Annotated in this window: 58 protein-coding genes and 1 pseudogene (1 of these 59 cut by a window edge); 28 read left to right on the plus strand and 31 right to left on the minus strand. The window is 70.1% G+C overall.

Going from position 1 to position 57,019, the window contains the following annotated elements:
• The 4 genes from A5702_RS14630 to rimP form a co-directional block, all read right to left on the minus strand.
• Positions 1-389: translation initiation factor IF-2 N-terminal domain-containing protein (locus A5702_RS14630; protein WP_197506566.1), on the minus strand; the 389-nt coding region annotated here is incomplete at its 3' end.
• A 63-nt stretch (positions 390-452) separates the two neighbouring features.
• Complete coding sequence (locus tag A5702_RS25740; RefSeq protein ID WP_197506567.1) at positions 453-836, minus strand: YlxR family protein; 384 nt, start codon at positions 834-836, stop codon at positions 453-455.
• Positions 837-930: 94 nt separating this feature from the next.
• Entirely contained in the window at positions 931-1,986 is a 1,056-nt protein-coding gene (gene nusA / locus A5702_RS14635) for a transcription termination factor NusA (RefSeq protein ID WP_055400383.1), read from the minus strand.
• The gene (rimP, locus tag A5702_RS14640) at positions 1,986-2,513 is read right to left on the minus strand and encodes a ribosome maturation factor RimP (protein ID WP_055400386.1); all 528 of its coding nucleotides are present in this window, start codon (positions 2,511-2,513) and stop codon (positions 1,986-1,988) included. The genes nusA and rimP overlap by 1 nt, the downstream gene beginning before the upstream one ends.
• Before the next feature lie 204 nt (positions 2,514-2,717).
• On the opposite strand from rimP, the gene A5702_RS14645 reads away from it, so the two are divergent.
• A complete protein-coding gene (locus tag A5702_RS14645) occupies positions 2,718-3,254 on the plus strand; it encodes a hypothetical protein (protein ID WP_055400461.1) in 537 nt (178 codons plus the stop codon).
• Complete coding sequence (locus A5702_RS14650; RefSeq protein ID WP_055400388.1) at positions 3,251-3,697, plus strand: ferritin-like domain-containing protein; 447 nt, start codon at positions 3,251-3,253, stop codon at positions 3,695-3,697. Before A5702_RS14645 ends, A5702_RS14650 begins: the two co-directional genes overlap by 4 nt.
• A gap of 21 nt (positions 3,698-3,718) precedes the next feature.
• Here the strand turns inward: A5702_RS14650 and A5702_RS14655 are convergent, their stop codons facing one another.
• The 8 genes from A5702_RS14655 to mqo all read right to left on the minus strand — a co-directional run bounded on the left by A5702_RS14655 (position 3,719) and on the right by mqo (position 14,352).
• Positions 3,719-5,467, minus strand: coding sequence for a proline--tRNA ligase (locus tag A5702_RS14655; RefSeq protein WP_068221568.1), 1,749 nt, complete (start codon positions 5,465-5,467; stop codon positions 3,719-3,721).
• 230 nt (positions 5,468-5,697) lie between these two features.
• The gene (locus A5702_RS14660; RefSeq protein WP_055400394.1) at positions 5,698-7,290 is read right to left on the minus strand and encodes an MFS transporter; all 1,593 of its coding nucleotides are present in this window, start codon (positions 7,288-7,290) and stop codon (positions 5,698-5,700) included.
• A 33-nt stretch (positions 7,291-7,323) separates the two neighbouring features.
• Positions 7,324-8,529: a uroporphyrinogen-III C-methyltransferase gene (gene cobA / locus A5702_RS14665; RefSeq protein ID WP_068221570.1), complete on the minus strand. Its 1,206-nt coding sequence runs from the start codon at positions 8,527-8,529 to the stop codon at positions 7,324-7,326.
• Between the two features lie 9 nt (positions 8,530-8,538).
• Positions 8,539-9,915, minus strand: a complete 1,377-nt coding sequence (locus A5702_RS14670; protein ID WP_197506568.1) for a cobyrinate a,c-diamide synthase — start codon at positions 9,913-9,915, stop codon at positions 8,539-8,541.
• A complete protein-coding gene (gene cobO, locus A5702_RS14675; protein ID WP_068221572.1) occupies positions 9,912-10,526 on the minus strand; it encodes a cob(I)yrinic acid a,c-diamide adenosyltransferase in 615 nt (204 codons plus the stop codon). The genes A5702_RS14670 and cobO overlap by 4 nt, the downstream gene beginning before the upstream one ends.
• 15 nt (positions 10,527-10,541) lie before the next feature.
• The gene (locus A5702_RS14680; RefSeq protein WP_068221574.1) at positions 10,542-12,377 is read right to left on the minus strand and encodes a magnesium chelatase subunit D family protein; all 1,836 of its coding nucleotides are present in this window, start codon (positions 12,375-12,377) and stop codon (positions 10,542-10,544) included.
• Positions 12,374-12,853 carry a GNAT family N-acetyltransferase gene (locus A5702_RS14685; RefSeq protein WP_055400404.1) on the minus strand — a complete coding sequence of 160 codons (480 nt, stop codon included), beginning with the start codon at positions 12,851-12,853 and terminating at the stop codon, positions 12,374-12,376. Before A5702_RS14685 ends, A5702_RS14680 begins: the two co-directional genes overlap by 4 nt.
• Positions 12,850-14,352, minus strand: a complete 1,503-nt coding sequence (mqo, locus tag A5702_RS14690) for a malate dehydrogenase (quinone) (protein ID WP_082956073.1) — start codon at positions 14,350-14,352, stop codon at positions 12,850-12,852. Before mqo ends, A5702_RS14685 begins: the two co-directional genes overlap by 4 nt.
• A 110-nt stretch (positions 14,353-14,462) precedes the next feature.
• Between mqo and A5702_RS14695 the strand changes: the two genes are divergently transcribed.
• Entirely contained in the window at positions 14,463-15,476 is a 1,014-nt protein-coding gene (locus tag A5702_RS14695; protein ID WP_068221576.1) for an alpha/beta hydrolase, read from the plus strand.
• A 4-nt stretch (positions 15,477-15,480) separates the two neighbouring features.
• Positions 15,481-16,869 (plus strand): mycothione reductase, encoded by a 1,389-nt coding sequence (mtr, locus tag A5702_RS14700; protein ID WP_068221578.1) that lies wholly within the window; start codon positions 15,481-15,483, stop codon positions 16,867-16,869.
• A gap of 7 nt (positions 16,870-16,876) precedes the next feature.
• Here mtr and A5702_RS14705 read toward each other — a convergent pair whose 3' ends face one another.
• On the minus strand, positions 16,877-17,341 hold the full coding sequence (locus A5702_RS14705; RefSeq protein WP_067815479.1) for a Fur family transcriptional regulator: 465 nt from the start codon (positions 17,339-17,341) through the stop codon (positions 16,877-16,879).
• Between the two features lie 156 nt (positions 17,342-17,497).
• On the opposite strand from A5702_RS14705, the gene A5702_RS14710 reads away from it, so the two are divergent.
• The 20 genes from A5702_RS14710 (at position 17,498) to A5702_RS14805 (ending at position 37,104) form a co-directional block, all read left to right on the plus strand.
• Positions 17,498-18,613 (plus strand): HoxN/HupN/NixA family nickel/cobalt transporter, encoded by a 1,116-nt coding sequence (locus tag A5702_RS14710; RefSeq protein WP_068221581.1) that lies wholly within the window; start codon positions 17,498-17,500, stop codon positions 18,611-18,613.
• 42 nt (positions 18,614-18,655) lie between these two features.
• Entirely contained in the window at positions 18,656-18,991 is a 336-nt protein-coding gene (locus A5702_RS14715; protein ID WP_055400412.1) for a hydrogenase maturation nickel metallochaperone HypA, read from the plus strand.
• Positions 18,992-19,019: 28 nt separating this feature from the next.
• Complete coding sequence (hypB, locus tag A5702_RS14720; RefSeq protein ID WP_068221583.1) at positions 19,020-19,790, plus strand: hydrogenase nickel incorporation protein HypB; 771 nt, start codon at positions 19,020-19,022, stop codon at positions 19,788-19,790.
• Between the two features lie 227 nt (positions 19,791-20,017).
• Positions 20,018-21,073 carry a hydrogenase expression protein HypE gene (locus A5702_RS14725; protein WP_068221584.1) on the plus strand — a complete coding sequence of 352 codons (1,056 nt, stop codon included), beginning with the start codon at positions 20,018-20,020 and terminating at the stop codon, positions 21,071-21,073.
• A gap of 83 nt (positions 21,074-21,156) precedes the next feature.
• Positions 21,157-22,956: a nickel-dependent hydrogenase large subunit gene (locus tag A5702_RS14730; protein WP_055400418.1), complete on the plus strand. Its 1,800-nt coding sequence runs from the start codon at positions 21,157-21,159 to the stop codon at positions 22,954-22,956.
• 3 nt (positions 22,957-22,959) lie between these two features.
• Positions 22,960-23,859 carry a NifU family protein gene (locus A5702_RS14735; RefSeq protein WP_068221586.1) on the plus strand — a complete coding sequence of 300 codons (900 nt, stop codon included), beginning with the start codon at positions 22,960-22,962 and terminating at the stop codon, positions 23,857-23,859.
• Positions 23,856-24,491 carry a DUF5947 family protein gene (locus A5702_RS14740; protein ID WP_068221588.1) on the plus strand — a complete coding sequence of 212 codons (636 nt, stop codon included), beginning with the start codon at positions 23,856-23,858 and terminating at the stop codon, positions 24,489-24,491. The genes A5702_RS14735 and A5702_RS14740 overlap by 4 nt, the downstream gene beginning before the upstream one ends.
• The gene (locus A5702_RS14745) at positions 24,488-25,126 is read left to right on the plus strand and encodes a DUF6084 family protein (protein ID WP_068221589.1); all 639 of its coding nucleotides are present in this window, start codon (positions 24,488-24,490) and stop codon (positions 25,124-25,126) included. The genes A5702_RS14740 and A5702_RS14745 overlap by 4 nt, the downstream gene beginning before the upstream one ends.
• A complete protein-coding gene (locus tag A5702_RS14750) occupies positions 25,123-26,448 on the plus strand; it encodes a hypothetical protein (protein ID WP_068221591.1) in 1,326 nt (441 codons plus the stop codon). The genes A5702_RS14745 and A5702_RS14750 overlap by 4 nt, the downstream gene beginning before the upstream one ends.
• A 149-nt stretch (positions 26,449-26,597) precedes the next feature.
• A complete protein-coding gene (locus tag A5702_RS14755; protein ID WP_055400428.1) occupies positions 26,598-27,107 on the plus strand; it encodes a hydrogenase maturation protease in 510 nt (169 codons plus the stop codon).
• Positions 27,098-27,364 carry a HypC/HybG/HupF family hydrogenase formation chaperone gene (locus A5702_RS14760; RefSeq protein WP_055400430.1) on the plus strand — a complete coding sequence of 89 codons (267 nt, stop codon included), beginning with the start codon at positions 27,098-27,100 and terminating at the stop codon, positions 27,362-27,364. The genes A5702_RS14755 and A5702_RS14760 overlap by 10 nt, the downstream gene beginning before the upstream one ends.
• Position 27,365: 1 nt before the next feature.
• The gene (gene hypF, locus A5702_RS14765; protein ID WP_068221592.1) at positions 27,366-29,699 is read left to right on the plus strand and encodes a carbamoyltransferase HypF; all 2,334 of its coding nucleotides are present in this window, start codon (positions 27,366-27,368) and stop codon (positions 29,697-29,699) included.
• A 3-nt stretch (positions 29,700-29,702) separates the two neighbouring features.
• A complete protein-coding gene (locus A5702_RS14770; RefSeq protein WP_068221594.1) occupies positions 29,703-30,422 on the plus strand; it encodes a HypC/HybG/HupF family hydrogenase formation chaperone in 720 nt (239 codons plus the stop codon).
• The gene (locus A5702_RS14775) at positions 30,419-31,093 is read left to right on the plus strand and encodes an SIS domain-containing protein (protein ID WP_068221596.1); all 675 of its coding nucleotides are present in this window, start codon (positions 30,419-30,421) and stop codon (positions 31,091-31,093) included. The genes A5702_RS14770 and A5702_RS14775 overlap by 4 nt, the downstream gene beginning before the upstream one ends.
• Positions 31,090-32,202, plus strand: a complete 1,113-nt coding sequence (hypE, locus tag A5702_RS14780) for a hydrogenase expression/formation protein HypE (protein ID WP_082956075.1) — start codon at positions 31,090-31,092, stop codon at positions 32,200-32,202. Before A5702_RS14775 ends, hypE begins: the two co-directional genes overlap by 4 nt.
• 13 nt (positions 32,203-32,215) lie before the next feature.
• Positions 32,216-32,488 (plus strand): HypC/HybG/HupF family hydrogenase formation chaperone, encoded by a 273-nt coding sequence (locus A5702_RS14785; RefSeq protein WP_055400439.1) that lies wholly within the window; start codon positions 32,216-32,218, stop codon positions 32,486-32,488.
• A 14-nt stretch (positions 32,489-32,502) separates the two neighbouring features.
• Entirely contained in the window at positions 32,503-33,630 is a 1,128-nt protein-coding gene (hypD, locus tag A5702_RS14790; RefSeq protein ID WP_067815196.1) for a hydrogenase formation protein HypD, read from the plus strand.
• Positions 33,627-34,367: a DUF6390 family protein gene (locus A5702_RS14795; protein WP_255378675.1), complete on the plus strand. Its 741-nt coding sequence runs from the start codon at positions 33,627-33,629 to the stop codon at positions 34,365-34,367. Before hypD ends, A5702_RS14795 begins: the two co-directional genes overlap by 4 nt.
• Before the next feature lie 134 nt (positions 34,368-34,501).
• Positions 34,502-35,629 (plus strand): alkaline phosphatase family protein, encoded by a 1,128-nt coding sequence (locus A5702_RS14800; protein ID WP_068221598.1) that lies wholly within the window; start codon positions 34,502-34,504, stop codon positions 35,627-35,629.
• 596 nt (positions 35,630-36,225) lie between these two features.
• The gene (locus A5702_RS14805; RefSeq protein ID WP_068221600.1) at positions 36,226-37,104 is read left to right on the plus strand and encodes a PPE family protein; all 879 of its coding nucleotides are present in this window, start codon (positions 36,226-36,228) and stop codon (positions 37,102-37,104) included.
• On the opposite strand, the gene A5702_RS14810 is transcribed toward A5702_RS14805, so the two are convergent.
• The 10 genes from A5702_RS14810 to dxr form a co-directional block, all read right to left on the minus strand.
• A complete protein-coding gene (locus tag A5702_RS14810) occupies positions 37,101-37,859 on the minus strand; it encodes a gamma-glutamyl-gamma-aminobutyrate hydrolase family protein (RefSeq protein ID WP_068221602.1) in 759 nt (252 codons plus the stop codon). The two genes, A5702_RS14805 and A5702_RS14810, sit on opposite strands and share 4 nt — an antisense overlap.
• A 133-nt stretch (positions 37,860-37,992) precedes the next feature.
• Complete coding sequence (locus A5702_RS14815) at positions 37,993-38,553, minus strand: alpha/beta hydrolase (RefSeq protein ID WP_197281102.1); 561 nt, start codon at positions 38,551-38,553, stop codon at positions 37,993-37,995.
• 120 nt (positions 38,554-38,673) lie between these two features.
• On the minus strand, positions 38,674-40,182 hold the full coding sequence (locus tag A5702_RS14820; protein WP_068221604.1) for a cobyric acid synthase: 1,509 nt from the start codon (positions 40,180-40,182) through the stop codon (positions 38,674-38,676).
• 91 nt (positions 40,183-40,273) lie between these two features.
• On the minus strand, positions 40,274-41,131 hold the full coding sequence (gene map / locus A5702_RS14825) for a type I methionyl aminopeptidase (RefSeq protein ID WP_055400453.1): 858 nt from the start codon (positions 41,129-41,131) through the stop codon (positions 40,274-40,276).
• A gap of 10 nt (positions 41,132-41,141) precedes the next feature.
• Positions 41,142-41,762, minus strand: a complete 621-nt coding sequence (locus A5702_RS14830) for a DUF1707 domain-containing protein (protein ID WP_055400455.1) — start codon at positions 41,760-41,762, stop codon at positions 41,142-41,144.
• A 90-nt stretch (positions 41,763-41,852) separates the two neighbouring features.
• Entirely contained in the window at positions 41,853-43,667 is a 1,815-nt protein-coding gene (locus tag A5702_RS14835) for a penicillin-binding transpeptidase domain-containing protein (RefSeq protein WP_055400456.1), read from the minus strand.
• A 151-nt stretch (positions 43,668-43,818) separates the two neighbouring features.
• Positions 43,819-44,673 (minus strand): GNAT family N-acetyltransferase, encoded by an 855-nt coding sequence (locus A5702_RS14840; RefSeq protein WP_068221606.1) that lies wholly within the window; start codon positions 44,671-44,673, stop codon positions 43,819-43,821.
• A 57-nt stretch (positions 44,674-44,730) separates the two neighbouring features.
• Positions 44,731-45,897 (minus strand): flavodoxin-dependent (E)-4-hydroxy-3-methylbut-2-enyl-diphosphate synthase, encoded by a 1,167-nt coding sequence (gene ispG, locus A5702_RS14845; protein WP_067815185.1) that lies wholly within the window; start codon positions 45,895-45,897, stop codon positions 44,731-44,733.
• 19 nt (positions 45,898-45,916) lie between these two features.
• Positions 45,917-47,140, minus strand: a complete 1,224-nt coding sequence (locus A5702_RS14850; RefSeq protein WP_067815183.1) for an RIP metalloprotease — start codon at positions 47,138-47,140, stop codon at positions 45,917-45,919.
• A gap of 19 nt (positions 47,141-47,159) precedes the next feature.
• Positions 47,160-48,365 (minus strand): 1-deoxy-D-xylulose-5-phosphate reductoisomerase, encoded by a 1,206-nt coding sequence (gene dxr, locus A5702_RS14855; RefSeq protein WP_068221608.1) that lies wholly within the window; start codon positions 48,363-48,365, stop codon positions 47,160-47,162.
• Positions 48,366-48,443: 78 nt separating this feature from the next.
• Between dxr and A5702_RS26980 the strand changes: the two genes are divergently transcribed.
• Entirely contained in the window at positions 48,444-48,698 is a 255-nt protein-coding gene (locus tag A5702_RS26980) for a DUF2631 domain-containing protein (RefSeq protein WP_067815177.1), read from the plus strand.
• 15 nt (positions 48,699-48,713) lie between these two features.
• Here A5702_RS26980 and A5702_RS14860 read toward each other — a convergent pair.
• The 6 genes and pseudogenes from A5702_RS14860 to pyrH form a co-directional block, all read right to left on the minus strand.
• Positions 48,714-49,553 (minus strand): annotated as a pseudogene (locus A5702_RS14860) (cytochrome c biogenesis CcdA family protein); the annotation flags it as partial.
• A complete protein-coding gene (locus tag A5702_RS14865) occupies positions 49,553-50,062 on the minus strand; it encodes a protein disulfide oxidoreductase (RefSeq protein WP_067901762.1) in 510 nt (169 codons plus the stop codon). The gene A5702_RS14865 and the pseudogene A5702_RS14860, both read right to left, overlap by 1 nt.
• Before the next feature lie 132 nt (positions 50,063-50,194).
• The gene (rlmN, locus tag A5702_RS14870) at positions 50,195-51,289 is read right to left on the minus strand and encodes a 23S rRNA (adenine(2503)-C(2))-methyltransferase RlmN (protein ID WP_068221610.1); all 1,095 of its coding nucleotides are present in this window, start codon (positions 51,287-51,289) and stop codon (positions 50,195-50,197) included.
• 41 nt (positions 51,290-51,330) lie between these two features.
• On the minus strand, positions 51,331-52,254 hold the full coding sequence (locus tag A5702_RS14875) for a phosphatidate cytidylyltransferase (protein WP_082956076.1): 924 nt from the start codon (positions 52,252-52,254) through the stop codon (positions 51,331-51,333).
• 31 nt (positions 52,255-52,285) lie between these two features.
• Positions 52,286-52,843, minus strand: coding sequence for a ribosome recycling factor (gene frr / locus A5702_RS14880; protein ID WP_055403225.1), 558 nt, complete (start codon positions 52,841-52,843; stop codon positions 52,286-52,288).
• A gap of 12 nt (positions 52,844-52,855) precedes the next feature.
• Positions 52,856-53,626: a UMP kinase gene (gene pyrH, locus A5702_RS14885; protein WP_068221613.1), complete on the minus strand. Its 771-nt coding sequence runs from the start codon at positions 53,624-53,626 to the stop codon at positions 52,856-52,858.
• A gap of 337 nt (positions 53,627-53,963) precedes the next feature.
• On the opposite strand from pyrH, the gene A5702_RS14890 reads away from it, so the two are divergent.
• Positions 53,964-54,200 (plus strand): CsbD family protein, encoded by a 237-nt coding sequence (locus tag A5702_RS14890; protein WP_055403227.1) that lies wholly within the window; start codon positions 53,964-53,966, stop codon positions 54,198-54,200.
• A gap of 132 nt (positions 54,201-54,332) precedes the next feature.
• Entirely contained in the window at positions 54,333-55,079 is a 747-nt protein-coding gene (locus tag A5702_RS14895; RefSeq protein ID WP_068221614.1) for a response regulator transcription factor, read from the plus strand.
• 22 nt (positions 55,080-55,101) lie between these two features.
• Here A5702_RS14895 and A5702_RS14900 read toward each other — a convergent pair whose 3' ends face one another.
• Positions 55,102-56,037: a lysophospholipid acyltransferase family protein gene (locus A5702_RS14900; protein WP_068221616.1), complete on the minus strand. Its 936-nt coding sequence runs from the start codon at positions 56,035-56,037 to the stop codon at positions 55,102-55,104.
• A gap of 105 nt (positions 56,038-56,142) precedes the next feature.
• Positions 56,143-56,703 carry an MPT63 family protein gene (locus A5702_RS14905; protein WP_055403230.1) on the minus strand — a complete coding sequence of 187 codons (561 nt, stop codon included), beginning with the start codon at positions 56,701-56,703 and terminating at the stop codon, positions 56,143-56,145.
• 309 nt (positions 56,704-57,012) lie between these two features.
• On the opposite strand from A5702_RS14905, the gene A5702_RS26735 reads away from it, so the two are divergent.
• Positions 57,013-57,019, plus strand: partial view of a hypothetical protein gene (locus A5702_RS26735; protein ID WP_197281239.1) — the 5' end (the start) only. Its footprint extends 164 nt past the window's final position; the window shows 7 of its 171 coding nt (coding positions 1-7); the start codon lies at positions 57,013-57,015; its stop codon lies beyond the right edge, outside the window.

Here is a 57,019-nt window from a genome sequence, read left to right on the forward strand (position 1 = left end):
GCAACTACCGCGGCGGCGGTGGAGTCGGGGCCCCGCCCGGTGGCGGCGGCGGTGCGGGCGGTTTCCGCGGTCGCCCCGGCGGCGGTGGCGGCGGTCGCCGTCGCGGCGGGCGCGGCGGTCGCCTCGCCGTTACCGATGGCCTTGTCGAGCGCCTGGTCGAGCGATTTGTCCGGGCCCTTGGCGGGCGCCTTGGCCGCCTTGGCCGCGGTCTTCTCCGGGGCGGCCTTGCCGCCGCCGAAGGATTCGCGCAGCCGGCGAGCGACGGGGGCCTCCACCGTCGACGATGCGGATTTTACGAATTCGCCCTGTTCATTCAGTCGGGCGAGGACTTCCTTGCTGGTGACACCGAGTTCCTTAGCCAACTCGTGTACGCGGGCCTTACCTGCCACTACATCTCCTGTCTATGAGGCGACAGTCGTGGGGCCGCGCCTCGGTTTAGCTATGACACATGGTCATCGGGACTTCACGGTGTGCTCATGTTCTTTGCTGCCTCTTCTGTTGGCGCCGAGAGGATCGGGTGCGCCTAGTGACTCTAGGTGCTCGACCACCGCGGACACGTCCGGGGAACCGGCGATGCGCAGCGCTCTGGTGAAAGCCCGCCGCCGAATCGCCTGTTGCACGCACTGCGGATCGGGGTGCAGCCACGCACCCCGCCCCGGCAGGCTACTCCTGGTGTCGACGATCACGGCATATCCGCCGTTCCCGTCCGACACAGCCGCTACGCGAAGCAGTTCGACGGCCAACCCTCGCTTCCGGCACCCGACGCACGTGCGGACTGGTCCGTCCACACATTTGTGCGCCCTGGTTTCGGGTGCCGAAGGTTCACGCTGGATCACGGCTCAGTCTAGCGTCACTTACCCGATGGTCAGAACCGCCCGAGGCTGCGGGCCGCTCTCCCCCGCGACGCGGCCGTCCGGTCGGGTTGCCGCGCTAGCGGTCGTGCGCCACCGGATGGGTGGCGCCGCGCTCGGGGTGGGCCTGTGAATGCGCGTCGGATGCACCCGGCGTATCGCCGCGGATGTCGATGCGCCACCCGGTGAGCCGGGCCGCCAAACGCGCGTTCTGGCCCTCCTTGCCGATGGCCAGGGAAAGCTGGAAATCGGGCACCACCACGCGGGCGGCCCGGGCGTTCTGGTCGATGATCGACACGGACACCACCTTGGCCGGCGACAACGCGTTGGCGACGAAGCGGGACGGGTCTTCGTCGTAGTCGATGATGTCGATCTTCTCCCCCGAGAGCTCGCTCATCACGTTGCGGACCCGCTGGCCCATCGGGCCGATGCAGGCCCCTTTCGCGTTCAGGCCGGAGACGTTGGATTTCACCGCGATCTTGGAGCGATGGCCGGCCTCGCGGGCCACCGCCACGATCTCGACCGAACCGTCGGCGATCTCGGGGACCTCCAGGGAGAACAACTTGCGTACCAGGTTGGGGTGCGTCCGCGACAGCGTGATCAGCGGCTCGCGCGATCCGCGGGTCACCCCGATCACGTAGCAACGCACCCGGTTGCCGTGCTCGTAGCTTTCGCCGGGCACCTGTTCGGCGGCCGGGATGACGCCCTCGGACGCCTTAGTCTCGGTGCCCATCCGGACCACGACCAGCCCGCGGGCGTTGGCGCGGCTGTCGCGCTGGATGACGCCCGCGACGATCTCGCCCTCGCGGGTCGAGAACTCGCCGTAGGTGCGCTCGTTTTCGGCGTCCCGAAACCGCTGCAGCATGACCTGACGCGCGGTGGTCGCGGCGATGCGGCCGAAACCCTCGGGGGTGTCGTCCCATTCGCTGATCACGTTGCCGTCGTCGTCGGTCTCGCGGGCGACGACGCGCACCACACCGGTCTTGCGGTCGATCTCGATGCGCGCGTCGTTCTGGTGGCCCTCGGTGTGCCGGTAGGCGGTGAGCAGCGCCGATTTGATCGTCTCGAGCAGCTCGTTGACCGAGATGCCCCGATCCACCTCGATGGCGTGCAGCGCGGCCATGTCGATATTCATCAGCGCCGCTCCTCCGTCCTGTCGGCCCGGCCCGCCAGCTCCAACTCCGCTTGGGCCGGCGGCGAAAACTCCACCTGGACAACGGCTTTGGCGATGTCGGCGAGCGGAATCTCGCGCACCGTGTAGTCGCGGCCCTGGCGAACCACGAGCGTGACGGCGTGGTCGCGGGTCTCCCCGACCCGGCCGGTCAGGCGGGAACCGTCCGCCAGGTCGACGTCCACCTTGCGGCCATGGGCGCGGCGAAAGTGCTTTTCGCTGGTCAGCGGGCGTTCCACGCCCGGGGAACTCACCTCGAGCACGTAGCGGTCCCGGATGCCGTCGAGGCCGTCCAGCAAAGTCGACGCGGAGCGTGACAGGTCCGCGATGGTGTCCAGGTCAAGGGCTTTGTCACCGTCGGCGACGACCATGATCCGCGGCGGGCGCGTGCGGGCGTCGATGACCACGTCTTCGATCTCATATCCCGCGCGCGCGAACTCTCCACCGAGTAGCTCGATCACCTGCGTCTGCGAAGGTAGCCCGGTGGTCACGGCGAGCTCCTCATCTTGAGTTGTCCGGTCAGCTGGAGGGCGTCGCCGCCCCGCTGGCTTGCGGGCGGCTCCAGTGTCCCGGCGGAACGCGAGGGCTGCCGTTCCGCGAGAGCCAGCTATCAACGATACGCCAGGATTCGCGTCTGACGGCCGGATCGCGTCCTGGCTTCGTACCCACCGCCGCACCGATGGCAGGATGTGTTTGTGTCTAGCGCAGTTCCCGTCGTCAACCGGCGGGGTGTGCTCGCCGGCGGCGCGGCTCTGGCTGCGCTCGGGGTGGTCACCTCCGCCTGCGGCGAGTCCCCGCCCAAGCCCCCGGCCGTCGAAGAGTTGCTGGGCCCGTTGGATCAGGCCCGCAAGGACAGCGCGCTGGCCGGCGCCGCCGCGGCGGCCGTCGGCAATCCGCCGCAGATCGCCGCCGCGCTGACGGTGGTCGCTAGCCAGCGCGCCGCGCACGCCCGCGCCCTGTCCACGGAGATCTCGCGGGCCGCCGGCAAGATCACCAGCTCGTCGACCAGCGAGACCGCCACCCCGAGCCCGAGCGCCGCCGAACCGGCGGGCCCGCCGCCGCCCCCGCCGCCGGTGTCCGACGTGATCAACGCGTTGCGCGCCTCGGCGGACAGCGCCAGCCGCCTGGTGGCGGGCGAATCCGGCTACCGTGCGGGGCTGCTCGCGTCGATCATCGCGTCGTGCACGGCGTCGTACACGGTCGCCCTGGTGCCCGGGGGCCCGTCGATATGAGCTCCGGCAAGGACGCCGACAACGCGGCGTTGTGCGACGCGCTGGCCATCGAACACTCGACGATCTACGGCTACGGCATGGTCTCGGCACTGTCGCCGCCCAGCGTGAACGGCATGGTGGTGGAGGCCCTGTTGCAGCACCGCCAGCGCCGCGACGACGTGATCGCGATGCTGACCGCCCGCAAGGTCAACGCCCCGGTCGCCGCCCCCGGCTACCAGCTGCCGATGCTGATCGGCAGCGCCGCGGACGCGGCGCGCCTGGCCGCCCGGATGGAGAACGACTGCGCGTCGGCCTGGCGGGTGGTGATCGAGCACGCCGAGACGGCCGACGACCGCGCGTTCGCCGCGACGGCGCTGACGCAGAGCGCCGTGATGGCCGCCCGCTGGAACCGCGTGCTGGGCGCCTGGCCCATCACGACGAGCTTCCCGGGCGGAAACGACTAGCGCCGCAAGGGGTTTGGAGCGCTACCCGGTCAGCGCGGCCGCGACGTCGGCGGCCAGCGACGGCCCGGTGGCCAGCTCACGCGTCTCGCCGCTGAAGCGGTCGCGCAGCTCGACCACGCCGTTGCCCCAGCCGCGGCCCACCACCAGGATCCAGGGCACGCCCAGCAACTCGGCGTCCTTGAACTTGACCCCCGGCGAGGCCTGCCGGTCGTCGAGCAGCACCTCGACGCCCAGCCCGTCCAGGTCGGCGGCCAGCGCGGTCGCCCCGGTGCGGGCGTCCGCGTCCTTATTGGCGATCACCAGGTGCACGTCGAACGGCGCGACCGACGCCGGCCAGCGCAGGCCCAGCTCGTCGTGGTGCTGCTCGGCGATGACGGCCACCATGCGCGACACCCCGAGCCCGTAGGAGCCCATGGTCAGCCGCACCGGCTTGCCGTCCTCACCGAGCACGTCGGCGGTGAAGGCGTCGGTGTATTTGCGGCCGAGCTGGAAGATGTGCGCGACCTCGATGCCCCGCGCCGACACCAGCGGGCCGGCGCCGTCGGGCGACGGATCGCCGTCGCGCACCTCGGCGGCCTCGATGGTGCCGTCGGCGGTGAAATCCCGGCCGGCCACCAGGCCGACGACGTGGCGGCCCTTCTCGTCCGCCCCGGTGATCCAGCTGGTGCCGTCCACCACCCGCGGGTCGACGAGATAGCGAACACCGTTGTCGCGCAACGCCTTAGGACCGATATAACCCTTCACCAGGAACGGGTACTTGGCGAAGTCGGCGTCGTCGAGCAACGCGTACTCGGCCGGATCCAGCGCCGCGCCCAGCCTCTTGTCGTCGACCTCGCGGTCGCCGGGCAGCCCGATGCCCAGCAGCTCCGGATCCCCGCCGGGCTGGCGCACCTTGAGCAGGACGTTCTTCAGGGTGTCGGCGGCGGTGACGGTGCGGCCGAGGTCGGCCGTGTTGGCCCACTCGACCAGCGTGGCGATGGTCGGGGTGTCGCCGGTGTCGTGGACCACGGCCTCGGGCAGCCCCTCGATGGGCCGGGCCTCCGGGCGGGCGGTGACGACGGCCTCGACGTTGGCCGCATACCCGGACTCCAGGCAACGCACGAAAGTGTCTTCACCGACCGGACTTTCGGCCAAAAACTCCTCGGAGGCGCTGCCACCCATCGCCCCCGACACCGCGGAGACGATCACGTAGCGCACCTGGAGCCGATTGAAGATGCGCTGATACGCCTCCCGGTGCGCGTGGTAGGCGGCCTTGAGCCCGGCGTCGTCGATGTCGAAGGAGTAGGAGTCCTTCATCACGAACTCGCGCACCCGCAGGATGCCCGCCCGGGGCCGCGCCTCGTCGCGGTACTTGTTCTGGATCTGATAGAGCAGCACCGGAAAGTCTTTGTAGGAGCTGTATTCGCCTTTGACGGTCAGGGTGAACAGTTCCTCGTGCGTCGGCCCCAGCAGGTAGTCGTTGCCGCGACGGTCCTTGACCCGGAACACGCCGTCGCCGTATTCGGTCCACCGGTTCGTGGTCTCGTAGGGCGCGCGGGGCAGCAGGGCGGGGAACAGGATCTCCTGCCCGCCGATGGCGTTCATCTCCTCGCGGACGATGCTTTCGATCCTGCGCAGCACCCGCAGGCCGAGCGGCAGCCAGCTGTACAACCCGGGTGCGACGGGCCGGACGTAACCGGCCCGGATCAGCAGTTTGTGGCTGGGCACTTCCGCGTCGGCAGGGTCGTCGCGCAATGTGCGCAAGAACAACTCGGACATCCGGGTGATCACAGCGGGCCAGCCTAGCGGTGATCGCAAGCGCGACGGTGGGGGTACCGCCCGCTTGCGGGGGACCGGGCGCTGGGGGTACCCCCGCGGAGCCGGGCGCTGGGGGTACCTCCCGCTTGCGGGGGACGGGTCACCGCCTTCGGCCTAACGTGGCGGGTTCCTGCGACGAGCGTCACGCCAGCGCAACGCTGGCATGCCGACGCCACTCTGGCGTGACGGTCGGCGGCCGAGACCTACAGCTCGCCGGCGTCGATCGCTTCCTTGACCTCTTGCGCGTGGGCCACCTGCTCCGGCGTGTAGCCGATCAACAGGGCCGCACCGCCGACGATGACGGCCACGCCGGCCACCCACAACAGGCCGTAGGTATAGCCCTGATCGAGCGCGTGCAACTGGAGGTCGTTCATGATCTTCACCGGGCCGGTCGTGCCGCCCAGGTACAGCGTGCGCGACGTGATCACGGCCTGGATGACGGCCAGCACCAGCGGTCCGCCGAGGCTCTGCAGCATCAACGCGATCGCCGACACCGGCCCGATCTGATCGAAACCCACCCCCGCGATGGCCGACAGCGTCAGCGGGACGACGCAGATGCCGATGCCGATACCGCCGACGATGATCGGCAACACCAGGTTGGGGAAATAGGGCACGCCGCGGTGCATGAAGGCCCAGCCGTAAAGCATCGCCCAGAACAGCAGGACGCCACCGCCGATGGTCAGCACCCGCGGCGAGAACCGCGACACCAGCTGGGAGGAGACGCCCAGGCCGATCCCCATCGCGATGACGAACGGAATGAAGCCGACGCCCGCGCGCAGCGCGCTGTAGCCCAGGATGTCCTGCACGTACAGGCCGATGCAGACGGTCAGGCTGAACATCAGCCCGCCGGCCAGGAAGATCGCGGCGAAGGTGACCAGCCGGTTGCGGTCGCGGAAGAGACTGAATGGGACGACGGGGTTTTCGGCCGTGCGCTCCACGATGACGAAGGCCAGCGCGGCGGCCAGCGCGACGACACCCGAGGCGATGGTGGTGATCGACACCCAGCCCTTCTCCGGCCCCATCGAGAAGGCGTAGACGGCGGCGGTGCACGCCAGGGTGGCGAGCATGGCGCCGGTGGCGTCGAGCTTCATCCGCTCGCGGTTGGTCTCGCGCAGCGCGGTGCGGGCCAGGTAGATCATCACCAGCCCGATCGGCACGTTCACCAGGAAGGCCAGCCGCCAGGACACCTCGGTCAGCGCTCCGCCGACCACCAGGCCCATCACCGAACCGATGGCCGTCATCGCGGCGAACACCGCCGTCGCGAAGTTACGGGCCGGGCCCTTGGGGAACGTGGTCGCCACCAGCGCCAAGCCCGTCGGCGAGGCGATGGCCGACCCGACGCCCTGGGAGAGCCGCGCGATGACCATCGTGGCCTCGTCCCAGGCGACCGCGCACAGCACCGAGGAAATGGTGAACAGCGCGACGCCGACGATGAAGGTGCGCTTGCGTCCGATGGTGTCGCCCAGCCGGCCGCCCAACAGCATCAGGCCGCCGAACGTGAGCACATACGCGGTGATCACCCAGCTGCGGCCGGCGTCCGAGAGGCTCAGCTCGTTCTGGATCCTCGGCAGCGCCACGATGGCGACGGTGCTGTCCATGGTCGCCAGCAACTGCATACCGCCGATGGCGATCACGGCCGCGATGAAGCGACGCGAAGGCAGCCAGGCCGGGTAGTACTTGCTGAGGCGCGTGGAGGCGGTCTCCGCCGGGCGCTCGGCGCGCACCGGGGCCGGACGATCGGGGCGCGCTGACGCGAATTTCCGCACCGCGCGCTCACTGTCGTTGAGGGCCGTCATAAAGGGTTACCTTACAGTAATCTTAAGATCCGTTTAAAGCCCGAAGGCCGCCACCGGACCGATCACGATGATCGCGGGAGGTCGGATGCCCTCGGCGCGGATCTTTTCGGGCGTGTCGGCGAGGGTGGCCCGCAAAGTCTGCTGTTCGGCCGTCGTGCCGTGCTGGACCACCAACACCGGCGTATCCGCAGGTCGACCGCCTTTTATCAGCGCGTCGGCGAAAAGCTCGATGCGTTCGACGGCCATCAGCAAAACGATGGTGCCCGACAATGCGGCCAGCGCATTCCAATTCACTAACGATTCGGGGTGATCGGGCGCCAGATGACCGCTGACCACGACGAATTCGTGATTTATCGCCCGATGCGTCACCGGAACGCCCGCCAGGGCGGGCACTCCTATGGCACTTGTCACACCCGGAACCACGATCACCGGGATCCCGGCGTCCACGCACGCCTGCACTTCCTCGTAGCCGCGGGCGAAGACGAACGGGTCCCCACCCTTGAGCCGGACGACGAACTTTCCGGACCGGGCCCGCTCGATCATGACGTCGTTGATCGCGTCCTGGGCCATCGCCCGCCCGTAGGGGATCTTGGCCGCGTCGATCACCTCCACGTGCGGCGGCAGCTCGGCCAGCAGCTCCGGCGGCGCGAGCCGGTCGGCGACCACGACGTCGGCGTGGGCCAGCAGGCGCCGCCCGCGCACGGTGATCAGTTCGGGGTCGCCGGGGCCGCCGCCGACGAGCGCCACCCCGCCGCGCACGACGTCGGAGCTCACCGCGCTGTCCACGGTGATGACCCCGGTCTGCAACGCCTCCCGGATGGCCGAGCGGATTGCCGCGGAGCGGCGGTGCTCGCCGCCGGCCAACACCCCCACCGATAACCCCTCATAACGGAAGGACGCCGGGGTCACCGCGGTCCCCTCCACGGCGATGTCGGCGCGGACGCAGAACAGGTGGCGGCGTTCGGCCTCGGCGACGACGGCCGCGTTCACTTCCGGGTCGTTGGTGGCGGCGATCGCGTACCAGGCCCCGTCGAGGTCACCGTCGCGGTATTCGCGCAGGGACAACGTGATTCCGGTCATCGCATCGACCGACCTGGTGGCGCTGCGGGAGATGACGTGGACGTCCGCGCCGCTGGCGATCAGCAGGGGCAGCCGGCGTTGGGCGACCGAGCCGCCGCCGACCACGACGACCTTCTTGCCGGCCAGCCGCAGTCCGACGAGGTAGGCGTTCTCGGTCACCGGGCAAGCCTAGTGGCGATCGCGAGCGCGGCGGGCGGCGGCGTGCGCGACGAACCGCGCGACCGCTTCCGGCGCGGCCGCCGGGTGGGTGTGCAGATACGACGCGTGCACGCCGGCGTGCACCACGCCGTCGCGCACGGCATCCACCCCGGCACCCCGATACACCCACGCGGGCTGGTAGCTGTCGGTGAAAGTGACTGCGGTGCGGTGGAATTCGTGCCCCATCGCGCGCTGTCCGGCGCGATACAATGGCGAATCGGCGACGGCCACGGCGTCGCGATAGGCCAGCGTCAGGTGCGGCGTGAACCGCGCCGACCCGGCCAGCACGCCGCACATCGGGTAGCCGTCGAGTTCGGTGGCCAGGTAGATGAGGCCGGCGCATTCGGCGTGAATGGGCGCGCCGGCGGCGGCCAGCTCGTTGATCTGCCGGCGCACAAGGTCGTTGGCCGAGAGCTCCGCGGTGAACTGTTCCGGGAAGCCACCGGGCAGCAGCACCGCGTCCGTGCCGTCCGGCAACGGGTCGGCCAGCGGGTCGAATTCGACCACCTCGGCGCCCGCGGCCTCGAGCAACTCGGCATGCTCGGCGTAGCCGAAGCTGAACGCCTTTCCCGCCGCCATCGCCACGGTGGCCCGCGCGCCGGGAGCCCCGCCCGCCGCCGTCGCCGGGTCCCACGCCGGGCCGGCGCGGCTCGCGGCCACCGCCGCCACGGCCGCCAGGTCGACGTGGCGCGCCACCAGGTCGGTCATCGCCGCGACCGCGAGCCGCGCCCGCCGCCCGTACTCCACCGCGGTCACCAGGCCCAAATACCTTGTCGGGAGCTCCAATTCGGCGGTGCGCGGAATGGCGCCCAGCACCGGGACGCCCGCCTGCTCGCAGGCCTGCCGCAGCACCTGCTCGTGCCGGGCCGAGCCGACGCGGTTGAGGATCACGCCGCGGACCCGCGTCCCGGCATCGAACGTCGAAAAGCCGTGCAGCAGTGCGGCGATGCTGTGGCTCTGACCGCGCGCGTCGACCACCAGGATGACCGGCGCGCCCAAGAGGCCGGCCACGTGTGCGGTGGACCCGTCCGCCGGGCCGGCGACGGCGGGACCGATCCGCCCGTCGAAGAGGCCCATCACGCCTTCGATCACCGCGATGTCCGCGCCGTCGGCGCCGTGCGCGTACAGCGGGCCGACGAGGCTCTCGCCGACCAGCACCGGGTCCAGGTTGCGGCCGGGACGCCCGGCGGCCAGGCCGTGATAACCGGGGTCGATGAAATCCGGGCCGACCTTGAACGGCGCTACGGCATGACCGGCGCGCCGCAGGGCACCGATCAAACCCGTTGCGACGGTGGTCTTTCCGCTGCCAGATGCCGGCGCGGCGACGACCACCGCGGGGACGCTCACCACTCGATGCCCTTCTGCCCCTTGCGGCCCGCGTCCATCGGGTGCTTGATCTTCGTCATCTCGGTCACCAAGTCAGCCGCCTCGATCAACCGCTGCGGGGCATCACGCCCGGTGATGACCACGTGCTGGTGGCCGGGCCGCGCCAGCAGCACGTCCACCACCTCGTCGACGTCCACCCATCCCCACTTCAGCGGGTAGGTGAACTCGTCGAGCACGTAGAAGTCGTGGCGCTGCTCGGCCAGCCGGCGCGAGATCTCGGCCCACCCGTCGGCGGCCGCCGCCGCGTGGTCGAGTTCGCTGCCCGCCTTGCGCGACCAGGACCACCCCGCGCCCATCTTGTGCCATTCGACGGGCCCACCGATCCGGTGCTCGTCGTGCACGCGGCCGAGTTGCGCGAAGGCCGACTCCTCACCCACCTTCCACTTGGCGCTCTTGACGAACTGGAAGACGGCGACGGAAAGCCCGACGTTCCACGCCCGCAACGCCATTCCGAAGGCGGCCGTCGATTTCCCCTTGCCGGGGCCGGTGTGCACCGCCAGCACCGGGGTGTTGCGCCGGGCCTTGGTGCTCAACCCGTCGTCGGGCAGCTGAAGGGGGCGGCCTTGTGGCATCAGCGAATACCTTCCTCAGGCCGCGCCGCGCACCGCGCGCGTCAGGGAGTCCGCGTGCAGCTGCTCGAGCCGCACCGCCGGCGCGCCCAGCCGGCGGGCCAGCTTCTCGGCCAAACCCAGCCGCACATAGGACGTCTCGCAGTCCACGACCACCGCGGCGGTGCCTTCGGACACCAGCCGCGCCGCCGCGATGTTGCTGCGGCGCAACGGGTCCGGCCCCGCGGTGGCTCGGCCGTCGGTCAGCACCACCACCAGGGCGCGCCTTGCCCGGTCGCGGGCCTTCTCGCGGACGATCAGCTCACGCGCGGCCAACAGCCCTTCGGCCAGTGGGGTCTTGCCGCCGGTGTCGAATCGGGCCAGTCGCCGCCCGGCGATGTGCGCCGACGACGTCGGCGGCAGCAGCAACCGCGCCTCCTGCTGGCGGAACGTGATAACGGCGACCTTGTCGCGGCGCTGGTACGCGTCGCGCAGCAGTGACAACGTCGCGCCGCTCACCGCGGCCATGCGGTCGCGCGCCGCCATCGACCCCGACGCGTCCACGACGAAGATGACCAGGTTGCCCTCGCGACCCTCACGGATCGCGCGGCGCACGTCGTCCGGCCCCGGCCGCAGCGGCCCGGCGCCGGCGCGCTCGGCCGCCGAGAGCACGGTGGCGAACAGGTGCAGCCCGTGCGCGCCGGAACCCGTGTCGTCGCCGTCGGCGGCCGCGATCACGCGGCCGGTCGCGTTGCGGGCCCGCGACCGCCGCCCGGGCGCACCCGCGCCGACCCCGGGCACCGTCAGGGCCCGGGCGCGGAAGGTCCGCGACGGCGGCGCGCTGGGGCGCGGCGGCTGCGGCTTGGACGCCGGTCGCGAATCACCTTGCGGCGCAATGTCCTCGGCGGCCCCTCCCCCGCCCGGCGGATCGGGCTCGGGATCCGGATCGTCGTCGCCGGCTTGCGCCAGCGCCTCGTCGAGCTGATCACGGTCGATGCCCGGGTCGTCGAACGGGTCGCGGCGGCGCCGATGCGGCAACGCCAGCTCGGCGGCCACCCGGACGTCCTGCTCTTCGACGGACTTCACCCCGCGCCAGGCGGCATGCGCGGCGGCGGTGCGGGCCACCACCAGATCGGCCCGCATGCCGTCCACGTCGAACGCCGCGCAGACCGCGGCGATGCGCCGTAACTCGTTGTCGGGCAACGCCACGTCGGCGACCAGGGCCCGCGCGTCGGCGATGCGCCGGGCCAACGCCGCCTCGGCGTCGGCGTACCGCTCGGCGAACCCGTCCGGGTCGGCCTCGTAGGCCATCCGCTGCCGGATCACCTCCACCCGCACGTCGACATCGCGCGACGCGTGCACGTCGACGGTCAGACCGAACCGGTCCAGCAGCTGCGGACGCAGCTCGCCCTCCTCCGGATTCATGGTGCCGATCAGCACGAAGCGCGCCTCATGCGAATGGGAGATGCCGTCGCGTTCGATGTGCACGCGGCCCATGGCCGCGGCGTCGAGCAGCACGTCCACCAGATGGTCGTGCAGCAGGTTGACCTCGTCGACGTAGAGCACGCCGCCGTGCGCGCGGGCCAGCAGCCCCGGCGAGAACGCGTGCTCGCCGTCGCGCAGCACCCGCTGCAGGTCCAGCGAACCGATCACCCGGTCTTCGGTTGCGCCGAGCGGCATCTCGACCAGGCCGGCGCCCTCGCCGCCGGTGGCCGCCGAGAGCAGCGCCGCCAGGCCGCGCACCGCCGTCGACTTGGCCGTGCCCTTCTCGCCGCGGATGAGCGCGCCGCCGATCTCCGGGCGCACCGCGCACAACAGCAGCGCCAGGCGCAGCTGGTCGTGCCCGACGATCGCGCTGAACGGGTAGGGCTTCACGGCAGCTCCGTCAGGCCGGAGCCGGGGCGTGAAGGCTTGAGCATCGGCACGTGCGGAATCCCGTCGTCGACGAAATCCTCCCCGGCGCGGACGAACCCGTGCTGGGCGTACATGTCGGCCAGGTAGGTTTGCGCGTCGATCCGGCACGGGTAGTCGCCCACCTCGGCCAGGGCGGCGCGCAGCAGCCGCGTGGTGTGTCCCTGCCCGCGCGCGCTGCGCTTGGTGCACAACCGGCCGATCCGGAACGCCTTCTGGCCGCCGGCGTGCTCCTCCATCAACCGCAGCGTGCAGATCACCTCGCCGTCGGGCGTCTCCAGCCAGAAGTGCCGCGTCTCGGCGAGCAGGTCACGCCCGTCCAGCTCCGGGTACGGGCAGGCCTGCTCCACCACGAACACCTCAACCCGTAGCTTGAGCAGCTCGTAAAGGGTCCGGGCGCCAAGGTCTTTGGCCCAAGACCGACGCAACGCCTCACTCATGACCGAACCCCCGAATCGGACTTCAACCGCAACACCTCGGTGCCCCAGGACCACACCTCGTCGTACAGCGCCGGTTCGCGGGACAGCTCGACCCCCAGCGACGGCACCATCTCCTTGAGCGCGGGCAGCCAGGACGGGTAGCGGCCGGCGAAGCAGCGCGCAAGCACCTCGAGCATGGCCGCCACCGCCGTCGACGCCCCCGGGGAGCCCCCCAGCAGCCCGGCGATGGTGCCATCGGCATCCGCCAGCACGGTGGTGCTGAAGTCCAGCACGCCCCCCTTGCGGCGGTCCCGCCGAATCACCTGCACGCGTTGACCGGCCACGGTCAACTCCCAATCCGAATCGGTTGCGCTGGGCGCGAATTCGCGCAGCGCGTCGATCCGATCCGGTTCGGACAGCCGCAGCTGGCCGATCAGGTACCTCACCAGTGTCAGCTGGGTGAGGCCGACACCGAGCATGGACACCGCGTTGTCCGGTTTCACCGAGCGGGCCAGGTCCGAAAGGCGGCCGTGTTTCAAGAACTTCGGTGACCAACCGGCGAAGGGCCCGAACACCAGCCACGACTTGCCGTTGACGAACCGGAGGTCGAGGTGCAGCGCGCCGAGCGGCGGGGCGCCCGCCGCCGGCACCCCGTACACCTTGGCCCGGTGCGCGGCGGTGAGCGCCGGGTTGTCGGTCCGCAGGAACCGGCCGCCGATGGGGAATCCGGCGAAGCCCCTGACCTCCTTGATGCCCGACTTCTGCAACAGCGGCAGCGCGTCGCCGCCGGCCCCGACGAAGACGAATTTGGCTTCCAGCCGGTGCTTTTCGCCGGTGCGGCGATTGCGGAGCTGCAGGGTCCAGCCGCCGTCCGGCCGGCGGGTCAGATCGCGGACCTCGTGGCCGAACAGCGCGGTCGCGCCGCCCTGCACGCAGAAGCCGACGAGCTGGCGGGCCAGCGCGCCGAAGTCGACGTCGGTGCCGTGGGGCGCCCAGTTGAGCGCGGTCGGTTCGGTGAAGTCGCGCTTGGCGGCCATGAACGGCAGCCGGCGGGCGAACTCTTGCGGGTCGTCGACGAATTCGGTGCCGGCGAAGAGCGGGTTGGCCGCGAGGGCCCGCTGCCGGCGCCGCAGAAAGTCGACGCCCCGCGCGCCGCGCACGAAACTCACGTGCGGGATCGGGTTGAGGAAGTTGGTGTCGGTCAGGATCCCGTTCTCGACGGCGTAGGCCCAGAACTGCCGGCTCACCTGGAACTGCTCGTTGATGCGCACCGCTTTGGTGATGTCGATAGAGCCGTCCGGGTTTTGCGGGGTGTAGTTGAGCTCGCACAGCGCGGAGTGCCCGGTGCCGGCGTTGTTCCAGGGGCTGCTGCTTTCGGCGGCGACCGCGTCCAGCCGTTCGACGATCGTCATCGACCAGTCGGGCTGCAGCCGCCGCAGCAACGCGCCCAGGGTAGCGCTCATGATGCCCGCGCCCACCAGCACGACGTCCGTCCGTGCGGTTCGGGCTAGCGACGACACCTGCTCCCGGTCCTTTCCTCGACTGTGCCGGTCCCCAGGCTATCCCGAGGCGAACCGGGCACGACCGGCATGCGCCTCCCCGCGACCAGCAAAACCTCTAAGCTGGCCTGGTGACTGGCTGGGTGCCCGATGTCCTGCCCGGTTATTGGCAGCGCACCATTCCGCTCGGGCCCGACCCGGTCGGCGAGGGCGAGATCGTCGCGACGCTGATCCGGCGCGGCGAGCCCACCGGTCCCCACGGGACCGGCCATGCGGTGCTCGCCGTGCACGGCTACACCGACTACTTCTTCCACACGGCGCTGGCCGATCACTTCGCCGACCGCGGCTTCGCCTTCTACGCGCTGGACCTACAGAAATGCGGGCGGTCACGCCGCGACGGCCAGACGCCGCACTTCATCACCAACCTCGACGACTACGACGCCGAACTCGGGCAAGCGCTGGCGATCATCCGCGAACTGGAGCGGCCCGCCAAGGTCCTGGTGTACGGCCATTCCGCCGGCGGGCTCATCGTGTCGCTGTGGCTGGACCGGCTTCGCCGGCGCGACGCCGCGGCCCACGCCGGCGTCGGGGGCTTGGTGCTCAACAGCCCCTTCCTGGACCTGCACGGGCCGGCGGTGCTGCGCCACTCCGTGACCTCGGCGCTGATCGCGGGGCTGTCCCGGGTGCGGTCCAAGAGTGTGGTGCGCTCGCCCACCGACGGCGGCTACGGCACCACCCTGCACCGCGACTATCACGGCGAGTTCGATTACAACCTGCAGTGGAAACCGCTGGGCGGCTTTCCCATCACGCTCGGTTGGCTGCACGCCATCCGCCGCGGCCAGGTCCGGCTGCACCGCGGGCTGGACGTCGGGGTGCCCAACCTGATCCTGCGTTCGGATCACACCGTGCGAGAAACCAGCGACGCGGCGTCCATGCAAAGCGGCGACGCGGTTCTCGACGTCAGCCAGATCGCCCGGTGGGCCGGGTGCATCGGGAATCGCAGCACCATGGTCCCGATCGGCGACGCCAAACACGATGTCTTCCTTTCGCTGCCGGGGCCGCGGGAGGCTGCCTATCGCCAGCTTGACCGCTGGCTGGACGACTACCTCAACGCCGATCGCACCCAGCCATCGAAGCGGGGGTGAGGAGATGGAGACATACGACCTCGCGATCATCGGGACCGGTTCGGGCAACAGCATTTTCGACGATAGATTCAAGGAGATGCGAACGGCGCTGTGCGAGCACGGCACCTTCGGCGGCACCTGCCTCAACGTGGGCTGCATCCCGACCAAGATGTTCGTCTACGCCGCCGAAGTGGCCACGACGATCCGCGACGCGGCGCGCTACGGGGTCGACGCGCACATCGACGGGGTGCGCTGGGACGACATCGTCTCGCGCATCTTCGGACGCATCGATCCGATCTCGATGAGCGGCGAAGACTACCGCCGCTCATCACCGAACGTCGACCTGTACGGCCAGCACACCCGGTTCGGGCCGGTTCAGCCCGACGGGCGCTACCTGTTGCGCACCGACGCCGGTGACGAATTCACCGCCGACCGGGTGGTGATCGCCGCGGGGTCGCGGCCGGTGATCCCGCCCGCGATCCTCGACTGCGGCGTCGCCTATCACACCAGCGACACGATCATGCGCATCCCCGAGCTGCCCGGGCACCTCGTCATCGTCGGAAGCGGCTACGTGGCAGCAGAATTCGCTCACGTGTTCTCCTCTCTGGGCGTGCGCGTCACGCTGGTGTGCAGAGGCGCCACCATGCTGCGGAATTCCGACGACACCATCTGCAAACGCTTCACCCGCATCGCCGCCGCCAAATGGGAGCTGCGCATGCACCGCAATGTCGTGGGCGGCAGCAACGAAGGCTCCGGCGTCGCGCTGCGACTCGACGACGGGTCAACGCTGCACGCCGACCTGTTGCTGGTCGCGACCGGCCGGTTGTCCAACGCCGACCTGCTGGACGCCGAACAGGCCGGTGTCGACGTCGAGGACGGCCGGGTGGTGGTCGACGAATACCAACGCACCTCGGCCCGTGGCGTTTTCGCCCTCGGCGACGTCAGCTCGCCCTATCAGCTCAAGCACGTCGCCAACCATGAGGCCCGCGTCGTTGCGCACAACCTGTTCTGCGACTGGGACGACACCGAGTCGATGGTGCGGACCGATCACCGCTACGTGCCGTCGGCGGTATTCACCGATCCGCAGCTGGCGGCCGTCGGGCTAACCGAAACACAGGCCATGGCAAAAGGATTCGACATTTCGGTCGCGATCCACGATTACGGCGACGTCGCCTACGGCTGGGCGATGGAGGACACCACCGGGATAGTGAAGCTCATCGCCGAGCGCAACACCGGCTGCTTGCTCGGCGCGCACATCATGGGCCCGCAGGCATCCTCGATCATCCAGCCGCTGATTCAGGCGATGAGCTTCGGGTTGACCGCCCCGGAGATGGCCCGCGGCCAGTACTGGATCCACCCGGCGCTGCCCGAAGTGGTCGAGAACGCACTCTTGGATCTGGGTCGCAACCGGTAGACCGAGCTCAGCGCCGCTGGCACTGCGGGCACAGGCCGTGCAGCGTCAGGCCCGCCGCCTCGGACAGCGCAAAGGAACTGCCCGCCATCGCGTGTTCGAGCGCCGAACTGAGCTGGCGGGCGGGCACCTCGATGATCGCGCCGCATTCGGTGCAGACGGCGTGGTGGTGCGGCGCGGTGGCCATCCCGTAAGTGGTGACGCCGCCGTCGACGGTCAAGGCGTGCAGCACTTTCTGCTCGACCAGGGTGGTCACCGTGCGATAGATGGTCGCCACGTCGGGGGCGTGGGCGCCGTGCGGCAGGCAGGCCCGCACCCGCTTGTGGATCTCCGCCACCGGCAGGTGCCCGTCGACCGGCTCGAGCACGGCCAGCACCTGGATCCGCGACGACATCCGCCGCAGCCCCCGCGCGCGCAGCAGATCGCCGATCCGGGCGGTGACCGACGGGTCGAGTGCCGCTGGCTTGGGCGTCACCCGTTCAGTGTCGCGCCGCCACACCGGCCGCGCCAGTTTTCGGCCGAATTCGCCGGCACCCCCCGGTCGCGATTCCTGCGACCCGCTTGCATCTGGCCGAGGGCGACACATACAGTCGTGCCGTCGGTTCCCCCGCCCGACGCTGGAAGGAATCCAGTGGCCAGCACCGAGCTCGACGGGCGCCCGTCATGGACGGCCAAGCTTCGCAACGCGTTGACGCCGGCGGAGTGGTGGCGGCTCGCGGCGATGGCGGCGGTCATCGTCGCGCTCCACGTGATCGGCTGGTTCACCTTGGTGGCCCTGGTGACCCCCGCGCAATTCAGCCTCGGCGGCAAGGCATTTGGCGTCGGCGTCGGGCTGACGGCCTACGCCCTTGGCCTGCGGCACGCGTTCGACGCCGACCACATCGCCGCCATCGACAACACCACGCGCAAGCTGATGAACGACGGGCAACGACCCCTGGCGGTGGGATTCTTCTTCTCGCTGGGCCATTCCACCGTGGTCTTCGGGCTGGCGGTCCTGCTGGCGTCCGGGATCAAGACGATCGTCGGAGGAGTGCGCGACGACTCGTCCGCGCTGCACCACTACACGGGGCTGATCGGCACCGGCGTCTCCGGGGTCTTCCTCTACGTGATCGCGCTCCTCAACGTGGTCGTGCTGGTGGGCATCCTGCGGGTGTTCGGCCGGCTGCGTCGCGGTGACTACGACCCCGACGCCGACGGGGCCGAACTCGAGCGGCAGCTGAACGACCGCGGTCTGATGAACCGATTCCTCGGCCGCTTCACCAAATCGATCACCAAGTCGTGGCACTCCTATCCGGTCGGGGTGCTGTTCGGGCTCGGCTTCGACACCGCCACCGAGATCGCGCTGCTGGTCCTGGCCGGCAGCAGTGCGGCCGCCGGGTTGCCGTGGTACGCGATCGTGTGCCTGCCGGTGCTGTTCACCGCCGGCATGTGCCTGCTGGACACCATTGACGGCTCGTTCATGAACTTCGCGTACGGCTGGGCCTTTTCCAACCCGGTGCGCAAGATCTACTACAACATCACCATCACGGCGCTGTCGGTCCTCGTCGCGCTGGTGATCGGCAGCGTCGAACTACTCGCCCTGTTCGCCGAGCAGTTCGGCTGGCGGGGCGCGTTTTGGAGCTGGATCGGCGGGCTGGACCTCAACACCGTCGGCTATTTCGTGGTGGGCGCCTTCGTCGTCACCTGGGCGGTGGCGGTGCTGGTCTGGCGCTGCGGTCGCCTCGAACAGAAGTGGGCTCCCTCGTGACACCGCTGCGTTGCGGGGCCGTTCGGGTGTAGAACAGTGCTCATGCATGAGCTGTCGCTGTGCGAAGCGATCGCCGGTGTGGCCAAGACGCACGCCGACGGTCGACACGTCGACGTGGTGCGCGTGCGGATCGGGGCGCTCCGCCAGGTGGTGCCCGAGTCGCTGTCGTTCTGCTGGACGCTGGTGCGCGACGCCGAGAACATGCCGGAGGCCGAGCTGGAACTCGAGTGCGTGGGGGCCGAGGTGCGCTGCCGCGCCTGCGGCCGGCGATCGGAGATCACGTCGGCCTGGTCCATCTGGTGCCCGCGGTGCGACAGCTCCGACGTCGAGGTGTTGCAGGGCAACGAGTTCTTGGTGACGTCCCTGGACGTCTCGTGAAAAGCGACCGTTCCGAACGGATTTGACCATGGGCAGATTTCACCGGCACGACGACGGAACCGTGCACACCCACGACCACGATGATCCGGATCACCGGCACGGCGACCACGGCGGGTACCGGACCGGCAGGCAACGCGTCGACGTGCTGGAAGCCATCTTCGCCGAGAACGACCTCCTCGCCGATGCCAACCGGACGGCATTCGAGGCCAATGGGGTGCGCACCCTCAACCTGATGAGCTCGCCGGGATCGGGCAAGACGACCGTCCTGCAGGCCACGCTCGACGAGCTCGCCGGGGAACTGGCCATCGGGGTGATCGAGGGTGACATCGCCACCGATCTGGACGCGGCCAAGCTCAGGGGTCGCGGCGCCCAGGTGTCACTGCTCAACACCAGCAACGGTTTTGGCGGTGAATGCCACCTCGACGCGCCGATGGTCAACCGCGCGCTTCCCGGCCTCGACCTGGCCGCGCTCGACCTGGTGATCATCGAGAACGTCGGCAACCTGGTCTGCCCGGCGGAGTTCGACGTCGGCGAGCACGCTAAGGCCATGGTCTACTCCGTGACCGAGGGCGAGGACAAGCCACTGAAGTATCCGGTGATGTTCCGGTCGGTGGACGTGGTGCTGCTCAACAAGATTGACTTGGTCCCCCACCTCGACGTCGACGTCGACACGTACATCGAGCACGTGCGCAAGGTCAACGCGAACGCGACCATCCTGCCGCTCAGCGCGCGCACCGGCGCCGGGATGGGCGCGTGGTTCGGGTGGCTGCGACGCTTCGCCGCTCAGCCGCCCGCCTAACGCCTCGTCTTGCCACGATTTCGCATGACGCCGTCCCGTCCGCGGGCCGCCGATCGCCGTCGCCGGCGCCCCCTCGGCAATGCAACGGTTGTCTAAGTACTTTGTGCCGCAGAACCGTTGACACGCCTGGCGGTGAGGAGTAGACCCGGAAATTAGCGCTGCGCAAGTGGGCCGACGGTCGACTCCGGCGGCGCAGGGGCCCCAGCCCGGCCCCGGAAAGCTGCAGCATGCCAACAGAAGCAGCAGTCAAAGCGGAAGAAACGTTGATCCACGTTCTATGGATCAATGCCGGGCTCAGTTGTGATGGCGATTCGGTGGCGCTGACTGCCGCCACCCAACCCACCGTCGAGGAGATCGCCCTGGGGGCTTTGCCGGGGCTTCCGAAGGTCGCCGTGCACTGGCCACTGATCGACTTCGAGTGCGGACCCAGCGGGGGGGCGGACGACTTTCTGTCCTGGTTCTTCAAAGCCGACCGGGGCGAGTTGGAACCCTTCGTGCTCGTCGTCGAGGGGTCGATCCCCAACGAGAAGATCAAGGACGAGGGCTACTGGTGCGGGTTCGGCAACGATCCGGCCACCGGCCAGCCGATGACCACCAGCGAGTGGCTCGACCGGTTGGCGCCCAAGGCCACCGCGGTCGTCGCTGTCGGGACCTGCGCCACCTACGGCGGCATCCACGCCATGGCCGGGAACCCGACCGGTGCCATGGGGGTGCCCGACTATCTGGGGTGGGAGTGGAAGAGCAAGGCCGGCATTCCGATCGTGTGCGTGCCCGGTTGCCCCATCCATCCCGACAACATGTCGGAGACGCTGACCTATCTGCTCTACATGGCGACCGGTCAGGCGCCGATGATTCCGCTCGACGACGCGCTGCGTCCTGCGTGGTTGTTCGGCAACACCGTCCACGAGGGCTGCGACCGCGCCGGCTACTACGAGCAGGGCGACTTCGCAACGGAATACGGATCGCCGAAATGCATTGTGAAGCTGGGCTGTTGGGGCCCGGTAGTCAAATGCAACGTGCCCAAGCGGGGATGGATCAACGGCGTCGGCGGGTGCCCGAACGTGGGCGGGATCTGCATCGGCTGCACCATGCCGGGCTTCCCCGACAAGTTCATGCCCTTCATGGACGAGCCGCCAGGCGGCAAGGTTTCTACCACCGCGTCGGGCCTGTACGGCACCGTGATTCGCAACTTGAGGGGTATCACGGCGCGCACCGTCGACAAGGAACCGCGGTGGCGCCACAACGGTAACCAACTCACCACCGGGGCGCGCCGGACCTGGTAGGTCACCTACCGGGTCGGCGCGCTTCGTTCTCACCACCGAAAGCCTTCGGAGCTGACGAGCCCACAGCGGGAAGAAGAACTGCGATGACAACCATCATTCCGGAACCCACCCACGCCAAGCGGGAGCCCGGCCAGCTGGTCGACATGGCGTGGGACCCGATCACCAGGATCGTGGGCAGCCTGGGCATCTACACGAAGATCGACTTCGAGAACCGCGAAGTCGTCGAGTGCCACAGCACCTCGTCGATCTTCCGTGGCTACTCGATCTTCATGAAGGGCAAGGATCCGCGCGACGCCCACTTCATCACCAGCCGCATCTGCGGCATCTGCGGCGACAACCACGCCACCTGCTCGTGCTACGCGCAGAACATGGCCTACGGCGTCAAGCCGCCGCACCTCGGTGAGTGGATCGTCAACCTGGGCGAGGCCGCGGAATACATGTTCGACCACAACATCTTCCAGGAAAACCTGGTCGGCGTGGACTTCTGCGAGAAGATGGTCTCCGAGACCAATCCGAGCGTGCTCTCCCTGGCGGAGAAGACCCCGGCCCCGCAGGCCGGCGCGCACGGCTACCGGACGATCGCCGACATCATGCGCTCACTCAACCCGTTCACCGGTGAGTTCTACCGCGAGGCGCTGGCGGTCAGCCGCTGGACGCGAGAGATGTTCTGCCTCATGGAGGGCCGCCACGTGCACCCGTCCACCCTGTACCCCGGCGGGGTGGGCACGGTCGCGACCATCCAGTTGATGACCGACTACATGACCCGGCTGATGCGCTATGTGGAATTCATGAAGAAGGTCGTGCCCATGCACGACGACCTTTTCGACTTCTTCTATGAGGCGCTGCCCGGTTACGAGAAGGTCGGGCTGCGCCGCACCCTGCTCGGCTGCTGGGGCTCGTTCCAGGACCCCGAGGTGTGCAACTTCGAGTACAAGGACATGGAACGCTGGGGCAACGCGATGTTCGTGACCCCGGGCGTGGTGGTGGACGGCAAGCTGGTCACCCACTCGCTGGTGGACATCAACCTGGGCATCCGAATCCTTTTGGGCAGTTCGTATTACGACGACTGGACCGATCAGGAGATGTTCGTCAAGACCGACCCGCTGGGCAACGCGGTGGACCGGCGCCACCCGTGGAACCAGCACACCAACCCGCACCCGCAGAAGCGGGACATGGACGGCGGCAAGTACAGCTGGGTGATGTCGCCTCGCTGGTTCGACGGCACGGACCACCTGGCCCTGGACACCGGCGGCGGGCCGCTGGCCCGGTTGTGGGCGACGGCGCTGGCCGGGCTCGTCGACATCGGCTACGTCAAGGCGACCGGCAACAGCGTGAAGATCAACCTGCCCAAGACGGCGCTCAAACCCCCGGTGGAGTTCGAGTGGAAGATCCCGCAGCACGGCAGCAACACGATCGAACGCGACCGCGCGCGCACCTACTTCCAGGCGTACGCGGCCGCGTGCGCGCTGCACTTCGCCGAGAAGGCGCTCGAGGAGATCCGCGCCGGACGCACCAAGACGTGGGAGAAATTCGAGGTGCCCGACGAGGCCATCGGGTGCGGGTTCACCGAGGCGGTGCGCGGCGTGCTCAGCCACCACCTGGTGATCCGGGACGGCAAGATCGCCAACTACCACCCGTACCCGCCCACCCCGTGGAACGCCAACCCCCGCGACAGCTACGGCACCCCGGGCCCGTATGAGGACGCGGTGCAGGGCCAGCCGATCTTCGAGGAGAACGACCGGGAGAACTTCAAGGGCATCGACGTGATGCGCACGGTGCGCAGCTTCGATCCGTGCCTGCCCTGCGGTGTGCACATGTACTTGGGTAAGGGCAAGACCCTCGACAGACTGCACACACCAACCCAGTCGCCCGTCGGGGAGTAGGCGATGGTGGATCGCCCGGAGACCGTTGACGACAGCGAGGCGCGGTGGCGCACAGCGGGCGATCGGATCCAGACCCTGCTGGATTCCTGCGCGGCGGGTGGGGCCGCCGCGCGGGAACGCGCCCAACAGTTGGTCCGCGAGGTGGTCGGGCTCTACGGGGCCGGCCTGGAACGGATCATGATGTTGGCCCAGCAGGCGCAGGATCCCATCCTGGCCGAGCGGCTGGCCACCGACGACCTGGTGGCCAGCCTGCTCCTGGTTCACGGCCTGCACCCGCACGACGTGCGCCGTCGGGTGTCCGACGCGCTCGACCGGGTGCGGCCGTATCTGGGCTCGCACGGCGGGGATGTCGACCTGCTCGGAATCGACGGTGGCACCGTGCGGTTGGCGTTCAAGGGCAGCTGCAAGAGCTGCCCGTCGTCGGCGGTGACGCTCGAGTTGGCCGTGCAGGACGCCGTGCTCGCCGCGGCGCCCGAGGTGTCGTCGATCGAGGTGGTGGCCGCCGACCCGGGCGGCGCGAGCGTCATCCCCGCCGAATCCCTACTGGCGCACGTGCATTCGACGGGCAGCTGGCACCCGTTTCCCGAGCTGGCCGGGCTGGCGCCCGGGGAGGTCGGTGGCTTTCGGGTCGACGGTACGACGCTACTGGCCTGCCGCGTCGACGACCGGTCGTTCGCGTACTCCGACCACTGCCCCGTGTGTGACGACACCCTCGCCGGCGCCGCGCTGCTGGGGCCGCTGCTCGAATGTCCCCGCTGCGGCTCCCGTTTCGACGTCGTGCACGCCGGCGCCGGGCCCGACGGCGCGCACCTGGATCCGCTGCCCCTGCTGCCGCGCGACGGCGTGCTGTCGGTGGCGCTGCCGGACCGCAGGCCGACGCAAGCGATGGGCGCCCCGGCATGACGACCCCCTACGAGGTGCTCACCCGCATCCGCAGCGCCAGGCCGGCCCCCGAGCCGGCGGGCGAGCGGTGCGAGATGTGCTCGGAGGCGATCGCCGACTCTCACCAGCACGTGGTCAACGTCGCCGACCGGCAGCTCATGTGCGTGTGCCGCGCCTGCTACCTGCTGTTCACCGATGCACGGGCCGAACTGCGCTACCGCGCCGTGCCTGAGAAGTACCTGTCCTTCCCGGACTTCGCGCTGGACCGCCGCGCCTGGGAGGCGCTGCAGATCCCCGTCGGCGTCGCCTTCTTCTTCGCCAACTCCGCCCTCGGACGCACCGTCGCCTTCTACCCGGGGCCGGCCGGCGCCTGCGAATCCGAACTGGCACTGGACGTTTGGGACGCGATCGCCGGCGCCGACGCGCGGGTGGGCCTGCTGGCCGACGACGTCGAGGCGCTGCTGGTCCGGGTTCCCGAATCCGGCCCGCCGCAAAGCTACCTCGTCCCGATCGACGCCTGCTACGAATTCGTCGGGCGGCTGCGCCTGCTGTGGCGCGGGTTCGACGGGGGGCAGGAGGCCCGCGAATTCATCGCCGGCTTCTTTGCCGACATCGAAGCCCGGGCCCAGAAAATACCCGTGACGCCGCCATGATCGACCTCGACTTCGCGGTCCTCGACGTGGCGCCCGAACCGTACACCGTCAGCCCGGTGCTGACCGCCCGCATCGCCGTGGCCGCCGGGGACGACCCGGTGCACGCGATCGCCCTGCGCTGCCAGGTCCGCATCGAACCGCTGCGCCGGCCGTACTCCGACGACGAAGCCGCCGGGTTGACCGATTTGTTCGGCCCGCGTGAGCGCTGGGCGAGCACCCAGCGGACCTTCCTGTGGCAGCACTGCTCCGCGATGGTGCCGGGGTTCACCGGCACCACGACGGCGGCGCTCACGCTGGACTGCACCTACGACTTCGAGGTCGCCGCTTCCAAATACCTGCACGCGTTGCGCGACGGCGCGCTGCCGCTGCAGTTCCTGTTCAGCGGAACGATTTTCGTCAAATCCGATCGCGGGTTTTCCGTCCAACAGGTCCCCTGGGACTGCGAAAGCCGCTACGACATGCCGGTCGAGGTCTGGCGGCAGTTGATCGCCCAGCACTACCCGAACGCCGGCTGGCTGCGGCTTAGCCACGAGACCATCCGCGCGCTGGCCGCCTACAAGTCGGCGCACGGGCTGCTCGACCTCGACCATGCGATCACCGCCCTGCTGGCCGCGGACCGGGAGACGGCGCGGTGACCGAGGATCGGGACCGGGCCCGCGCCGTCGCCGACGCGGTGCTCTACGAGGGTTACCTGCTCTACCCGTACCGCGGAACGTCGAGCAAAAACCAATCCCGCTGGCAATTCGGCGTTTTGGGCCCACCCGGGGCCGCCGCGGCGGGCCTGGGCGAGGACGATTCGCTGGCGGCGCAGTTCCTCGTCGAGGGGGCGCGGGAGTTGCGCCTGGTGGTGCGGTTCCTGCAGTTGCAGCACCGCCGGGCCGAGCGCGAAGTGGGCATGGGCGAATACGAGCCCGTCGACGAGCTGACGACCCCGACCGGGTCGTGGCTCACCTGGGACGAGGCGGTCGAATGCGAGAGGTCCTTCGGCCCTGTCGCGCTGGACGGCCGGCCGTGGACACTGGCCGTGACGGCGGATGCGGGCATCGACATCGAATTCCTCGATGGCGGGCGCCTCGTGCGCCAACGACGGGAGGTACGTGGCGTGCTCACGGTCGCCAGCGAGGCGGATGGCGACCTGTGCCGGGTGTCGGTGCGGGTCAGCAACGTCGGCGATGGCGCCGTGGACAAGAACGACTCGATCGCGCGGTCCATGATCGGAACGCACCTGATCGCCGAACTCGAGACCGGACAGTTCGTCTCGTTGCTCGAGCCGCCCCGGGCGGCGGCCGATGCGGCCTCCCGCTGCAGCCACCACCGCTGCTTCCCGGTGCTGGCCGGTCCGCCCGGCACGCGGGATCTGCTGCTGATCTCGCCGATCATCCTCTACGACCATCCCGAGGTTGCCGAACAGAGCGACACCGCACTGTACGACTGCACGGAGATCGACGAGATCCTCACCCTGCGCGTGATGACCATGACCGAGGAGGAGAAGGCGCAGGCCCGGGCCACGGATCCGCGGGCGGCGCGCATCATCGACCAGTGCGACGCCATGTCCCCCGAGGCGATGGCGCGCCTGCACGGCGTGCTGCGCGACCCGCATGAGATCCGGGGCCTGGTCCCCGAGATACCGGAGGGCGTCGACTGGTGGGATCCGCTGGCCGACAACGCCGTCCGACCGGAAATCGACGCGGTACTGGTGAACGGGGTTCGGGTGGCCCGCGGCAGCCGGGTGCGGCTGCGGCCGAGGCGCAACGCCGACGCGCAGGACATCTTCGTCGCCGGCAAGACCGCGCGCGTCACCTCGGTGCACTCGGACGTCGAGGGCAACAAGCACGTCGGCGTCGTGCTCGACGACGACCCGGCCGCCGATTTGCACGACTGGTACGGCCGCTATTTGTACTTCTCCCCCGACGAAATCGAGCCGTTGGAAGCGCAACGCAGCCCGGCAAACTCGTGAAAGGAGCCGAGATGGAGATCATGGGTTGGATATTCGTCGCGATCATCGCGCTGGTGCTCGTGGTCGGATTGGCCCTGGGATTGGTGTCCCTGCCCGACGCGCGCCGGTACCTGAAACTGAGGCGGATGTAACTTGCTCGGACAGCGGAGATGACAGCGCGCATCCTGGTCGCCGGCATCGGCAACATCTTCCTGGGCGATGACGGATTCGGATCCGAAGTGATCCGCAACGCCGACATCGCGCAGGACGACGCGACCGTTCGCGTCACCGACTACGGCATCAGCGGCATGCACCTGGCCTACGACCTGCTCGAGGACTGGGACACGCTGGTCCTCATCGACGCGGTCCCCAGCCGCGGCAACCCCGGCACCTTGCACGTCTTCCAGGCGGATCACGAATCGGATTCGGCCGCAGCCGGTTTCGACGGGCACGGCATGGACCCGGGCGCGGTGTTCGCCAGCCTGCGGGCGCTGGGCGGCAACCCGCCCTACACCGTCGTCGTCGGGTGCGAGGCGGGCAGCGTCGAGGAGGGCATCGGCCTCACCGAGCCCGTGGCCAAGGCGGTCCCCCGCGCCGCGCGCGCCGTCGAGGAGATCGTCGCGGCGTTGCAGGCGCACCCGGTCGCGACCAGCCGAGGGGACGCCGAGCCATGTGCCTAGGGATTCCCGGCCAAGTGATCCGGATGTTGGACGGCTTCGAGGGGCAGCTCGCGCTGGTCGACGTCACCGGCCAACAGCGCAAGATCAACGTCGGCATGCTGCCGGACGAGACGTTCGCCCCCGGCGATTGGATCATCATCCACATGGGTTTCGCCGTCGAGAAGACGGACCGCGCGGGCGCCGAGCAGGCGATGGCCGGCCTGGAGCTGATGGGCCGTGGCGGCCCGGACCCGACGGACTCCCCGGAGGCCGGCTGAGATGACCCCCGCCCCCCTGCTGCTTCGACACGCCGAGGTACGGCAGCGCCTTACCGTGACCGGTGTCGTGCAGGGGGTTGGCTTCCGGCCCTTCGTCCACCGCCTCGCGACCGAGCTCGGCCTGTCCGGCTTCGTCGGCAACGATTCGGGCGCCGTCTTCCTCGAGGTGCAGGGCGAGCGCGAACGCGTGCACGAATTCGGCCGGCGCCTGCGCGCCGAGGCGCCCCCGCTGGCCCGAATCGTCGACGTCGCAATCAGCGAGCTGTCGGCCGGCGCCGCCCGCCAACGCGGATTCCGGATAGTGACCAGCCGCGCCGTCCCCGGCGTCGCCACGCCGATCCCGCCGGACATCGCGGTGTGCGACGACTGCGTCGCCGAGCTGTTCGACCCGGGCGACCGGCGCTACCGCCACCCCTTCGTCACGTGCACCAACTGCGGGCCGCGGTTCACCATCATCCGCGAGCTGCCCTATGACCGCCCGGCGACCACGATGTCGGGGTTCGGAATGTGCGCGCGCTGCGCCGCCGAATACCACGACCCCGCCGATCGCCGGTTCCACGCGCAGCCCATCGCCTGCCCCGATTGCGGGCCGTCGCTGTGGTTCCGGTCGGCGGCCGGGCGCGTCGGCGGGGCGGACGCCGCGCTGGCGGCCACCCAACGCGCGCTGGCCGCGGGGGCGGTGGTCGCCATCAAGGGTGTCGGCGGCTACCACCTGGCCTGCGCCGCCGCCGACGGCACGGCGGTGGCCGCGGTGCGGGCGCGAAAGGCCCGCGGTGGCAAGCCGTTTGCCATGCTGGTCCGCGACCTCGCCGTGGCCCGCCGCTACGCCTACGTCGACGAGAGCGAGGCCGCGGTGCTGCTGAGCCCCGCCCGCCCCATCGTGCTGCTCAGGCGCCGGCCGGACGCGCCCGTCGCCGACGGCGTCGCGCCCGGCAGCCCGCTGCTCGGACTGATGCTGCCCTACTCCCCCATCCATCACCTGCTGCTGGCGCCCGTGCCCGGCGCCACCGCGCCGGCCCCGAGCGCGCTGGTCCTCACCAGCGCCAACCGGTCCGACGAACCCATCTGCTTCACCGAAGACGATGCGGCACAACGACTCCCGGCGCTCTGCGACGCGGTGCTCGACCACGACCGCCCCATCCACGTCCCGTGCGACGACTCGGTGGTGCGCGTCGTCGACGGGGGTGAACTGCCGATCCGCCGGTCCCGGGGCTATGCGCCGCTCCCGGTCGGCCTGAACGTCGCCGGGCCGGCAGTGCTGGCCGTCGGCGGGGAACTGAAGAACACCTTCTGCCTCACCGACGGCCCGCGCGCCTACCTGTCCGGGCACATCGGCGACATGGCCAGCTGGGAGACGCTGCGCGCGTTCGAGCGGGCGGTGCGCCAGCTCGGCGAAATACGTGGCGAGCCCGCGCGGTTGGCCGCCGACCTGCATCCGGGATACCACACCCGCGGCTGGGCGGAGCGCCGCGCGGCCGACCGGCCGCTGGACCTCGTTCAGCACCACCACGCGCACGTGGTGTCGCTGCTCGCCGAGCATGGGCGCATCGGCGAACCCGTCGTCGGGGTCTCGTTCGACGGCACCGGGTACGGATGCGACCAGACCATCTGGGGCGGGGAGATCCTCCGGCTCGGCCGCGACACCCACCGATTCGTCCGGGCCGGTCACCTGTTACCCGTGCCGCTGCCCGGCGGCGACGCGGCGGTGCGCAACCCGTGGCGCATGGCGCTGTCGCAGCTGTGGTCGGCCGGCATCGCCTGGACCCCCGACCTGGCGCCGGTCGCGGCGGCAAGCAGGGACGAATTGCGCTTCACCCGTTCGCAATTGGAGACGGGGTTCGGATGCGTGCCCTGTTCGAGCATGGGCCGCCTGTTCGACGCGGTCGCCTCCCTGCTCGGCGTGCGGCACCGCATCGACTACGAGGGCCAGGCCGCGATCGAGCTCGAGGCGCTGGCGGAATCGGCCGGCGGCGAAGCCGGTCCGTCGCTGACCCTGATGGTGGGCGCCGACGGCGTGATCGATCCCGCCCCGATGGTGCAGGACCTGGTGTCCGCGCTGTACGCCGGGGCCCAACCCGCGACGCTGGCCCTGGCGTTCCACGACGCCGTCGCAGACGCCGTCGCCAGGGTGGTCGCGCAGGCGGCCGGTACCACCCGGCTGGTGGGCCTCACCGGCGGGGTGTTCCAAAACGTGTTGTTGCTCAAGGCATGTCGGCAGCGATTGCGGCGCGCCGGATTCGAGGTGCTGACCCACCGCACCGTTCCGCCGAACGACGGCGGGCTCGCCCTGGGTCAGGCCGTGGTCAGCATGCTGACCGCGCGGGAGGGAGGCTGAACGATGACCACCACTGCCATCGATCGCGGGTTGAGCGCCGAACTGGCCGAAGACCTCGCGGCCACGGCGTTCACGCTCGCCAAGCGGTTCGCCGCGGGCGCGACCATGTGGTCCCTCGCGCCGTCGTGGGAACCGCACGCGCTGCACATCGCGGTCGAATTCGTACACCCGGTGATCATGGGGAAACGGGCCCTGCCCGCGGTGGCGCTGACCGGACCGGACCTGGTGGACCTGGCGCGGGTGTCCGTGCGACCCGGTGACATCGTGGTCGCGGTGTCCGGCGCCGATGACACGCAGGTCCGCTCGGTGATGCGGCGCGCCCCCGCATGGGGCGCCGCCACGATCTGGATCGGCAGCGGCGAGCGACCCGAGGCGGGGATGGCCGATCACGTGCTGTGGCTCGACGATCCCGATCCGCGCGTGCCCGCGACGGGAGGATTCGTGCTGTTCTATCACCTGCTGTGGGAGCTGACCCACGTGTGTTTTGAGCACCCCGGGCTGCTCAAACCCGAAGTCGCCGAGTCGGTTTGCGTCACCTGCAGCGACGAGGGTCGCCCGGGCGAAGTGGTGACGGCCTCGGCCGACGGACACGGCACGGTGCGCACCGCCCGGGGCGTCGAGAACGTGGTGACCACGCTGATCGACCCGGTCGAAGCCGGGGATCTCATCCTGGTGCACGCCGGCATGGCGATCGGCAGGCTGGAAGCCGAGGAGGGCCGATGAGTCGCGCCGACGAACCCACCAACTTCCTGTACCCCTTCATCGACGCGCAGGAACACGATCCCGCGTCGCTGCTGGCCGACCTGGCGGCCTCGGCCCAGGCGAAGGCGGCCGAAAGCCTGGCGCTGCGGCGCTCGACGCTTCAGGCCAACGCCGCGCTGCTGGGCCAGGCCGCCGCCGAGGTGGCGCGGCGCTTCACGGCGGGCGGGCGCATGTTCACCTTCGGCAACGGCGGCAGCTGCACCGATTCCACCACCCTGGCGCGGCTGTTCGCCCGGCCGCCGGTCGGCAAACCGTTGCCTGCGTGGCCGTTGACCACCGATCAGGCCATCCTGACCGCCCTGGGCAACGACGTCGGTTTCGAACTGGTCTTCGCCCGGCAGTTGATCGCCCGCGCCACCACCGGTGACATCGCCATCGCGATGTCGACCAGCGGCGGCTCGCCGAACCTGCTCGCCGCGCTGGCCGAGGCGCGCCAGCGCGGCCTGTACACCATCGGATTCGCCGGCTATGACGGCGGCGCCTTCGCCGGCAACCCAAATGTGGACGCCTGCTTCGTCGTTCGTTCGCAAAGCGTGCACCGGATCCAGGAATCGCAGGCGCTGCTCGGTTATCAGCTGTGGCTGAGCGTGCATCAATGCCTCGGCGGCGACCAAGGTTTGGGGGCGGCATGAAAAACTCTGCAGGTGAATACCTTTCGTCGGGACCGCGGTTCGCCGAGGGCGAGGTGATCGAACGCATCGAATCGTTCCGCAGGCGCCGGCCCCGCCTCCTCGACGACCACGTGACGCTGGCGCACGGCGCGGGCGGCAGGGCCTCGGCCGCGCTGGTGGATGCGGTGTTCATGGAGGCGCTGCGCAACCCGCTGCTGGAGTCGCTCGGCGATAGCGCGGTTTTGACGCTGCCCGGCGGCGAACGCCTGGCGATGTCCACCGACTCGTTCGTGGTGCAGCCCAGGCGCTTTCCCGGCGGTTCCATCGGTTCGCTGGCCGTGCACGGCACCTGCAACGACCTCGCGATGGCCGGGGCCGTGCCGTCGTGGATCTCCGCGGCGTTCGTGCTCGAAGAGGGCTTCGGAATCGCCGAGTTGAAGGAGATCGTCGCCGACATGGTGGCGGCCGCCGCCGCCGCGGGGGTGCGGGTGGTCACCGGCGACACCAAGGTGGTTCCCAAGGGCGCCGCCGACGGCCTGTTCGTCACCACCACCGGCACGGGGGTCATCCCGGCGGGGCGCGCGCTGTCCGCGGCGTCGGTGCGGCCGGGTGACCGGGTGCTGCTGTCGGGTTCGATGGGCGATCACGGGATGGCGGTCATGCTCGCGCGGGGCGATCTGGCCATCGAGGCCGACATCGCCTCCGACACCGCGTCGGTCAGCCCGCTGGTGGAGCTTTTGCTGACGGCCGCGCCGTCGACCCGCTGGTTGCGCGACGCGACCCGCGGCGGGGTCGGCACCGTCTGCAACGAGCTGGCTCAGGCGTGCGGCCTGGGGGTGCTGCTCTCCGAGGAGCGACTTCCGGTGCGGCCCATGGTCAATGGCGCGTGCGAGCTGCTCGGCATCGACCCCTTGTACGTGGCCAACGAGGGCAAGTTCGTCGCGGTCGTCGCGCCGGAGGAGGCCGACGCGGGGCTGGCCGCGCTGCGGTCGCACCCGTTGGGCGCCGACGCGGCCGAGGTCGGGGAGATCGTCGCCGAACCCGCCGAAACCGTGGTGCTGCGCACCGGATTCGGCGGAACCCGGATCGTCGACATGCTCGTCGGTGACCCGCTGCCGAGGATTTGCTAAGGGAGGACCGAAGATGTGTCTGGGGATTCCGGGTCGGATCGTCGAGATCACCGATCCGGCAAACTATTTGGCGAAGGTCGACGTCAGCGGCGTGCAGCGCACCATCAGCGTCCGGCTGCTCGAGGACGACATGCCCGCACCGGACGATTGGGTGCTGGTTCACGTCGGGTTCGCGATGGCCAAGATCGACGAGACCGAGGCGCTGCTCACCCTGGCCGCCGTCCAGAAGCTCGGGGACGCCTACGCCACCGAGCTGGAAGCCTTCGACTCGTCGGCCATTATCTAAAAGGGGGCACGAGCATGAAATTCGTTGACGAGTTCCGGGATCCGGCCGCGGCCCGCAAGCTGCTGGGCGCCATCGGGCGGCTGGCCGGCCCCGGCGAACAGTTCAAGTTCATGGAGGTGTGCGGCGGGCACACCCACACGATCTACCGGCATGGCATCGAGCACCTGTTGCCCGACAACGTCGAACTGGTGCACGGGCCCGGCTGCCCGGTCTGCGTGATCCCGATGGGTCGCATCGACGACGCGATGTGGCTGGCCGGCCAGCCCGACGTGATCTTCACCTGCTTCGGCGACATGATGCGGGTGCCGGGCTCGGCCGGCAGCCTACTGGACGCCAAGGCGCGCGGCGCCGACGTGCGATTCGTCTACTCGCCGCTGGACGCGCTGAAGATCGCGCTCGACAATCCCGACAAGCACGTCGTGTTCTTCGCCATCGGTTTCGAGACCACCGCGCCCTCGACCGCGGTCACCCTGGTGCGCGCCCGGGACATGGGCCTGGCCAATTTCAGCGTCTTCTGCAACCACGTCACGATCGTGCCGCCCATCAAGGCCATCCTCGAGTCGCCGGACCTGCGGCTGTCGGGGTTCATCGGGCCCGGGCACGTGTCGACCGTGGTGGGCAACCGGCCCTACCGGTTCGTGCCGGAGGTGTACCGAAAGCCGTTAGTGGTGGCCGGTTTCGAACCGCTGGACATTCTGGCGGCGGTCGCGATGCTGTTGACCCAGATCCGCGAGGGCCGCTGCGAGGTGGAAAACCAGTACAAGCGCGTGGTGCCCGAGCACGGCAACCCGGCGGCGCTGGCCCTGATGGGCAAGGTGTTCGCGCTGCGCCCGCACTTCGAGTGGCGCGGGCTGGGCTTCATCTCGCAGAGCGCGCTGCGCCTGCACGACGACTTCGCGCAATTCGACGCCGAGCTGCGGTTCGCGATGCCGGGCGTGCGGGTCGCCGACCCGAAGGCGTGTCAGTGCGGCGAGGTGCTCAAGGGTGTGCTCAAGCCTTGGGAGTGCAAGGTTTTCGGCACCGCCTGCACCCCGGAGACCCCGATCGGCACCTGCATGGTGTCCCCGGAGGGGGCCTGCGCGGCCTACTACAACTTCGGCCGCATGCATCGCGACGCGGTCAAGCTCGTGGGGCAGACTTGACCGACGGTGACGCCCGCGGCGTCGAGATGTTCGCGCGCTATGCCCACGCGCCCAACGCGCTGGGCTATTGCGGTCCGCCCCTCGGTGCCACCCTGCGCGACGGCTCGGTCGAAGAGGTGCGCCGCGCGGCGACGAGGTTTTCCGGGGCGTGGCCATACCTGCGGGTGCTCTCGACGCTCACCGGGATCGCCGACCCGCTGGATCATCGCCTCGTCGAGTCGTACTGGCTGGCCGGCGGCGTGGGCGCAGATCTGGACCCGCAAGAATTCTTCGGCGCGTTGCTGGCGATCATCGGCCCGCACGCGGGCCGCTACTGGTCGCACCTCACACCGGAGCTGGCCCCCGAGGCGGCCGCCAATCACTGCTTTCACGTCTTCGGGGTGTATCCGTGGACGCGGTTCTTGGGCCGCGGCATGGACGAACATCCCCTGGGCGTGCTCGACAACTGCCGCATCACCTGGGGCACGGTGCTCTCCCGCGACCAGGACCGGATCGAGGTGCGATGCCGACGCCTGGTGCTCGACGGTGAGGCGCTGGCGCTGTCCGAGCCGTCGCCCCGGGTGTACGACGTCTGGACCGACGGGTACAGCGCGGTGCCCGACGCGGCCGCCGGTGACGAGGTCGCCCTGCACTGGGGGCGGCTGTGTGGCCGGCTGTCGCCGGGCCAGGTCCGCGCCCTGTCCGACGCGACGGACCGTCAGCTGCGGATGACGAGCAACCGACTGGCGCGTGTCTAGCGGCGATCGCGAGCGCGGCCGTGCCGGGCGAAGTCGGGTCGCCGCCATCGGGCGCGCGGCGATCGCGAGCGCGGCCGTGCCGGGCGAAGTCGGGTCGCCGCCATTTGGGCGCGGCTCGTGTCAGACTGGCCCCCGTGGCCGGTTCCCTCTGTGACGTGTTGCCCGCCGCAGCCGCCCTGCTCGGTGCGCCGGGCGCCGTCGACAGACTGGCGCTGGCCGACTGGGCCGGCGACGTCGACCGGGTCGCGGTCGTGCTGGTGGACGGGCTGGGCTGGCACCTGCTCAGCGAGCTGGCCGGCAGCGCCCCGCTGCTCGCCTCGGTGCTCGCCGGGCAGACCGGGCGTCTGACCGAGCTCACCTGCACGTTTCCGTCGACCACCCCGACCAGCCTGGTTTCGCTCGGCACCGGGGTGCAGCCCGGCGAACACGGCATCCTCGGCTTCACGCTGAACGTCCCGGGCACGGATCGGGTGCTCAATCACATCCTGTGGCGCGACGATCCGCCGCACGCCGAGTGGCAGCCGCTGCCCACCTGGTTCGGGCGGCTCAACGAGTCCGGGATCGGCGCGCGCGCCGTGTTGCCGGCCGCGTTCATGGGCAGCGGGCTGACCGATTCGGCCTACCGCGGCGCCGAATTCCGCCCGGTCGAGCCGGCGGACGACAACGCGCAGCGGCTGGCCGACGAGCTGCACGCCGCCCCGGGCCTGGTCTACGGCTACACGGGCGCGCTGGACTTCGCGGCGCACGCGTTCGGGGTCGGGTCGTCACACTGGCACGACGCGGCGGCCCAGGTCGACGCGCTGCTGACCCGGGCGGTCGACCGGTTGCCCGGCAACGCGGCGCTGCTGGTGACCGCCGACCACGGCGGCTTCAACGTCCCCCCGGACGCGCGGGTTGACCTCGACACCGACCCGCGGCTGACCGCGGGGGTCCGCGTCGTCGCCGGCGAGCCGCGGGTGCGCTACCTGCACACCGAGGCCGGCGCCGCGGCGGACGTGCAGGCGGCCTGGGCCGAGATCCTCGACGGTAAGGCGCACGTCTACAGCCGCGAGCAGGCGGTGGCCACGGGCATGTTCGGCCCGGTCAACCCCGCGCACCTGCCGCGGATCGGCGACGTCGTCGTCGTCTGCACCGGGGATGCGGCCGTGCTGGCGACCGGACACGAGCCGCCGGAAACGGCCAGGCTGGTCGGCTTCCACGGCGCGGCGACGCCCGCCGAGATGGCGATCCCGCTCATCGCGTTCAACCACAACGGACTTTGATCGTTTTCACAGCTCGCCGGGATGGCCCGTCCAGCCTCGGGTAGTAATTTCGGGCCCACTGTGACAGGCGGGGGTGCGGGTAAAGCTCGACGACGGCGGTCGGCCGTCGCCATCGTTGCGGCGCTCGGCGTGTTCTGCGCGGTCATCACGGGCTGGGCGACGCGCGGAACCGCGCCCGCGCTGCCGCAGCCCGCGGCCGGCGTGAATGTGGCTCGCGCACAAGCACATAACGCGAACCCCGCCCCCGGTTCCGCACCCACCCATCACAAGACCACCAAGACGGCGTGGATGACCCGGGATCGGCCGCCGACATGGGCCCGCTCGGCGCCGCCTGCTATCGGGTCGCCACTACCGACTTCGTTTGCGCCCGCGGTATTCCGGCTGCCCCGCGCGCCGTCGTGCGCTTCGGGGGCGGTTGCACCGGACGATCTGCTGACGCGGCTCTGCATCGCGCGCTGCTGAGGGCTCGATCGCCCGCGGCGGCCGCCGTCGTTGCACCGCCGCGTGTGCGAGTAGGCCTGTAACCCCCATGCCTACGTCCCAACAGAAGAGTCCACATTCGCGGCTCATACCGCCGTCGTTAGGCAGAGACAGCAATGAATTTCACAACGCTTGCGCCGGAAATCATCTCCGGTGACATCCATGACGGCCCCGGCTCGGGGTCGCTCGCCGAGGCCGCGACGGCCTGGGCCGGCCTGGCCGTTCGGCTGCACACCGCGGTCGCCGACTACCGCGCGGTGACCTCGAAACTGGTGGCCCGCTGCGACGGCCCCGCGCCGGCCAGCGCGGCGCCCTACATCGATTGGCTCACCACCACCGCGATCCTGGCCGAACAGGCCGCCGCCGGGGCCGCCGCGGCCGCGAGCGCCCACCGGGCGGTGTTGGCGGCGACGGTGCCGCCAGCGGCGATCGCGGCCAATCGCGCGCTGCGCGGATCGCTGATCCTGGCCAACCGCCTGGGACAGGGCGCCCCGGCCATCGCCGACACCGAGGCCGACTACGAACGGATGTGGGCCCGCAACGCCGCGGCCATGTACGCCTACGCCGCGGACTCGGCGGACGCGGCGGCCCTCGCACCGTTCACCTTGCCGCCCGGCGGGGCGGACCAAGCCACGTGGGCGCTGCGCTCGGCGCCCGAGGTCGTGGCGGCGGGCCGGCAGCTGATGTCGGCCGCGCCCGGCGCGTTGCGGGCGCTGTCGGCGTCTCCGCTGGCGACGTTCGACGTCTCCCTCGCGTCGGCGACCTGCCCCCTGTCGAAGCTGAGCTCGCTCACGGCGCCGTCGGGGGTGGCGATCGCCCGGCTCAACTCCCTCAACAAGGCCGCCGCGCTGCGGTGCCTGCTGCCCGGCCGGCGTGGCGTCGGCGGCGCGGCCGTTACGGTCGGCCGCGCGGCCTCGGTCGGGGTGCTTGCGGTGCCACGGACGTGGACCGCGGCCGCCGCCCCCGCGGTGGTCTACCGCGGAACCGTCGCCTAACGCCCGTCGCGTGCGGCATACGACCGCGCGGCGTCCACGATCGCGGCGAACAAGCGCATGTCGTCCAGGGACTGTTCCGGATGCCATTGCACCGCAAGCACAAACGTGTCGCCGGGCAACTCCAGCGCCTCGACGACGCCGTCGGGATCCCAGGCGCTGACCACCAGGCCCGCACCGACCTTGTCGATCGCCTGATGGTGGTAGCACGGCGCGTCGGTGGACTCCCCCACCAGCGCGGCCAACCGGCTGCCCGCGACGGTGCGCACCGGCAACCGGGTGAACACCCCGTTGCCCGCCCGGTGCCCGTCGTGTCCGAGGACGTCGGGCAGGTGCTGGTGCAGGGTGCCGCCGAGCGCCACGTTGAGCACCTGCGCGCCGCGGCAGATGCCCAGCACCGGCAGGCCGCGGTCCAGCGCGCCCCGCAACAACGCGAATTCCCAGGCGTCGCGGTCGGCGCGCGGTGGATCGGTGGCCGGATGGGGTTGCTGGCCATAGGCCGCGGGGTCCACGTCATAGCCGCCGGTGATCACCAGCGCATGCAGGCCGTCGAGGACCGCGCCGAGGGTCTCGGGTTCCGCCGGTTGCGGGGGGAGCAACACCGCGGCGCCGCCGGCCGCGACGACGCCTTGAAAGTAGTCGGCCGGCAGATAGCCCGCGGGGATGTCCCAGATCCCCGCCTGGACCCGCTCCAGGTAGGAGGTCAGGCCCACCACCGGCCGCCCCTTGGCGTTCACAACCGCGCATCCTTTCCGCATCGGTGTGCTGAGCGACCGCTCGGCACAACGGCTCCGGGCTCCGGTCGAAACGGTACCGGCCCCAGGCGATCAGCGCCGCGCGGCGGGGACCAATTCGATTGTGCGAATGGGGGTTCCGCGCGCCGACCGGCGGCTACCAGGTGCTGGTACGCAACACGATCTCGGCGGCCAGCTGCGCCGTCGACTCCTGGACCGTGCGCCTGCCCAGGTGCACCACGCGGTATTCGGCGTACACATACTGCTGGCTGGCCTGGGCGACGGCCCTGGTGGCCGGCGAGCTGACCAGGACCGTGGTGCCGATCTCCACCGGCGGGCAGTGTTCGTCTTGGACCACGCCGTCGCGGTTGGGCACCCGCGGGTGACCGCGGTCGATCACCACGAGACCCACGAACCGCCCGAGTTTCGTCGCCGCGAGCTCCCAGGCCAGCTCGGCGCCGGCGCGATCGCCCATCACCACGGCCCATCCGATGCCGAATGCGTCCAGGATGCCGACCACCGACTTGGGCGTCAGGCGCGCGTCGAGACCGATGACGACCGTCCGGAGTGAGGCGGTGTGCAGGCGCTCGCACACCGCGTCATACGCGGCGGGGACGCGATCCTCGTCGCCCAGGATGACGACGACGACGCCCTGTTCCGGACCGGCCACGGCTACCGGGACGGGGAACCCGTCGAGCGTGGTCATCATGGAGGGCATCTACGCACGCTACAGGGAATCGGTCTGCGCGCGCGACGATTTCTACAACATCCTTGCGCGCGCAACGGGTTTGCATCGCCGTCAATTCGACCTTCACGCGTGCACAACTGAGTGAATGCCCTACGGCCGCAAGCGAGTTGCGATGTGCGGTCGGCGCGGCGGTGGACCGTCGAGCAAAGCGAAAACCGCGCCGACGTCGAGATGAGCGGCGAGCAGATCGGCGATCGCGTCGAGCTGCGCATCACGCCGGGCGGCGACGTTGGTTTCGGCGGCGACGAACCCGCGCCCGGCCGCATCCGCCACGCGGATGAGCCAGGCGCGGCGGAACTCGTCGTTGTCGAGCAGGCCGTGCCAATGCGTGCCGAACACCGCGCCGCGCACCAGCCCGTGCGGTTGGCAGTCGCGCCCGCCCTCGGCGCCGAACCAGCTCTCCTCGGCGAACCGCGACACCCTGCCGTGATGAATTTCGTATCCGGTCAGCGGTGGCGGCCACCGGCGCAGAATCTTGGCCTCGCCGAAGGCGATGTCGGCGTCCAACAGCCCCAGCCCCGCGACCTCGCCGGCCCGGGATTCCACGGCGTCATCGATGCGCCGGCACAGCATCTGAAAGCCACCGCAGATGCCCAGCACCGGTTTTGCGGCTGCGGCGTGCGCGGTGATCGCCTCGGCCAGGCCGCGCTCGCGCAGCCAGGCCAGGTCGGCGACGGTGGACTTGCTCCCCGGGATCACGATCAGGTCGGTGTCGACCAGGTCGGCGGGGTCGGTGGCCCAGCGCACCAGCACGCCCGGTTCGCAGGCCAGCGCCTCGATGTCGGTGGAGTTCGAGATCCGCGGCAGCCGGATCGCGGCCACCCGCAGCCACTCGCGCCCGCGCGGCGGTTCCGGGGTGCCGACGACGCGGTGCGCGACCACCGAAAGCGAGTCCTCGGCGTCCAGCCAGAGCTCGTCGGCGAAGGGCAGCACCCCATAGGTCGGGCGGCCGGTCATCGCATGCAGCTGGCGCAGACCGGGTTCCAGCAGTGCGGGGTCGCCGCGGAATTTGTTGACGACGAAGCCGGCGATCAACGCCTGGTCGTCCGGCTCGAGCACCGCGACCGTCCCGAACAGGTGGGCCAGCAGGCCGCCGCGGTCGATGTCACCGACGAGGATGACCGGCAGGTTCGCGGTCCGGGCCAGCCCCATGTTCGCCAAATCCGTGGCGCGCAGGTTGATTTCGGCCGGCGACCCGGCGCCCTCGCAGATCACCGCGTCGAATTCGGCACGCAGGCAAGACAATTCGTCGGCGACGATCCCGGCGAGGCGGTCGCGATGCCGCACGTAGCTCGCCGCCGTCACCGAATCGGCGACCTGGCCGCGGATCACCAGCTGCGAGGTCCGGTCGCTGCCGGGTTTGAGCAGGATCGGGTTGAACCGGACGCTGGGCTCCAGCCCCGCCGCCCGCGCCTGCAGCGCCTGCGCGCGACCGATCTCGCCGCCCTCGACGGTGACCACGGAGTTGTTGGACATGTTCTGCGCCTTGAACGGCGCCACCCGCACCCCGCGGCGGGCCAGCAGCCGGCACAGTCCCGCGGCGACCACCGATTTCCCGGCGTCGGAGCTGGTGCCGGCGACCAGCAGCGCCCCGCTCATCCTTCGGCGGTGTTCGCCGGGCCCTGCCCGGCCACCAGACGCAGAATCGCACCTTTGCCCCGGCAATCGTGCGATTTTCTGTCTGCTCGCGCTAGAGGCACGTGAGGATTTCGACGCCGGTGTCGGTGACCAGCAGGGTGTGCTCGAACTGCGCGGTCCACTTGCGGTCCTTGGTGACCACCGTCCAGCCGTCGTCCCAGATCTCGTAGTCCAGTCCGCCGAGGTTGATCATCGGTTCGATGGTGAACGTCATGCCCGGCTGCATGACCGTGGTGACCGAGGGCTGGTCGTAGTGCAGCACCACCAAGCCGTTGTGGAACGTGGTGCCGATGCCGTGGCCGGTGAAGTCACGAACGACGTTGTACCCGAACCGATTCGCGTACGCCTCGATGACGCGGCCGACGACCGACAGCGCCCGCCCCGGCTTGACGGCGTTGATCGCGCGCATCGTCGCCTCCCGGGTGCGCTCCACCAGCAGCCGGTGCTCCTCGGATACGTCGCCGGCCAGGAAGGTCGCGTTGGTGTCGCCGTGCACGCCGTCGATGTAGGCCGTGACGTCGATGTTGACGATGTCGCCGTCCTCGACCACCGTCGAGTCGGGGATGCCGTGGCAGATGACCTCGTTGAGCGACGTGCAGCACGACTTCGGGAAGCCCTTGTAACCCAGGGTCGACGGGTAGGCGCCGTGGTCGACCATGTAGTCGTGGGCGATCCGGTCCAGTTCATCGGTCGTGATCCCGGGCGCCACCGCCTTGCCCGCCTCCTGCAACGCGCCGGCCGCTATCCGGCCGGCGACGCGCATCTTCTCGATCACCTCCGGCGTCTGCACCCACGGCTCGCTACCCTCCCGCACCGTGGACTTCCAGGCGTACTCCGGGCGGGGGATGCGGACGGGCACCGGCAGAGTCGGGGACAACTCTCCGGGGGCAAGCGCGGTGCGAGCAGGCATGCCGACCAGCTTAACCGCGCGCTCGCCCCCGATGCGGGCCCTCGAGACGGCCGCGGATCAACGAGCGCCGCGGCCCTCGGATGGTGACCGAGCCGCACACCACCCGGCCCGTCAACACCACGTGGGGCCGGCCCTCGCCCGGCGCGTCCCTGCGGCGGTCGCGGGCGCTGCCCACATAGACCTGGACGTCGTCGATCGAGGCGCTGGCCCCGTCGGGCAGCCGGATGTCCACCGAGCCGCCCCGCACGTCGAGTTCGATGACCACCACCGGGCCGGCGAACCGCGCCCTGGTCAGGTCGAGATCGATCGAGCCCAGCCGGCGGACCAACGCCAGGCGGGTGGGCACCGTCCATTCGCCCTGGCGTTTGAGCGAGCCGGCCCAACCGCGCAGCTCGACGCGGTCGGCCGCGGACGTGACGATCGCGCCCGGCCCGGGCAGGTCGCCGACCAGCCCGTCCAGCTCACCCCGGGTGCGCGCGTAGGACACCTGCGACGAGCGCTGCTCGAACTCGTCGATGTCGATCAGCCCGAGTGCGACGGCGTTGTGCAGTCGCCGCATCGTGCCGTTGCGGTCGGCGTCGGAGACGCGCAGCGACACCGGAGCCACCATGTCGCCGCCGGTATCCGTCATGATCGCAATTTACCGCCGAGCGGCCCGTCGGCGTCAGGCCAGATGGCGCCGCCCCGCTGCGCCCGCCGCGGGCGGCGCGCTTGCGAGCGGCTAGGCCAGGAAGTCGGGCGGCAGCGATTCGAACATCACCTTGGTCATCCGCACCGCGTATTCCGAGCTGCCGCCCCCGACGATCAGCGAGGCGAACGCCAGGTCGCCGCGGTAGCCGGCGAACCAGGAATGCGAGCCGCCCGGGAACTCGGCCTCACCGGTCTTCCCGTACACCGCGCCGCACCCGGCGATCTCCTTGGCGGTCCCGTTGGTGACGACCAGCCGCATCATGGGCCGCAGCGCGTCCACCATCTTCGGGCTGATCGGGGTGGTGTCGCCCTGCACGGCGGTCGGCCGGCCCGCGATCAGCTGCGGCGTGGGCGTCTTGCCCGCGGCGACGGTCGCCGCCACCAGCGCCATGCCGAACGGGCTGGCCAGCACCTTGCCCTGGCCGAAGCCGTCCTCGGTGCGCTCGGCGAGGTCCACCGTCGGGGGCACCGACCCGGTCACCGTCGTGATGCCGTCCACCTGATAGTCCAGCCCGATCCCGTAGCGGGTGGCCGCCTGCGTCAGGCCGCGCGGCGGCATCCTGCTGCTGAGTTCGGCGAAGGTGGTGTTGCACGAACTGGCGAACGCCCGCGACATCGGCACCACACCCAGGTCGAAGCCGCCGTAGTTGGGGATGGTGCGGTGGCCGATGTCGAGGTGGCCCGGGCAGCCCAGCATGGTGTTGGGGGTGGCCATGTCGCGGTCGACGGCCGCGCCGGCGGTGACCATCTTGAACGTCGACCCCGGCGGGAACAGGCCGGTGGTGGCCAGCAGGCCTTCCGCGTCGGCGCCCCCGTTCTGCGCGATCGCCAGGATCTCCCCCGTCGACGGCTTGATGACGACCATCATCGCCTTGCCGCCGCGGGTGTCCACCGCGCGCTGGGCGGCGTTTTGCACCACCCGGTCCAGCGTGATCGAGATCGACGGCGCCGGCGACCCCGGCACTTCGTGCAGCACCTCGACCTCGACACCGTTTTGGTTGACGCTCACCACCCGCCAGCCGGCCTCACCGTCGAGCTGGTCGACCACGGCCTTCTTCACCTCGGCCATGACGGCGGGGGCGAAATGCGGGTCGGTGGGCAGGATTTCGGGCTGGGGCGTGACGACGACGCCGGGGAGCCGGCCGATCGCCGGGAAGACCTTGTCGTTGTCGTCGGGGTGCAGCGTCACCAGGTCCACCGGTTGGGTCGCCGAGCTGGCCTGCTCGGCGAGCAGTTGCGGGTCGCTCAGCCCGCCGTTGAAGGGGTGCAGGACGTCGACGATCGCGTGCGCCGTCCCGATCAGCGCCGCGCCGGATCCGGCCTGGGTGGCGTCGAGCGTGTAGTGGTACAGGTAGCCCGGGACCAGCACGTCGCTGCCGCCGAGCTCGTTCACCGAGGCGCGCCGCGGCGCGTCGGCCCGCAGCGCGAACGTCTGGTGCTCGCCCAGTTTGGGGTGCAGCCCGGTGGTGGTCCAGCGCACCTGCCAGCGGCCCTCGTCGCGGGCCATTTTCAGCTGGCCGTCATACGTCCAGGTCCGGTTCTTGGGCAGGTGCCAGGTGAAGCGGTAGGCGACCGTCCCGGTGTCCTCGGCGTACTTGGCGTTGAGGATCTGCGTGTCGAGGTGGGTCGCCTGCAGCCCGGCCCACGCCGCGTTCAGCGCTTCGCGGGCGTCGTTGGGGTTGTCGCTGAGCTGGGCGGCGGTGGCGGTGTCGCCGATGGCCAGGGCGGCGAAGAACTTCTCGGCCGCCGGGCCGGGGCCGTCGGGCCGGGGGGTGCAGCCGGACATCGCGACGGCCGCCAGCAGCAGCCCGGCCGCCACGATTACCAGTGGGGTTTTTGTGACCATTGGTACAGATGTTATGAAGCGGGGCTGCTCGGCCGCCGCCGACACACCGAGACCTGACCGTTATGGGCGGTAACCCCGGCCGAGCGTGCGGCCAGCCGCACGTTCCACGCCGAGTGTGCGGCCAGCCTCACACTCGCGGGATGAAGGAGCGCTAGTCGAGCAGCACCGTCGCGAAGGTGCCCACCTCGGCGAAGCCGACCCGGGCGTACGCCGCGCGGGCGACCGTGTTGAAGCTGTTCACGTACAGGCTGGCGGTGCGCCCGCTGCCGACGATCACGGCGGCCACGGTCGCGGTGCCTGCGGTGCCGATGCCCAGGCCCCGCCATTCGGGGTGCACCCACACCCCCTGGATCTGGCCGACGCCCGGCGACTGCGAGCCCACCTCGGCCTTGAACACGACCTGGCCCTGCTCGAAACGGGCCCACGCGCGCCCCGCCGCGATGAGGCTGGCCACCCGGCGGCGGTAGCCCCGCCCGCCGTCGCCGAGGCGGGGGTCGACGCCCACCTCGCCGATGAACATGTCGACGGCAGCCACCAGGTAGGCGTCCAGCTCGTCCGGCCGGACCTGGCGCACGCCGGGGTCGATGTCGCAGTCGGGGTGCCGGGACAGCGCCAGCAGCGGCTGATGGTCGCGCACGTCGCGCGCCGGGCCCCAGGCCGGCTCGAGCCGCTCCCACATCCGCATCACCAATTCGGCCCTGCCGACCAGCGACGAACAGCGCCGGGTTCCGCTCATCGCCTCGTCGGCGAAGGCGTCCAGGTCGGCCGCGGCGCCGCGCAGCGGGATCAGGTTGGCGCCGGCGAAGCACAGCGAGTCCTCCGCGCCGCGCAGGGTCCACAGTTCCCCGCCGATGGAGTTGGGATCGATGCCGTGGTCGGCCACCCGGGCCGCGACCATGCACGACCCGACCGGATCGTCGTCGAACACCCGCCAGACGGCGGCGGCGTCACGCACCACGGACACCCGTCGCTCGCCGACAAGGCGGAACAGGGGCGGAGCCGACATCTGGCGAACTCTCTTCTGATGCGAACTAATGGACCGGCGGCTGGGAACCGGCCCCCATCAGCTTACGGTGACGATCGGCGAACCGCTTGATGTTGTTTCAGGACCGTGATCGGTCCCCATCTCCGACGCGAGGCGCATGGCCTCTTCGATGAGGGTCTCGACGATCTGCGCCTCGGGCACGGTCTTGATCACCTCGCCGCGAACGAAGATCTGCCCCTTGCCATTTCCGGACGCGACGCCCAGGTCGGCCTCGCGCGCCTCGCCCGGACCGTTCACCACGCAGCCCATCACGGCGACGCGCAGCGGCACGTCCATACCCTCCAGGCCGGCGGTGACCTCGTTGGCCAGGGTGTAGACGTCGACCTGCGCGCGACCGCAGGACGGGCAGGACACGATCTCCAGCCCGCGCGGCCGCAGGTTCAGCGACTCGAGAATCTGGATGCCGACCTTGACCTCTTCGACCGGCGGCGCGGACAGCGACACCCGGACGGTGTCGCCGATCCCCCGCGACAGCAACGCGCCGAAGGCCACCGCGGACTTGATGGTGCCCTGGAACGCCGGGCCGGCCTCGGTCACGCCGAGGTGCAGCGGATAGTCGCACTGGGCGGCCAGCTGCTCGTAGGCGGCGACCATCACGACGGGGTCGTTGTGCTTGACGCTGATCTTGATGTCGCCGAAGCCGTGCTCCTCGAACAGCGAGGCCTCCCACAGCGCGGATTCGACGAGCGCCTCCGGTGTGGCCTTGCCGTACTTCTCCATGAAGCGCTTGTCCAGCGAGCCGGCGTTGACGCCGATGCGGATCGGGATGCCCGCCGCGGCCGCGGCCTTGGCCACCTCGCCCACCCGGCCGTCGAACTCCTTGATGTTGCCGGGGTTCACCCGCACCGCCGCGCAGCCGGCATCGATGGCCGCGAAGATGTACTTGGGCTGGAAGTGGATGTCGGCGATCACCGGGATGTTGCTGTGCTTGGCGATCTCGGAGAGCGCGTCGGCGTCCTCCTGGCGCGGGCACGCCACCCGGACGATGTCACAGCCGGCGGCGGTCAGCTCGGCGATCTGCTGCAGGGTCGCGTTGACGTCGTGGGTTTTGGTGGTGCACATCGACTGCACCGAAATCGGATAGTCGCTGCCCACCCCGACGTCGCGGACCATGAGTTGCCGCGTCTTGCGCCGGGGGGCGAGCGTGGGCGCCGGAGCGTCCGGCATGCCCAGGCCAATGGTCACTTTCGTTCCTTCACGTCGACTATTGGAAGAGCCTGATCGGATTGACCAGATCGGCGGTCACGGTCAGCAACATGTAGCCGACCACGAACACCAGCACCACGTAGGTGGCCGGCATCAGCTTGAGGTAGTTCACCGGTGCGGCCGCGACCTTGCCGCGGGCCGACCGGATGAGGTTGCGGATCTTTTCGAACACGGCGATGGCGATGTGGCCGCCGTCGAACGGCAGCAGTGGCACCAGGTTGATCGCGCCCAGGATGAGGTTCAGCTGGGCCAGGAAGAACCAGAACGCCACCCACAACCCGTGGTCGACGGTGTCGCCGCCGATGATGCTGGCGCCGACCACGCTCATCGGGGTCTGCGGGTCGCGCTGCCCGCCGCCGATCGCGTGCACCAGCGCGCCGACCTTCGTCGGGATGGTGACCAGCGCCTTGCCGACCTCGCCGGTCAGGTCCCCCGCGAACGCGAGGGTGCCGGGCACCGCGGACAGCACGCCGTAGTGGGTGGGCGCGAGCTTGACCGCGGCGACGCCGATGGCGCCGACCGTCGCGGGCGCCGGCTGACCGCCCTGGCCGTTGGCCCCGTTGGTCACGAAGCGCTGGGTGGGCGTCACGTCGACGTAGGTGGTGATGGTGTTGCCGCCCCGCTCGACGACGACCGGAACGGTGCCGTGCATCTTGCGGATCGCCGCGGCCATGTCCTCGAAGGTGGACACCGGGGTGTCGCCGACCTTGACCACGACGTCGCCTGCGCGGATCCCGGCCACCGCGGCCGGGCCGGGGCCGGTGCAGTCTGCGATCTTGCCGGGCGCCACTTCCGGTGCGACGCAAGCGGTTTCACCAATCACCGCCCGGGTCGGCGGGTGCAGGTTCGGCAACCCCCAGACCAGTGCGATGCCGTAGATCAGGACCAGGCAGATGACGAAGTTCATGGCCGGACCGGCGAACAGCACCGCGACGCGCTTCCAGACGTCCTGCTTGAACATCGCCCGGTCGGTTTCGTCGGGGGCCAGCTCCTCCACCGAGGTCATCCCGGCGATGTCGCAGAAGCCGCCCAACGGCACGGCCTTGATGCCGTACTCGGTCTCCCCGCGCCGCGTCGACCACAACGTGGGCCCGAACCCGACGAAATAGCGACGGACCTTCATGCCGGTGGCGCGGGCGACCCACATGTGGCCGCACTCGTGCAGCGCCACCGAGATCAGGATGGCGAGGGCGAACAGCACAATGCCGATAACGAACATCATCTGGTCTGCAGGACCTTTCTCACACCATTCCGGAGGCGTTGACGGGGGCCTGGGTGGGCCGTGCCCGTGCGACTCGATCGATTCGGCGCCTGGCGTTGTCCCTCGCCCAGCGCTGCGCGTCTAGTACCTCATCCACGTTAGCGGGTGAAACCGCCCATTGGTCTGCGGCGTGCAGCACGTCGGCGATGGTTTTCACGATGACGGGGAATCCCACCCGGCCCTCGAGGAACGCCGCCGCGGCTTCTTCGTTGGCCGCGTTGTACACCGCGGTCATGCAGCCGCCGGTCTGGCCGGCGTAACGGGCCAGCTCGACCGCGGGGAAAACCTCGCTGTCCAGCGGCTCGAAGTCCCAGCTAGCGGCGGTGCTGAAGTCGCACGCCGCGGCAACCCCGGGCACCCGGGCCGGCCAGCCCAGCGCCAGCGAGATGGGCAGCTTCATGTCCGGCGGGCTGGCCTGGGCGATGGTCGAGCCGTCGACGAAGGTGACCATCGAATGAACAATCGACTGCGGGTGCACCACGACCTCGATGCGGTCGTACGGGATGCCGAACAGCAGGTGGGTTTCGATGAGCTCGAGGCCCTTGTTGACCAGCGAGGCCGAGTTCAGGGTGTTCATCGGGCCCATCGACCAGGTCGGGTGGGCGCCGGCCTGTTCGGGGGTGACGCCCTCCAGCTGGGCGGCGGTCCAGCCGCGAAACGGCCCCCCGGACGCGGTCAGCACCAGCTTGGCGACCTCCTCCGGAGCGCCGCCGCGCAGGCACTGGGCCAGCGCGGAGTGCTCGGAGTCGACCGGCACGATCTGGCCCGGTCGCGCCGCCTGCACAACCAGCGGTCCGCCGGCGACCAGCGATTCCTTGTTGGCCAGCGCGAGCCGGGCGCCCGATTCCAGCGCGGCCAGCGTCGGCCGCAGGCCCAGCGCCCCCACCAGCGCGTTGAGAACGACGTCGGCCTCGGTGTCTTCGACCAGGCGGGTCACCGCGTCGGGACCGCGGTAGGGGACGCCGGCGACGTGCGCCGCGCGTTCGTTGGCGACGGCGACGTTGGTGACCCCGGTCTGCTCGCGCTGCCGCAGCAGGGTGTCCAGGTTCGCGCCCCCCGCTGCCAGGCCGACGACCTCGAAGCGGTCCGGATGGGCCGCTATCACCTCCAGCGCCTGGGTACCGATCGAGCCGGTGCTGCCCAGCACCAGCACGCGCAGGCGGCCCTCGGGTGTCGCGGTTGTCACTCACTCATTGTGCCCGCTCGGTCCCGCGACCGGTGTGCCAGAATCTCTCCTACCAGCCGATCACGAAGGGGATTCACCGTGGCCAGTACCGAGGTGGAACAGTTCACCGGCGTCGACACCGTCGAGGTGCCGTCGGCGAAGTGGGGTTGGAGCAGGATCAATCACCGCACGTGGCACATCACCGGCCTGGTCATCATCGTGTTCCTGCTGGCAATGCTGCGCGGCAACCACGTCGGCCACATCGAGAACTGGTTCCTGATCGGGTTCGCCACGCTGGTGCTGGTCGCCCTGGTCCGCGACCTGTGGGGCCGCCGGCGCGGCTGGATCAGGTAGGGCCGCCGCCCCGGCGCGCGTCCGGCGGTACCAGGTGCCGCCGATGACGACGATCGTCAGCGCGCCCGCGGCCAGCGCCCATGGCCACATCCCGTGTTGGTACACCCAGCCGGCCAGCGTCCCCTGTAGGCGCCCGGCCGCGGTGATCACCGCATCCCGCGGGTCGGCGTTCGCGCCCAGCAGGCGCACCTCGTAGGCGCCGTAATAGGCGACGTACAGACCGACCAGCATCAGCACGGCACCACCGATCCGGTCGACGAACGGCAGGACGCGCCGCAGCCGGTCGGCCATCGCCGAGCTCGCGGTCGCCGCGGCGACGGCGAGTACGCCGACGACCAGGGTCAGCCCCCCGACGTAGGCGAGGTAGATCGCCACCGCCGTGACGATCGACCCGCCCCGCAGGCCCGCCGCGGTGACCGCCAGGAACGGGCCGACGGTGCACGACAGCGAGGCGATCGCGTAGCTGACGCCGTAGGAGTACATGGAGCCCAGGCGGACCGTGGGCGCCCAGCGCGGGCCCACCGGCCGCGGGGTGAGCGCCGCCAGCCCGCGGCCCGACAGCAGCCACCCGCCCAGCGCCACAAGCGCGACGCCGACGATGACCGTGGCGTACGGCACGTATCGCTGGACCGCGCCGGCGGCCGATACGGTCAGCGCGCCGAACAGGCCGAACACCGTCAGGAAGCCAAGCGCCATGACCGCGGTGGCCGCCAGGGCCCGCCCGGCCGCCGCCACCCCCGCTCGCGGCCCGCGCACCACCAGCAGGAGGTAGGCGGGCAGCATGGCAAACCCGCACGGGTTCAGGGCCGCCACCAGCCCGGCCGCGAAGGCCAGGCCGACGAGACCCCGATCCATCAGGACCTCAGCGCGGCGACCCGGTCAGACAACTCCTGCTGCGGCATCGCCGAGGTCGGGTTGTTCACGAACGTCGAGCTGCCGTCCGCGCGGTAGAACACGTAGGCGGGCTGCCAGGGGACGTTGTACCGGGCCCAGATCGCGCCGTCGGTGTCGTTGAGGTTGGTGAAGTTCAGGTTGTACTTGGCGACGAAGTTCTGCATCGCCGCGACGTCCGAGTGGGCCGCGACGCCCACGAACGTGACGCCGGGATTGGCCGCGGCCACCTGGCTCACGCCCGGCGCCTCGGCGTTGCAGAACGGGCACCACGGCGTCCAGAACCACAGGACCGCGGGCTTGCCCTGCAGGCTGGCGCCGTTGAACGGCGCACCGCTCAGGGTCGTGCCGGTGAATTGCAGACGGTCGTCGGCGGCGGCGGAGCGCGGCGCGTCGCCGAGCCCGAATATCAAGGCGGCGGCGAAAAGGGCCGCGGCCACAAGCCGGAGCGGGGTCAGGAACCGAACAATCATGGCGTCACCTCGTTTGCTGGTCTATGCCTGTTAGACGTGGTGGACGCCGTCCCGGTTCAGCCTTCGGCGGCCAGCTACCCGCCTTCGGCGGCCAGCTGTCCGCAGGCTCGGGCCAAATCGCCTGCGCTCCAGCTACCCGCCTTCGGCGGCCAGCTGTCCGCAGGCGGCACTGATCTCGCGCCCGCGGGTGTCCCGCACCGTGCACGAGACGCCCTGCGCCCGCACCCGCCGCACGAACTCCCGCTCCACCGGCTTGGGGCTGGCGTCCCACGCACTGCCCGGGGTCGGGTTGAGCGGAATCAGGTTCACGTGCACCAGCGGGCCGAGCGCCCGGTGCAGCCGTTTGCCCAGCGCATCGGCCCGCCACGGCTGGTCGTTGACGTCGCGGATCAACGCGTACTCCACCGAAACCCGGCGGCCCGTGACGTCGGCGTAGTAGCGGGCGGCGTCGAGCGCCTCGGCGATCTTCCACCGGTTGTTGACCGGCACGAGGGTGTCGCGCAGTTCGTCGTCGGGCGCGTGCAACGACAGCGCCAGCGTCACCCCGAGCCGTTCGTCGGCGAGTTTGCGGATTGCCGGCGCCAGGCCGACCGTCGAGACGGTGACCGAGCGGGCCGAAATGCCGAAGCCGTGCGGCGGCGGTTCGGTGATGCCCCGCACCGCGGCCAGCACCCGGGCGTAGTTGGCCAGCGGCTCCCCCATGCCCATGAACACGACGTTGGACAGCCGATCGCCGAAGTCGTCGCGCAGGGCGACCGCCGCGGACCGGACCTGCTCCAGGATCTCCGCGGTGGACAGGTTGCGGGTCAGGCCGCCCTGGCCGGTCGCGCAGAACGGGCAGGCCATGCCGCAGCCGGCCTGCGACGAGATGCACACGGTGTTGCGCTGCGGGTAGCGCATCAGCACCGACTCGAACGTCGTCCCATCGGTGCCGCGCCACAACGTCTTTCGGGTTTGTCCGGCGTCGCACGTCACCTCGGCGGCCGACGTCAGCAGGTGCGGGAACATCGCCTCGGCGATCCGGTCCCGCACGGCCGCCGGCAGGTCGGTCATCTCGCGCGGATCGGCGATCAGCCGGCCGTAGTACTGGTGCGCGAGCTGCTTGGCGCGGAAGGCGGGCAGGCCAAGCTCCGCGACGGCCGACGCGCGGCCGGCCGCGTCGAGGTCGGCCAGGTGCCGCGGCGGCCTGCTGGGGCGGGGTTCGGTGAAGACCAGTTGTTGGACCATGACCCGTCCAGTATCGGCCACCTCAGGGCTGGCCGGAAAAACTAGGAAAGCAGCGTCAGGATGATCCACGCGGCGACCGCCGACGGGAGCACGCCGTCGAGCCGGTCCATCAGGCCGCCGTGGCCGGGCAGCAGCCGGCCCATGTCCTTGATGCCCAGGTCGCGCTTGATCTGCGACTCGACCAGATCGCCCAGCGTGCAGGTGAGGACCAGCACGACACCCAGCAGCGCGCCGATCCAGGGCGGTTTGGCCGCCAGGAGAGTCGCGGTCAGGACCGCCGCGGTGATGCCGAAGAAGAGCGAACCGGCGAACCCCTCCCAGGATTTCTTCGGGCTGATCGCCGGAACCATCGGGTGCTTGCCGAGCAGCACGCCCACCGCGTAGCCGCCCACGTCGGAGGCGACGACGGTGACCATCAGGCAGAAGACCCGGCCCGCGCCGTCGTGCGGGTAGACCAGCAGGACGCCGAACGAGGCGAACAGCGGCACCCAGGCGGCCAGGAACACGGTCGCGGAGGCGTCGCGCAGGTAGTTGGCCGACGGCGACCCGGCGAAAGGCTCGGGCCGTTTGCGGTTGTCCTGCATGAACAGCCGCCAGACGTTGCAGACCACCACGGTGGCGCCGAAGCCGCCCAGGGCGCCGGCGGCGTGGTACGGCCACGTCAGCCAGACGGTGGCCTGACCGCCGATCAGCAGCGGGATCAGCGGGATGACGTAGCCGGCCTCGCGCAGCCGCCGCACCACCTCGTGGGTCGCGACCGGAATGGCGATCGCGACGATGGCCACCCAGAAGCGCGGCGCGAACACCAGCGTCACGATGAGGACGCCGCCGATGCCCGCGCCCACGGCGATGGCGGCGCGCAGGTCGCGTCCCGCCCGGGACGTCTTCTTGGCCGGCGGCGACGTGGTTTCCTCGGCCTCACGCGCCGGCTCGTCGGGCGGGCTGGCTGCGCCGGTGGTTGCCACGGACCTGGGTGAACTCAGCTACTGGGGGCCGCTAGACCTCCAGCAGCTCGCCTTCTTTGTGCTTGACCAGGTCTTCGATCTGGGTGACGTACTGGTGCGTGGTCTTGTCGAGGTCCTTCTCCGCCCGACCGACCTCGTCCTCGCCCGCCTCGCCGTCCTTGCGGATGCGGTGCAGCTCCTCCATCGCCTTGCGGCGGATGTTGCGCACCGAAACCTTGGCGTCCTCGCCCTTGCCCTTGGCCTGCTTGACCAGCTCGCGGCGGCGTTCCTCGGTGAGCTGCGGCACGGCCACCCGGATCAGGGTGCCGTCGTTGGTGGGGTTGACGCCCAGATCGGAGTTGCGGATCGCCGTTTCGATGGCGCCCAGCTGGCTTGCCTCGTAGGGCTTGATGACGACGAGCCGCGCCTCGGGCACGTTGATGCTGGCCAGCTGCGTGATCGGGGTCGTGGCGCCGTAGTAGTCGATGGCGATCCGGGAGAACATGCCCGGGTTGGCGCGGCCGGTCCGAATGGTTGACAAGTCGTCACGGGCCACCGCTACGGCCTTCTCCATTTTCTCTTCAGCGTCGAAGAGAGCCTCGTCAATCATTCGCTCTTCCCCTCAGGTGGTGACCAGTGTCCCGATCTTCTCACCGGCGACCGCGCGGGCGATATTGCCATTGGTCAGCAGGTTGAACACCAGGATCGGCATGCCATTGTCCATGCACAGACTGAACGCCGTGGCATCGGCCACTCGCAGCCCCCGGTCGATCACCTCGCGGTGACTGATCGCGGCGATCAGCTCGGCCTGCGGATTCACCCGCGGGTCCGCCGAGAACACCCCGTCCACCGCCTTGGCCATCAAGACCACCTCCGCGCCGATCTCCAGCGCCCGCTGCGCGGCCGTGGTGTCGGTGGAGAAGTACGGCAGCCCCATGCCGGCCCCGAAGATCACCACCCTGCCCTTCTCCAGGTGGCGAACCGCCCGCAGCGGTAGGTAGGGCTCGGCGACCTGCCCCATGGTGATCGCGGTCTGCACGCGCGTGACGATGCCTTCCTTTTCCAGAAAGTCCTGCAGCGCCAGGCTGTTCATCACGGTGCCGAGCATGCCCATGTAGTCGGAACGGGTGCGTTCCATGCCGCGCTGCTGCAGCTGCGCGCCCCGGAAGAAGTTGCCGCCACCGATGACGACCGCGACCTGAACACCGTCGCGGACCACCTCGGCGATCTGGCGGGCCACCCGCGCCACGACGTCGGGATCCAGCCCGACCTGGCCGCCGCCGAACATTTCGCCGCCCAGCTTCAGCACGACCCTGGAGTACTTGGGCCGCGTTCGCGGCTGCCCGGCAACTGATCCATTCTCCGGCGCCGTGGGCTCCCTGGAATCCGTCATCAGGCTCCTCGCATGAGAGTGCCATCCCGGCGTGAGCTCATCCGGAACGGCATTTCACATCCTGCCTCATCGCAACACAACGCGGTGCCGGTGGGGTGCGTTATGCGCAGAGTTGGCGATGCTGGCGGCTTTTCGCGGCTATCGGCCCAGCTGACACCGGCGGCGGACGCCCGTCGGACCACGGATGTTTGAGCGACGGCCGACTGGGGGAATCCGCAGCATCGCGGTGGGAATTGTCGGTCTTGAGAAACAAGGGCCGGCCTCGCCGCGGGACCGGACCGGCCGCGTGGCGGTCGGCGGATCGCTCAAAAGTACGCCTACAAGGAGGAACGGATCCATGGCGGACAACAACTCGGGACCTGCTGAAGCCGTCAAGGGCGTCGTCGAGGACGTCAAGGGCAAGGCGAAGGAGGCCGTTGGCGCGGTGGCGGGTCGTGACGACCTCACCCGCGAGGGCCAGGCCCAGCAGGACAAGGCTGAGGCACAGCGCGACGCGGCGAAGAAGGAAGCCGAGGCCGAGGCGGCGCGAGGCGGCGCCGAGGCGGCTGAGCAGCGCCAGAAGGCCAATCAGTAGCTTGCTGGGAGGATGGGCTCGGTCTGTGCACACGGACCGGGCCCATCGACCTTTTTGGGGGGGTTGCATAGTTTCCCGACGAGCGGGTATTCAGCGCTGCGCTGGCAGAACCACAAGTTTCGGAGATGTCGTTTGGACGTGCTGTTGCTGACCGACGCGGACGACTTCGATCGCGTTCTGCCGCACCTGAATTCGTTCGCGCGGACCATGCGGCGCGCGCCGCTCACCGATGACGGACACGGCCCGGCCAATTGCGGGGACGTAGCGATAGTCGACGCTCGTGGCGACGCCGCCGCGGCCCAGACCGCGTGCCGTCGCCTGACGACGGACGCACCCGCCACCGCGGTGGTGGCCCTGGTGGCACCGGCCGGCGAGGTGGCCGTCGGCGGGGACTGGACCGTCGACGATGTCGTGCCACCCGGCGCCGACGCGGACGAGCTGCAGGAGCGGCTGGGACGCGCGATCGCCCACCGGCGCAGCGCCGTCGACGGCAGCCTGAGATACGGGCCCTTGCTGTTGCACCCGACGAGTTTCACCGGGTCGCTTCAGGGCAAGGACCTGGGTCTGACGCTGACCGAGTTCAAGCTGCTCAGTTTCCTGGTGCAGCACGCCGGCCGGCCGTTCACCCGCACCCGCCTGATGCACGAGGCGTGGGGCTATGACTGCAACGGCCGGGTCCGTTCCGTCGACGTCCACGTCCGGCGCCTGCGCGCCAAGCTCGGTGCCGAGCATCAGTCGATGATCGGCACCGTCCGGGGCGTCGGTTACCAGGCGGCGACTCCCCCGCATCCGGAATGGATCGTCAGCGAGGCGGCGACGACGCCCACGGTGGCGGCGACTCAGCCCGCGCCCGACCCGGGGTTGACGCCGGCGAGCTAATCTTCTTGTGGCAGTACACCTTTCAGCCGAACAGTGGGAAGGCGCGCTTGCGTGCGAGCGCGTCCATTCCATCCTGAATGGCGTCCTGGACCTCGTTGTACTTGCGGTCGATGTAGGCCTCGTCCTCCGCGCGCGCCGGATCGTGGTCGAGCTCCACGGGAGGCATGAACCGGGTCCTGATCTTGGCCGGTAGCGGCAGCTGCGGCAGCGCCGCCGGGGCGATCCCCCACGGCAGGGAAACCGCCAAGGGGAACACCTTGAGGCGAAGCAGGCGGTCCAGCTGTAGGGCTTTCGACAGCTTGTCGCCGCGGATCAGCACCGGCATGGCGTCGCCGCCGCCGACCGTGGCGATCGGCACGATCGGCACGCCGGCCCGAATGGCCATCTTCACGAAGCCTTTTCGGCCCGCCAGGTTGGCCTGGTCACGCTCGGTCCACGGGCGCAGCGAGTCCACCTCCCCGCCGGGCCACAGCGCCACGTCCCGCCCTTCGGCCAAGGCGGTGGCGATCGCGTCGGGGGCGGCCGGCAGCACACCCATCGAGCGGAAATACCGGCCGATCACCGGGATCGCCATCAACGCGTCGTGAGCGGTGCCGTGCAGCGGGCGTTCCTGCCCGAACCGCCGCCACCATTGCAGGCCGACGGTCCAGGCATCCCATACGAAGGGAGCGCCGGAGTGGATCCCGATCAGCAGCGCCGGCGGTTCCGGGATGTTCTCCCAGCCGTCGATTTCCATGCGAAACCAATAGTCCACCAGCACATTCCACAGATACTTCTGCCGCTGCAGGGTCTTCTCGTCCTGCCCGCTGAGGTCCCACCTGCCCGCACGCTCGGCGACCCAGCCGCTCACCCCACCCCGCTGATCGCTGCGCTTCTCCTCCATGGTCGAACGCGCTCGCTCCGCGTTCCGTTGCGCCTGCTTGCGAACGTCGGCCGGCCTGTGATCGGGGTTACTCATGGCTGCCGGGTACCCGATTCGCGCCCACACGATGCAACACCCGGGCCCTTAAAAGCGGACCTCCCCGCGTCGCACGCGACGCGGGGAGCTTTTCCGCAAGCCGGATTAGGTGTGTGTCGGGCTGGGCGGAGCACCGGGCGCGGGGCTCGGGCTAGGGCTCGGGGCCCCCGGCGCAGCGGCGCTCGGCACGTTCGACGTCCACATCAGGATGTCCTGCAGTCCGTCGTTGTAGACGACGCCGTTCGGGGGCGCGCCGGTCACGTCGAAGTACAGCGTCCCGGTGGACTCGCTGCCCTGCGGGATGGGTGCGGGGTTGAGGCCGTTCGGCGCCCCCACCTTGTCGATCACGCGGTAGTTCTGGCCGTTGGGGCCGCGCGCGATGAAGTCGTTGACCATCGGGGTCACCAGCCCGCCGTCCGACCGGGCGGTGACGTCAGCCTGGTAGAGCGTTCCCTTGGGCGTGTACCCGGGGATGGCGACGTTGCTGGGCTGCAGGTTGCTCACCGTGTAGTTGGTGACCAGCGGCCCGTCGACGAGTTGCTCGCTGGTGCCGAAACCCTGGATGTTGGGCGGTGCGGCGGACGCCGTCGCCGCGGCGAAAACGCTTGCCACCGCGATACCCCCGGCAGCGGCAGCGGTCTTGACGGCCGTCTTACTGACCTTCATTGCTCATTCCTTTCGTGTCGAACAATCGCCCCCCGTAAGGGCAATACGCACTAGGCGGCACATATCCATTAGCCGTCCGCTTTAAACATGTGCGTTCGCGTAAATTCGCAATTTTTGGGCCGTTAGCTGCCGGAACGCGGTTGTTTTGTTGGACAGCATCTTTCGCATCAGTTATTCACATCCGTATCGCTATTCACGCCGCAGCATCGACGCGCCGCCGACCACCGCGGCCCCCGGGACGAGCGATTAGCCCCAGCCCTGGCGGGTAGTCGGAGCCAGGCGAAGGCGACGAGGACGAAAGGGGCCGTCATGGAAC

Origin of the sequence: Mycobacterium sp. E3339 (assembly GCF_001666915.1) — a bacterium.
In the GTDB taxonomy this organism is placed as follows: Bacteria; Actinomycetota; Actinomycetes; order Mycobacteriales; family Mycobacteriaceae; genus Mycobacterium.

Excerpts from the sequence above, each read along its gene's own strand:
- A5702_RS14810 (WP_068221602.1), bottom strand. The coding sequence starts at position 37,859 with ATGCGGAAAGGATGCGCGGTTGTGAACGCCAAGGGGCGGCCGGTGGTG.
- pyrH (WP_068221613.1), bottom strand. The coding sequence starts at position 53,626 with ATGACGGATTCCAGGGAGCCCACGGCGCCGGAGAATGGATCAGTTGCC.
- frr (WP_055403225.1), bottom strand. The coding sequence starts at position 52,843 with ATGATTGACGAGGCTCTCTTCGACGCTGAAGAGAAAATGGAGAAGGCC.
- A5702_RS14760 (WP_055400430.1), top strand. The coding sequence starts at position 27,098 with ATGTGCCTAGGGATTCCCGGCCAAGTGATCCGGATGTTGGACGGCTTC.
- A5702_RS14740 (WP_068221588.1), top strand. The coding sequence starts at position 23,856 with ATGACGACCCCCTACGAGGTGCTCACCCGCATCCGCAGCGCCAGGCCG.
- A5702_RS14660 (WP_055400394.1), bottom strand. The coding sequence starts at position 7,290 with ATGACGGCCCTCAACGACAGTGAGCGCGCGGTGCGGAAATTCGCGTCA.
- A5702_RS14715 (WP_055400412.1), top strand. The coding sequence starts at position 18,656 with ATGCATGAGCTGTCGCTGTGCGAAGCGATCGCCGGTGTGGCCAAGACG.
- hypE (WP_082956075.1), top strand. The coding sequence starts at position 31,090 with ATGAAAAACTCTGCAGGTGAATACCTTTCGTCGGGACCGCGGTTCGCC.
- A5702_RS14775 (WP_068221596.1), top strand. The coding sequence starts at position 30,419 with ATGAGTCGCGCCGACGAACCCACCAACTTCCTGTACCCCTTCATCGAC.
- A5702_RS14755 (WP_055400428.1), top strand. The coding sequence starts at position 26,598 with ATGACAGCGCGCATCCTGGTCGCCGGCATCGGCAACATCTTCCTGGGC.
- A5702_RS14685 (WP_055400404.1), bottom strand. The coding sequence starts at position 12,853 with ATGAGTGAGGCGTTGCGTCGGTCTTGGGCCAAAGACCTTGGCGCCCGG.
- A5702_RS14830 (WP_055400455.1), bottom strand. The coding sequence starts at position 41,762 with ATGACGGATACCGGCGGCGACATGGTGGCTCCGGTGTCGCTGCGCGTC.
- hypF (WP_068221592.1), top strand. The coding sequence starts at position 27,366 with ATGACCCCCGCCCCCCTGCTGCTTCGACACGCCGAGGTACGGCAGCGC.
- cobO (WP_068221572.1), bottom strand. The coding sequence starts at position 10,526 with ATGCCACAAGGCCGCCCCCTTCAGCTGCCCGACGACGGGTTGAGCACC.
- nusA (WP_055400383.1), bottom strand. The coding sequence starts at position 1,986 with ATGAATATCGACATGGCCGCGCTGCACGCCATCGAGGTGGATCGGGGC.
- A5702_RS14650 (WP_055400388.1), top strand. The coding sequence starts at position 3,251 with ATGAGCTCCGGCAAGGACGCCGACAACGCGGCGTTGTGCGACGCGCTG.
- A5702_RS14850 (WP_067815183.1), bottom strand. The coding sequence starts at position 47,140 with ATGATGTTCGTTATCGGCATTGTGCTGTTCGCCCTCGCCATCCTGATC.
- A5702_RS14785 (WP_055400439.1), top strand. The coding sequence starts at position 32,216 with ATGTGTCTGGGGATTCCGGGTCGGATCGTCGAGATCACCGATCCGGCA.
- A5702_RS14815 (WP_197281102.1), bottom strand. The coding sequence starts at position 38,553 with ATGCCCTCCATGATGACCACGCTCGACGGGTTCCCCGTCCCGGTAGCC.
- A5702_RS14840 (WP_068221606.1), bottom strand. The coding sequence starts at position 44,673 with ATGTCGGCTCCGCCCCTGTTCCGCCTTGTCGGCGAGCGACGGGTGTCC.
- A5702_RS14725 (WP_068221584.1), top strand. The coding sequence starts at position 20,018 with ATGCCAACAGAAGCAGCAGTCAAAGCGGAAGAAACGTTGATCCACGTT.
- hypD (WP_067815196.1), top strand. The coding sequence starts at position 32,503 with ATGAAATTCGTTGACGAGTTCCGGGATCCGGCCGCGGCCCGCAAGCTG.
- A5702_RS14735 (WP_068221586.1), top strand. The coding sequence starts at position 22,960 with ATGGTGGATCGCCCGGAGACCGTTGACGACAGCGAGGCGCGGTGGCGC.
- A5702_RS14730 (WP_055400418.1), top strand. The coding sequence starts at position 21,157 with ATGACAACCATCATTCCGGAACCCACCCACGCCAAGCGGGAGCCCGGC.
- map (WP_055400453.1), bottom strand. The coding sequence starts at position 41,131 with ATGCCTGCTCGCACCGCGCTTGCCCCCGGAGAGTTGTCCCCGACTCTG.
- hypB (WP_068221583.1), top strand. The coding sequence starts at position 19,020 with ATGGGCAGATTTCACCGGCACGACGACGGAACCGTGCACACCCACGAC.
- A5702_RS14865 (WP_067901762.1), bottom strand. The coding sequence starts at position 50,062 with ATGATTGTTCGGTTCCTGACCCCGCTCCGGCTTGTGGCCGCGGCCCTT.
- A5702_RS14835 (WP_055400456.1), bottom strand. The coding sequence starts at position 43,667 with ATGGTCACAAAAACCCCACTGGTAATCGTGGCGGCCGGGCTGCTGCTG.
- rlmN (WP_068221610.1), bottom strand. The coding sequence starts at position 51,289 with ATGGTCCAACAACTGGTCTTCACCGAACCCCGCCCCAGCAGGCCGCCG.
- A5702_RS14900 (WP_068221616.1), bottom strand. The coding sequence starts at position 56,037 with ATGAGTAACCCCGATCACAGGCCGGCCGACGTTCGCAAGCAGGCGCAA.
- A5702_RS14820 (WP_068221604.1), bottom strand. The coding sequence starts at position 40,182 with ATGAGCGGGGCGCTGCTGGTCGCCGGCACCAGCTCCGACGCCGGGAAA.
- A5702_RS14805 (WP_068221600.1), top strand. The coding sequence starts at position 36,226 with ATGAATTTCACAACGCTTGCGCCGGAAATCATCTCCGGTGACATCCAT.
- A5702_RS14905 (WP_055403230.1), bottom strand. The coding sequence starts at position 56,703 with ATGAAGGTCAGTAAGACGGCCGTCAAGACCGCTGCCGCTGCCGGGGGT.
- A5702_RS14770 (WP_068221594.1), top strand. The coding sequence starts at position 29,703 with ATGACCACCACTGCCATCGATCGCGGGTTGAGCGCCGAACTGGCCGAA.
- A5702_RS14745 (WP_068221589.1), top strand. The coding sequence starts at position 24,488 with ATGATCGACCTCGACTTCGCGGTCCTCGACGTGGCGCCCGAACCGTAC.
- A5702_RS14890 (WP_055403227.1), top strand. The coding sequence starts at position 53,964 with ATGGCGGACAACAACTCGGGACCTGCTGAAGCCGTCAAGGGCGTCGTC.
- mtr (WP_068221578.1), top strand. The coding sequence starts at position 15,481 with ATGGAGACATACGACCTCGCGATCATCGGGACCGGTTCGGGCAACAGC.